The sequence below is a fragment of the Neorhizobium sp. P12A genome, from assembly GCF_008365395.1.
In the GTDB taxonomy this organism is placed as follows: Bacteria; Pseudomonadota; Alphaproteobacteria; order Rhizobiales; family Rhizobiaceae; genus Rhizobium.
Genome location: NZ_QOVX01000015.1, coordinates 1 through 57671, shown reverse-complemented (window position 1 = coordinate 57671; position 57671 = coordinate 1). Strand labels below are relative to the sequence as shown.

52 protein-coding genes (1 of these 52 running past the window's edge) are annotated in these 57671 nt (G+C 60.7%); 28 read left to right on the top strand and 24 right to left on the bottom strand.

Going from position 1 to position 57671, the window contains the following annotated elements; genetic code table 11:
* The 9 genes from DTW90_RS27995 to DTW90_RS27955 form a co-directional block, all read right to left on the bottom strand.
* Nucleotides 1–1215, bottom strand: partial view of a mannose-1-phosphate guanylyltransferase/mannose-6-phosphate isomerase gene (locus DTW90_RS27995; RefSeq protein ID WP_149342606.1) — the 5' portion only. 213 nt of this gene lie to the left of the window's left edge; the window shows 1215 of its 1428 coding nt (coding positions 1–1215); the start codon lies at nucleotides 1213–1215; its stop codon lies beyond the left edge, outside the window.
* Nucleotides 1216–1261: 46 nt separating this feature from the next.
* Nucleotides 1262–2674: a phosphomannomutase gene (locus DTW90_RS27990; protein ID WP_149342604.1), complete on the bottom strand. Its 1413-nt coding sequence runs from the start codon at nucleotides 2672–2674 to the stop codon at nucleotides 1262–1264.
* Between the two features lie 319 nt (nucleotides 2675–2993).
* Nucleotides 2994–4217: a polysaccharide biosynthesis/export family protein gene (locus tag DTW90_RS27985; RefSeq protein WP_149342602.1), complete on the bottom strand. Its 1224-nt coding sequence runs from the start codon at nucleotides 4215–4217 to the stop codon at nucleotides 2994–2996.
* Complete coding sequence (locus DTW90_RS27980; protein ID WP_149342600.1) at nucleotides 4214–6436, bottom strand: family 16 glycosylhydrolase; 2223 nt, start codon at nucleotides 6434–6436, stop codon at nucleotides 4214–4216. Before DTW90_RS27980 ends, DTW90_RS27985 begins: the two co-directional genes overlap by 4 nt.
* Entirely contained in the window at nucleotides 6433–7527 is a 1095-nt protein-coding gene (locus tag DTW90_RS27975; RefSeq protein ID WP_149342598.1) for a glycosyltransferase family 2 protein, read from the bottom strand. The genes DTW90_RS27980 and DTW90_RS27975 overlap by 4 nt, the downstream gene beginning before the upstream one ends.
* On the bottom strand, nucleotides 7524–8948 hold the full coding sequence (locus DTW90_RS27970; protein WP_246665081.1) for an O-antigen ligase family protein: 1425 nt from the start codon (nucleotides 8946–8948) through the stop codon (nucleotides 7524–7526). The genes DTW90_RS27975 and DTW90_RS27970 overlap by 4 nt, the downstream gene beginning before the upstream one ends.
* Before the next feature lie 2 nt (nucleotides 8949–8950).
* Complete coding sequence (locus DTW90_RS27965; RefSeq protein WP_246665080.1) at nucleotides 8951–10402, bottom strand: polysaccharide biosynthesis protein; 1452 nt, start codon at nucleotides 10400–10402, stop codon at nucleotides 8951–8953.
* Nucleotides 10403–10430: 28 nt separating this feature from the next.
* Nucleotides 10431–11306 carry a glycosyltransferase gene (locus DTW90_RS27960; protein WP_132527822.1) on the bottom strand — a complete coding sequence of 292 codons (876 nt, stop codon included), beginning with the start codon at nucleotides 11304–11306 and terminating at the stop codon, nucleotides 10431–10433.
* 6 nt (nucleotides 11307–11312) lie between these two features.
* Nucleotides 11313–12005, bottom strand: a complete 693-nt coding sequence (locus tag DTW90_RS27955; protein ID WP_132527823.1) for a sugar transferase — start codon at nucleotides 12003–12005, stop codon at nucleotides 11313–11315.
* A gap of 479 nt (nucleotides 12006–12484) precedes the next feature.
* Between DTW90_RS27955 and DTW90_RS27950 the strand changes: the two genes are divergently transcribed.
* Nucleotides 12485–13207, top strand: coding sequence for a response regulator transcription factor (locus DTW90_RS27950; RefSeq protein ID WP_245513114.1), 723 nt, complete (start codon nucleotides 12485–12487; stop codon nucleotides 13205–13207).
* 83 nt (nucleotides 13208–13290) lie between these two features.
* Here the strand turns inward: DTW90_RS27950 and DTW90_RS27945 are convergent, their stop codons facing one another.
* Entirely contained in the window at nucleotides 13291–14046 is a 756-nt protein-coding gene (locus tag DTW90_RS27945; RefSeq protein WP_149342593.1) for a HemK/PrmC family methyltransferase, read from the bottom strand.
* Between the two features lie 292 nt (nucleotides 14047–14338).
* On the opposite strand from DTW90_RS27945, the gene asnB reads away from it, so the two are divergent.
* The 5 genes from asnB to DTW90_RS27920 all read left to right on the top strand — a co-directional run bounded on the left by asnB (nucleotide 14339) and on the right by DTW90_RS27920 (nucleotide 20219).
* Nucleotides 14339–16300 (top strand): asparagine synthase (glutamine-hydrolyzing), encoded by a 1962-nt coding sequence (gene asnB, locus DTW90_RS27940; protein ID WP_149342591.1) that lies wholly within the window; start codon nucleotides 14339–14341, stop codon nucleotides 16298–16300.
* Nucleotides 16301–16312: 12 nt separating this feature from the next.
* Entirely contained in the window at nucleotides 16313–16591 is a 279-nt protein-coding gene (locus DTW90_RS27935; RefSeq protein ID WP_188080083.1) for an acyl carrier protein, read from the top strand.
* A gap of 21 nt (nucleotides 16592–16612) precedes the next feature.
* Nucleotides 16613–18169 (top strand): AMP-binding protein, encoded by a 1557-nt coding sequence (locus DTW90_RS27930; RefSeq protein WP_149342589.1) that lies wholly within the window; start codon nucleotides 16613–16615, stop codon nucleotides 18167–18169.
* Complete coding sequence (nadE, locus tag DTW90_RS27925; protein WP_149342587.1) at nucleotides 18166–19164, top strand: NAD(+) synthase; 999 nt, start codon at nucleotides 18166–18168, stop codon at nucleotides 19162–19164. The genes DTW90_RS27930 and nadE overlap by 4 nt, the downstream gene beginning before the upstream one ends.
* Nucleotides 19165–19229: 65 nt before the next feature.
* Nucleotides 19230–20219 carry a thioesterase domain-containing protein gene (locus DTW90_RS27920; protein WP_245513115.1) on the top strand — a complete coding sequence of 330 codons (990 nt, stop codon included), beginning with the start codon at nucleotides 19230–19232 and terminating at the stop codon, nucleotides 20217–20219.
* Between the two features lie 32 nt (nucleotides 20220–20251).
* Here the strand turns inward: DTW90_RS27920 and DTW90_RS27915 are convergent, their stop codons facing one another.
* From DTW90_RS27915 to DTW90_RS27900, 4 genes are all read right to left on the bottom strand, one after another.
* Complete coding sequence (locus DTW90_RS27915; protein ID WP_149342585.1) at nucleotides 20252–21121, bottom strand: aldose 1-epimerase; 870 nt, start codon at nucleotides 21119–21121, stop codon at nucleotides 20252–20254.
* Nucleotides 21118–22068, bottom strand: coding sequence for an L-arabinose ABC transporter permease AraH (gene araH / locus DTW90_RS27910; RefSeq protein WP_132527831.1), 951 nt, complete (start codon nucleotides 22066–22068; stop codon nucleotides 21118–21120). Before araH ends, DTW90_RS27915 begins: the two co-directional genes overlap by 4 nt.
* Nucleotides 22069–22085: 17 nt before the next feature.
* Nucleotides 22086–23591 (bottom strand): L-arabinose ABC transporter ATP-binding protein AraG, encoded by a 1506-nt coding sequence (gene araG / locus DTW90_RS27905; RefSeq protein ID WP_149342583.1) that lies wholly within the window; start codon nucleotides 23589–23591, stop codon nucleotides 22086–22088.
* Between the two features lie 69 nt (nucleotides 23592–23660).
* Nucleotides 23661–24644: an arabinose ABC transporter substrate-binding protein gene (locus DTW90_RS27900; protein WP_132527833.1), complete on the bottom strand. Its 984-nt coding sequence runs from the start codon at nucleotides 24642–24644 to the stop codon at nucleotides 23661–23663.
* A gap of 181 nt (nucleotides 24645–24825) precedes the next feature.
* Between DTW90_RS27900 and DTW90_RS27895 the strand changes: the two genes are divergently transcribed.
* The 3 genes from DTW90_RS27895 (at nucleotide 24826) to DTW90_RS27885 (ending at nucleotide 27654) form a co-directional block, all read left to right on the top strand.
* Nucleotides 24826–25632 (top strand): FadR/GntR family transcriptional regulator, encoded by an 807-nt coding sequence (locus DTW90_RS27895; protein ID WP_132527834.1) that lies wholly within the window; start codon nucleotides 24826–24828, stop codon nucleotides 25630–25632.
* 87 nt (nucleotides 25633–25719) lie between these two features.
* Nucleotides 25720–26868: a galactonate dehydratase gene (gene dgoD, locus DTW90_RS27890; RefSeq protein ID WP_132527835.1), complete on the top strand. Its 1149-nt coding sequence runs from the start codon at nucleotides 25720–25722 to the stop codon at nucleotides 26866–26868.
* A gap of 9 nt (nucleotides 26869–26877) precedes the next feature.
* Nucleotides 26878–27654 carry an SDR family oxidoreductase gene (locus tag DTW90_RS27885; RefSeq protein ID WP_132527836.1) on the top strand — a complete coding sequence of 259 codons (777 nt, stop codon included), beginning with the start codon at nucleotides 26878–26880 and terminating at the stop codon, nucleotides 27652–27654.
* A gap of 151 nt (nucleotides 27655–27805) precedes the next feature.
* Here DTW90_RS27885 and DTW90_RS27880 read toward each other — a convergent pair whose 3' ends face one another.
* Entirely contained in the window at nucleotides 27806–28588 is a 783-nt protein-coding gene (locus DTW90_RS27880) for an IS1595 family transposase (RefSeq protein WP_132524611.1), read from the bottom strand.
* Nucleotides 28589–29120: 532 nt separating this feature from the next.
* Between DTW90_RS27880 and DTW90_RS27870 the strand changes: the two genes are divergently transcribed.
* Complete coding sequence (locus tag DTW90_RS27870; RefSeq protein ID WP_132524609.1) at nucleotides 29121–29381, top strand: CopG family transcriptional regulator; 261 nt, start codon at nucleotides 29121–29123, stop codon at nucleotides 29379–29381.
* Nucleotides 29353–29688, top strand: coding sequence for a type II toxin-antitoxin system RelE/ParE family toxin (locus tag DTW90_RS27865; RefSeq protein ID WP_132524635.1), 336 nt, complete (start codon nucleotides 29353–29355; stop codon nucleotides 29686–29688). Before DTW90_RS27870 ends, DTW90_RS27865 begins: the two co-directional genes overlap by 29 nt.
* Before the next feature lie 569 nt (nucleotides 29689–30257).
* Here the strand turns inward: DTW90_RS27865 and DTW90_RS27860 are convergent.
* From DTW90_RS27860 to DTW90_RS27820, 9 genes are all read right to left on the bottom strand, one after another.
* Nucleotides 30258–30476 carry a hypothetical protein gene (locus DTW90_RS27860; protein ID WP_132524607.1) on the bottom strand — a complete coding sequence of 73 codons (219 nt, stop codon included), beginning with the start codon at nucleotides 30474–30476 and terminating at the stop codon, nucleotides 30258–30260.
* Between the two features lie 1891 nt (nucleotides 30477–32367).
* Entirely contained in the window at nucleotides 32368–32574 is a 207-nt protein-coding gene (locus tag DTW90_RS27855) for a hypothetical protein (RefSeq protein WP_149342581.1), read from the bottom strand.
* A 49-nt stretch (nucleotides 32575–32623) separates the two neighbouring features.
* Nucleotides 32624–33010, bottom strand: coding sequence for an oxidoreductase (locus DTW90_RS27850; RefSeq protein WP_149342579.1), 387 nt, complete (start codon nucleotides 33008–33010; stop codon nucleotides 32624–32626).
* Between the two features lie 264 nt (nucleotides 33011–33274).
* Nucleotides 33275–33496, bottom strand: coding sequence for a hypothetical protein (locus DTW90_RS27845; RefSeq protein WP_132524603.1), 222 nt, complete (start codon nucleotides 33494–33496; stop codon nucleotides 33275–33277).
* Between the two features lie 297 nt (nucleotides 33497–33793).
* A complete protein-coding gene (gene hutC, locus DTW90_RS27840; RefSeq protein ID WP_132524601.1) occupies nucleotides 33794–34510 on the bottom strand; it encodes a histidine utilization repressor in 717 nt (238 codons plus the stop codon).
* A 42-nt stretch (nucleotides 34511–34552) separates the two neighbouring features.
* A complete protein-coding gene (locus DTW90_RS27835) occupies nucleotides 34553–35368 on the bottom strand; it encodes an ABC transporter ATP-binding protein (protein ID WP_149342578.1) in 816 nt (271 codons plus the stop codon).
* Nucleotides 35365–36138, bottom strand: a complete 774-nt coding sequence (locus tag DTW90_RS27830; RefSeq protein ID WP_132524597.1) for an ABC transporter permease — start codon at nucleotides 36136–36138, stop codon at nucleotides 35365–35367. Before DTW90_RS27830 ends, DTW90_RS27835 begins: the two co-directional genes overlap by 4 nt.
* Before the next feature lie 62 nt (nucleotides 36139–36200).
* Nucleotides 36201–37151, bottom strand: a complete 951-nt coding sequence (locus DTW90_RS27825) for an ABC transporter substrate-binding protein (RefSeq protein WP_149342576.1) — start codon at nucleotides 37149–37151, stop codon at nucleotides 36201–36203.
* Between the two features lie 111 nt (nucleotides 37152–37262).
* Nucleotides 37263–37847, bottom strand: a complete 585-nt coding sequence (locus DTW90_RS27820; protein ID WP_246665084.1) for a HutD family protein — start codon at nucleotides 37845–37847, stop codon at nucleotides 37263–37265.
* Between the two features lie 399 nt (nucleotides 37848–38246).
* On the opposite strand from DTW90_RS27820, the gene DTW90_RS27810 reads away from it, so the two are divergent.
* From DTW90_RS27810 to DTW90_RS27730, 17 genes are all read left to right on the top strand, one after another.
* Nucleotides 38247–38660 carry a DUF2442 domain-containing protein gene (locus DTW90_RS27810; RefSeq protein WP_149342574.1) on the top strand — a complete coding sequence of 138 codons (414 nt, stop codon included), beginning with the start codon at nucleotides 38247–38249 and terminating at the stop codon, nucleotides 38658–38660.
* A gap of 54 nt (nucleotides 38661–38714) precedes the next feature.
* Nucleotides 38715–39698 (top strand): GlxA family transcriptional regulator, encoded by a 984-nt coding sequence (locus DTW90_RS27805; protein WP_149342572.1) that lies wholly within the window; start codon nucleotides 38715–38717, stop codon nucleotides 39696–39698.
* A gap of 256 nt (nucleotides 39699–39954) precedes the next feature.
* Nucleotides 39955–41628 carry an ABC transporter substrate-binding protein gene (locus tag DTW90_RS27800; RefSeq protein ID WP_132524589.1) on the top strand — a complete coding sequence of 558 codons (1674 nt, stop codon included), beginning with the start codon at nucleotides 39955–39957 and terminating at the stop codon, nucleotides 41626–41628.
* A 74-nt stretch (nucleotides 41629–41702) separates the two neighbouring features.
* On the top strand, nucleotides 41703–42716 hold the full coding sequence (locus DTW90_RS27795; RefSeq protein WP_132524587.1) for an ABC transporter permease: 1014 nt from the start codon (nucleotides 41703–41705) through the stop codon (nucleotides 42714–42716).
* Nucleotides 42717–42719: 3 nt separating this feature from the next.
* The gene (locus DTW90_RS27790; RefSeq protein ID WP_132524585.1) at nucleotides 42720–43595 is read left to right on the top strand and encodes an ABC transporter permease; all 876 of its coding nucleotides are present in this window, start codon (nucleotides 42720–42722) and stop codon (nucleotides 43593–43595) included.
* 32 nt (nucleotides 43596–43627) lie between these two features.
* Complete coding sequence (locus DTW90_RS27785) at nucleotides 43628–45685, top strand: ABC transporter ATP-binding protein (RefSeq protein ID WP_246665078.1); 2058 nt, start codon at nucleotides 43628–43630, stop codon at nucleotides 45683–45685.
* Between the two features lie 2 nt (nucleotides 45686–45687).
* On the top strand, nucleotides 45688–46959 hold the full coding sequence (locus DTW90_RS27780; RefSeq protein ID WP_132524581.1) for an MFS transporter: 1272 nt from the start codon (nucleotides 45688–45690) through the stop codon (nucleotides 46957–46959).
* Nucleotides 46956–48389, top strand: coding sequence for a dihydropyrimidinase (hydA, locus tag DTW90_RS27775; RefSeq protein WP_132524579.1), 1434 nt, complete (start codon nucleotides 46956–46958; stop codon nucleotides 48387–48389). Before DTW90_RS27780 ends, hydA begins: the two co-directional genes overlap by 4 nt.
* Nucleotides 48386–49159 carry an SDR family oxidoreductase gene (locus DTW90_RS27770; RefSeq protein ID WP_132524577.1) on the top strand — a complete coding sequence of 258 codons (774 nt, stop codon included), beginning with the start codon at nucleotides 48386–48388 and terminating at the stop codon, nucleotides 49157–49159. The genes hydA and DTW90_RS27770 overlap by 4 nt, the downstream gene beginning before the upstream one ends.
* A gap of 36 nt (nucleotides 49160–49195) precedes the next feature.
* On the top strand, nucleotides 49196–50239 hold the full coding sequence (locus DTW90_RS27765) for an NAD(P)-dependent oxidoreductase (RefSeq protein WP_149342569.1): 1044 nt from the start codon (nucleotides 49196–49198) through the stop codon (nucleotides 50237–50239).
* Entirely contained in the window at nucleotides 50239–51180 is a 942-nt protein-coding gene (locus DTW90_RS27760) for an allantoinase PuuE (protein WP_132524573.1), read from the top strand. The genes DTW90_RS27765 and DTW90_RS27760 overlap by 1 nt, the downstream gene beginning before the upstream one ends.
* Entirely contained in the window at nucleotides 51155–52876 is a 1722-nt protein-coding gene (locus DTW90_RS27755; RefSeq protein ID WP_348642666.1) for a thiamine pyrophosphate-requiring protein, read from the top strand. Before DTW90_RS27760 ends, DTW90_RS27755 begins: the two co-directional genes overlap by 26 nt.
* Before the next feature lie 22 nt (nucleotides 52877–52898).
* A complete protein-coding gene (locus tag DTW90_RS27750; RefSeq protein WP_149342567.1) occupies nucleotides 52899–54233 on the top strand; it encodes a dihydroorotase family protein in 1335 nt (444 codons plus the stop codon).
* Nucleotides 54234–54243: 10 nt separating this feature from the next.
* A complete protein-coding gene (locus DTW90_RS27745) occupies nucleotides 54244–55017 on the top strand; it encodes a glucose 1-dehydrogenase (RefSeq protein WP_149342565.1) in 774 nt (257 codons plus the stop codon).
* Between the two features lie 57 nt (nucleotides 55018–55074).
* The gene (locus DTW90_RS27740) at nucleotides 55075–55860 is read left to right on the top strand and encodes an SDR family oxidoreductase (protein ID WP_149342563.1); all 786 of its coding nucleotides are present in this window, start codon (nucleotides 55075–55077) and stop codon (nucleotides 55858–55860) included.
* A gap of 348 nt (nucleotides 55861–56208) precedes the next feature.
* Nucleotides 56209–56916, top strand: a complete 708-nt coding sequence (locus DTW90_RS27735; RefSeq protein ID WP_149342561.1) for a TetR/AcrR family transcriptional regulator — start codon at nucleotides 56209–56211, stop codon at nucleotides 56914–56916.
* A gap of 128 nt (nucleotides 56917–57044) precedes the next feature.
* Nucleotides 57045–57671: Gfo/Idh/MocA family oxidoreductase (locus DTW90_RS27730; RefSeq protein WP_188080082.1), on the top strand; the 627-nt coding region annotated here is incomplete at its 3' end.

The window sequence follows — 57671 nt, the reverse complement described above, 5'->3', positions numbered from 1 at the left end:
TTCGGAGCGATGGTGATGCTTCTGCAGCGACAGCTTCTTGCCCGGCAGAACGAAGATGCGCTTCACCTGGAAGCGGTCGCCGTTGAGAACCGACGTATAGCCGCCCCAGGGACGATAGGAAGTCGGGTGGGTCTCAGTGAGCTTGGACGTCTTCTTGTGGCCGGCAAGCAGCTTGACGAGCTTGCCGACTTCCTGGCTATCCCTCAGATGGCCGACATAGACGGCATCTTCGCTGGCGATGACGGCAACGTCTTCCAGGCCCTGCACTGCCAGATGCACGCCATGCGTCATGACCAGCGAGTTCTTGGTGTTGACCAGCGTCGTGTCGCCGGCGGCCACGTTGCCGTCGGCATCGCGCTTGCCGACCTTCCAGACGGAATCCCAGCTGCCGAGATCTGACCATGTGAAGGGTGAGGGAACGACGGCAGCATTTTCCGTCTTTTCCATCAGCGCATAGTCGATCGATATGTCTGGGCTCTTGGCGAAGGCTTCGGCATCGAGACGGGTGAAGTCGAGGTCGCGCGTTGCCTTTGAGACGGACTTGGATGCAGCCTTTTCAACCTCGGGTGCATATTCCTTCATCTCGGACAGAAGCTGGTCCGCCGAGAACATGAACATGCCGGAATTCCAGTAGAACCCGCCGGCCGCGATCATCGCTTCGGCCTTTTCCAGCGGCGGCTTTTCGACGAAGCGCTTGACCACATGCGCGCCAGTCGCAAGGCCCTTGCCGCTCTCGATATAGCCATAGCCGGTTGCCGGTTCCGTCGGCGCGATGCCGAAGGTGACGAGCTTGCCGGCGACAGCCGTATCGCGTGCCGTGCGCACGCAGTCGAAATAGGTCGTGTTGGCGTCGATCTCGTAGTCCGAGCCGAGGACGTGCATGACGGCATCCTTGCCGAACAGTTCCGTCACCAGCGTGGCGGCCGCGGCAACGGCAGCCGCCGTGTTGCGGGCGACAGGCTCCAGCAGAACACCGGCAAGCTTGATGTTGAGTTCGCGCGCCTGCTCGGCGACGAGGAAGCGGAATTCCTCGTTGGTGAGGACGATCGGCGCCTCATACAGCTCGGGATCCGAGACACGCGTCAGCGTGTTCTGGAACAGCGTCGTGTCGCCGATGAACTGGATGAACTGCTTCGGCGCGCTGGCGCGAGAGAGCGGCCACAGCCGTGTTCCCTTACCCCCAGCCATGATCACCGGCACGATTTTGCCTACCATATGTCCCTACTCCTTGAAACTCTCGTTTTCTAAAGTGATCAGATATTCAACGCGCCCAGGCGCGGATGAGATCAAGCCCCTGGCTCAGCAAGGCCTTGGCGTCGTTCTCGTCCCTTGCCTCCACGTAGCAGCGCATTTCAGGCGCGTTGCCGGATGGGCGGAAGTGAATGATGCGTCCGTCGTCAAGCGTTACCCTCAAGCCGTCAATATCGCTCTTGGATGCAACCTTGCCAACGGGCGCAAGGAAGCCCGCGAGATTGTCATCCGACTGCCGCAGATGCGCCATCAGCGCGGCGCTGGTCTCGACGGCGAAATTCTCCAGGCGGTCGGCCGCAGCAAACGCTAGCTTATAGGAAGCGGAGACGGCCGAGAGTGACCGGCGTTCGCTGGCTGCTGCATAAAGCGTTGCAAGGATCGGAAGGAAGCTGTCGCGCGTTGGCAGCGCCCGCATCGGCTGTCCCTCAATGATGAACCGGCTCGCCGTCAACGTACCGCCATTGGCTTCGAAGCCCATGACGTTCTGCCGACCGGCGGCCAGCGCCTCCTCCATGCCGGCAATGACATAGGGAGATCCGACCCGGGTGCGAACCACCGAATAGGATCCGGCCGCCTCGATGCCGGAATTGGAGGTGACGGGCGTGACCACGACTTCGGCGCCGAGGAAATTGGCCGCGATCAGGCCGAGCAGGTCGCCGCGCAGCGGTTCGCCGGTCTCATCCGAAACGAGCGGGCGGTCGCCATCGCCATCGGCCGAAACGATGGCATCGAGCTTGTGCTCAAGGGTCCAGCGCTTGAGGTGATCGATCGTCTCCTGCGAGACGGCCTCGGTGTCGACGGGGATAAAGCTTTCGGAGCGGCCAAGCGCGACCACTTCAGCGCCGTAATGGGAAAGCACCAGGCCGATCATGTCCCTGGCGACGGTGCTGTGCTGATAGACGCCGACCGTCAGCCCAACCAGACCGTCAGTCGGCAGCAGGGCCGTGTTGCGCTCGAAGAACAATGCTTCCGCTGCAGCGCGCCTGTCCTCGGCCTGTGCCGGCGTCTCGTTCAACGGACCATCGCCGATGGCATTCGCCTCGGCCGTTATTGCGAGTTCATCGTTCTTGTCGATTTCACCGTCGGGCCGGTAGAATTTGATGCCGTTGCGGTCAGCGGGGATATGGGAGCCGGTGACCATCAGCGAGGCGGCCTTGAGTTCCAGGCCGTAGAGGGCAAGCGCTGGCGTTGCGATCGTGCCGCAATCGATCGGCTGAAGTCCCGCCCGCGCCAGGGCGCCGATGCAGGTGGCTGCGATGTCGGGGCTGGAATCGCGGAAATCCCGGCCGACCAGGATTGGATCCCCCGCTGCGGCAAGGCCGCTCCTCAGAAGGTGTCTTGCAAAAGCCGTAGCATAGACCGCAGACGCCCGACCCTTCAGGTCGACCGACAGACCGCGCAGGCCGCTTGTTCCGAATTTCATGTCCGTTCCCGCAAATATAAACACTCTAATTCGTTTTGAGTTCTTTATGCAGAACCCGCAAATCTATAAAAGCCGTTGTGTGTAAATCGCAATACACATTCCATTTGTAAGCTTCTTTAAAGCCCGCCGACAGCGGAAATATCTTTTTAATGTTAACGCGTATCGGGCAGGGACTTCAATACAGTCAGGGCAGCCGAAGCGTAAGCACCCAAAACTGGCAGCCTGACATTCATGCGGGCTCAGGGCGATCACCCCGGTCATCTGAACGCACGTTCGACCGGTCAAGACCGGCCGAACGTTTCCTTGTGCTGGAAATGCTTTACTGGGTGTTGGGTGCCATCATCTGTTCGGGACGGATGGACACATCCAGCATGTCGTCGGGCAGTATTTCTGTGTCCTCCTTTGCTGCTATCTGGGTCGTTTCACCATTGGTCTTGCGATAGATCACCAGTTCCGGACCACCGCCATTGCCGCCGCGCAGCTGAGCCTTGACGGCGCCGGTATAGAGCAGCTTCTCGCTGGATGCCTTGATCTGGGCGGCAAGCTTTTCGGTCTGGATCGTCGTGTCGCGAAGATTGTCGTTCAGTTGGGCGCGATGCTGCTCGTCCTGTATTTCGATGTTGCGGGCAATTTCATCCCTGTCATGACGGGCCTGGACCAGCCGGGATTCCGAATCGCCCTGCTGGCTGCGGATTTCGGCAAGAGAATGCCGCTCGTCGTCGATACGGGTTGCCATGACGAGGCCCTTTGCTGCGGACGCGGTCATGCGGTCGACGGCGTCCTGCTGCAGCTGTATGGCCTCTTCATTTCGCTGCCTGGTTGCCTCGAGCGCCGCGATGGTCGCTTCGGCTGACTGCAGCGAGCTTTGCAGGAAGGCACGCTGCTTTGCATAGTTCTCAATCCGCATCTTCAGATCGCTCTGTTCGAAGGACGCGATCTCGTCCAGCGTCGAGCGTTGCAGAGGCGCGGAGTAGATGGGGCTGAGATCAATATCGTTGCTGGCGTTGAGTTCCGCCTTCAGGCTGATGGCCCTTGCCCTTGCCCTTGCAAGATCGATCCACAGGGATTCGTTTTCACTTTTGAGATCAGGCGCCGTCATCAGCGGGTTTTCGGTGCGAAACCGCAGGGCGTCATAGCCGCCGGCAAGCGCGATGGCATGGCGCACCGTCAGGCCGGGGCGATAAGGAACCGCGCCGGGACGGGAAACGTCGCCGGAAATATAGAAGGGACGATATTCGACCATCTCCACCGTCACGTCGGCGGATTGTATGCGGCCGTCCTTCACCAATCCGTCCGACAGCGCTACGCGCAGGTCATGGATCGAAAGCCCTTCCGCCTTGACCTCACCAAGGAACGGAACGGAAATGCTGCCATCGATGTTGACGGTGACGCGGCGACCGAAATCGGGAACGCCGAAGACGCCGAGCTGCAGTACGTCGCCAGGCCCCAGATGATAGAACGTGCCGTCCTCGGACAGGGCGGGCCGGGGCAGTAGAAACAGAGCCACGAGAAGGCTCAAGGTCGAAAGGCCGATGATTTTCATTGTATAATCCCCTTGTCTTGGTCTGATTGGCCGTCATCCGGCTGCCGCACGCGTATCCAATCGACGAGGAGGCTTGCCGGCAGCGTCGTCGTCGAATCCGGTGACCCTGGCCAGGACCCGCCGACGGCGAGGTTGAGGACAAGGAACATCGGCTTATTCAGGTCCTTGGGTGTTGCCGCCTTGAAGACCTGTTTTCCGTCCAGGGACCAGACGATCTTATCTTTCGTCCAGGTCATCCCGTAGACATGAAAATCGCGGGAAAGATCACCAACCCTGATGGCCCGCCCGGTTTGGGCGGATCCAGCACCGGCCGGAATGTGGAGACCGCTATGGGCGGTGACATGCAGAGTGCCCGGCTCGTGGCCGAGGATCTCGAAGACATCTATTTCCGGCGGCCAGGTCCGGTCTTCCGGCAGCAGCCAGAATGCCGGCCAAAGCCCGCGACCGGCCGGCACCTTTGCGCGGATTTCCACAGAACCGTAGGTGAACGAGAAGCGCCCGGCCGTGTTGAGGAGACCGGAGGCGTAGCGTAGACCCTTGCTCTGGCTGCGCAAATCCTGCGGGATCTCGCTGGCGCGAATGGTCAGCACGCCGTTTTCGACGGAATAGGGCTTGAGCGCCTGGATGGCTGCGCTGTCCTGGTTCGGCCGCGGATCGACGTAATATTCCAGTTCCTTGTTGCCGGCGTTTGTCCTCTCGCCTGTCGGATAGTACGGCTGCCACATGCCCTTGCCGTTCGAGCGCAGGTCGAGCGTCGAAAAATCGTCGGTGAACACGGTTTTCCAGGCGGTGGGTGAAGCTGTGGCCTCATCAGCAGACCCTGCAGCCTGTGCCGGATGAAGAAAGCTCAGGAAGGCGAGGATGGCGAGAATGAGCGCCTGAACGCCGACGATCCGCCCGCACGCCATCAGCGTCACCATGCCGAGCCGGTACATGAGGATCGCCATGGCGGCCAGCATCAGCAGCGCGGCGACGACGTTGCCCCAGGCCTGGCCCTCGATGCCGGCTAAATAGTTACCGGCGGCCATGCCGGCGACGAGCGTCACAAGCCCGACGGCCGTCAGCATCAGGGCATCGCGGCCCGGTCTTGTGGAACGCACGATGATCATCGGGACAATCCACACCATCGTTCCGAGCGGTATGCAGGAGACGGCAAGTGCAATCGTCGCAGGCGTTGCTTCCTCATAGGCCGGGAAGGCAAATGCGATCACCCTGCCAGCCGCGACAATGGAGACCAGGGCTATGACGGCAAGCCCGAGGGCCACCCTCAACAATTCCCTTTCGATGATGACGGCGTCGCGTTCAGGCGAGCGATCGATCATCCGTGCGAGCAGCTTGGGATAGCGAACCTGCGCGATCGTCGACATCAGCCCGAGGCCGATCATCGCGAGACTGGCGCCGAAAGAAAAGAGCCCGAGATCGTGTGGCGACGACAATGTCGATGATACCCAGCGATTGGCGCTGAGATAGAAGACCCAGGATGCGTTGAAGGCAAAGAGCGGCAATGCCAGGCGCGCCATCGACATGAATGAAGGGCGCTGTGTCAGCATCGGCAGCGGTCGCGCAAAGAGCAAGGCACAGAGCGTGTAGTAGGCCGCAAGTGCGGCAAACGAACCGGTCACGCCGCCGAACATCAGACCAGCGAGCCGCGGCACGGTCATCCCGAGCTGCAGGATGAGTGCGAGCACTGTGAATTCCCATACGCGGGAGCTCGCGCGATAGAGAGTGACGGGACCATTGGCGATCATCGCCATGATGCCGCCGCCGATCGCAAGCACGGTACCGAGCAGCGGCAGCGTCGCGCCTCCACCGGTCAACAGAAACACCAGCGGCAGCGTTGCCGCCAGCACGACCATGCCGACGACCCACAAGGTGTTCAGGATTTCGAGCGCTGCGCGGGCGGCGACTGTCGTTTGACGACCGGGTATCTGCTTGTCGGCAAGCTGCGAGAGACCGAGGTCGGCCCGGCCGGCATAGGTGAAGAGACTGGTCAGCAATGCGAATGTGCCGAAGGCAGTCGGGTCGAGGAGGCGCGGCGCCATCAACGTCGCACCGCTGCCGAGGAGCGTCAGCACCAGGGCGCCGATCGCATAGGTGGCCGGCTGCCCGAGCCACGCCCACCGCTTCGACATGCTCAGCCTGTCGAAGAGAGCCGGTGCCCTCGAGGCTGCGAAGGCGGGCCGATCGGGCTCGCTATCGGGTGCAAAGGCGGCGGTCATGACGCCACCGCGACGGCGACCGGCGGCCCGACGGTTGCCTTGCCGGCGGCAAGCGCGTCGAGCTGCGGCGCTGACCGAATGATACCGTGACGCAGGAGATCATCCGTCGAACGGTAGCGCTCGCTCTTCTCGCAGATGAAGCCCTTCCCCGGATGCTTGTTCAGCAGTTCGACGTAGCGGCGATATTCGACCCCCGCGTCCCAATGCTCGCCGCGGCTGACCTCGTGCCGGGCACGTTCGTCGAAATTGGAGAAGAGTTTGAAATGCAGCAGCGCGCCTGAGATCGGCGAAACGGAGAGCGGGTCCGTCCGATGGTTGGTGACCCACTTGCGTCCCGGCCGTCCCCGCATCAGCGGTACCTTGGTAATGTCTGGCGGCAGGGAGCCGATATTGGTCCGCTGCAGCCCGATTGCCTTGCCGAGAGGGTGGAGACGAAGGTTTCGCACGGCGCGGGCGACGGCCATCGGCCAGGTGCCCATCCGGTGATAGCGGGGGTAAAACACCCGCAGACGCGGGCCGCCGACCGCCTCGACATTGAGAAACCGCTTCGAAAACGGCAGTGCGGCCTTGTTGCGAACCCTGTACTCGGTGTCAAAAAATGGGCAGGTGTCGACAAAGGGCGTGCCCGGCTTGTAGACCGCGTCGGCGACGGCGCCCTCTGCGTACATATCGACCATGATCGCGAAGACGCCTTCGTGGCCGGATTTTTCCAGCAGATTGCAGAATTGCCGGATCGGAACCTGCTCGGAATGCGGGTAGACGAACAATTCGTCGGCGTCGATGAACAGGCACCAGTTGCCGTCGCCATGTCGCTCGACCATGGCGTTGATCCAGTTCATGCCGCAGCCGGCTTCTCCGAAGGAATCGGCTGTGTGATAGACGACGCAATCGCTCTGCGAGAGCAGGAAGTCCATCGTGTGGTCTTCGGAATTGTTGTCGCAGATATAGAAACGGTCCACGCCAAGCTTGCGATGGTATTCGAGAATGTAGGGAAGGCGGTCAGCCTCGTTGCGCACGACGAGATAAGCGTCAACGCTTCCGCTTCCGCGTCGGGAAGGCTGACGGTCAATGCGGTTGAGATGGACATTCATGTTCGACTGACCTCCGTCGAGTTGGGAACGACCGGCTCGGCCGCGGCTGAGGATCCGGTTTCACGGGCAAGGGCGAAGAAGAAGGCGAGCGTCAGCAGGCCCGGCGTCGCAAAGATGCTGACCTCGGTTAGCCCGATGATCATGATGAGAAGCACGATTTGGTCGCGTGTCGCATCGGGTCGCGAGACCATCCGGCCGACCAGGATTGCAAGAAAGGCGAATGCCGGCAGGGAACCCAGGATCCCCATGCAGAGGACCGTTTGCATATACATGTTGTGCATGTTGACCGGGTCGCCGGCGAAGGCGCGTCCGACGCTGCCCACGATCAGGGCTTCGGTGCCGTTGAAACCCCATCCGAGAAGCGGCTTTTGCGCAATCAGATCGGCGCCGACCGCCCACAGGTCCGTTCGACCGGTCAGCGTCATGATCTCGGCCGACGATCCGCTTCTCGCCAGGGGGCCAAGCAAGGCTCTGATGTCAGGGAATTGCCCGGTTGCGAGCAGGGCGAGTACCATCAGGCCGCCGATGACCCCGCCGATCGCAAACGGCGTAAAGAGGCGCTTTTCGCGAAAGGCGATTATTGCCCAGGCAGCGATGGTGGCGAGCGTCGTCGTGCGGCTATCGGTGGCGACAAGTGCCGCAAAGCCAATCACAAGCGAGGCAGCAAGGAGCCAGGGTCCGATAATCTTTTGACGGCGCGATAGAACGGCGAAGGTAACCAAGAGTGCCGCCTGTTCCCCGAGAACATTCGGATGCCCGGAAAGGCCGCGCAGACGATAGGCCGTCTCCTCCGCCGAAGGCGGCAGCCATGCCATTTCAGGCAGCAGGAACGCCGAGACGAGGGCAAGCGCCACAAACAAGACCAGCGTGATCGTTAAGATACGCAGGGTCGCAGCGACGCCGAGAACCGAGACGGCAAGGCAGGCAAGCAGCAGATAGGCAAGCAGCCCAACGGCGTTGCCGGCCGTGTAGGCTGGCGTTAGCGACCAGAGCGACGAGGCGAGCGCAATCAGACCGTAGAGAACAGCCAATGCGACTGTTCGCTCCTGGAGATGATGGACGATCTGACGCCAATTGCAGACGCATATCGCCGGGATCAGCACCCAGGTCGCGAGTTTCATTCCATTCTGCCAGTCGAGCCCTGTGTCGCCGTATTCGCGTGTGCGCAGACTGAGGTTCAGGCCGAACACGACGAAGACGAGAAGCGAGGCGACGGCCCACTGGCGGCCGAGCGCGGCCGCCAGGATTACGAGCAGAACCCCGGCCCCCAATGGAAGGCCGAAGGGTAGGCCGGCCGCTACTCCGCCGGATTGTTGCGCCAGCGTGAAAGAAAGGCCGAGCCAGGCGAAGCCAGTGGCAAGGGGGATGGCAACAGCCAGGCCCGGCCCTGCCCACCGGACGGCGGCACTGTCCGAGGGCATAGTCATATCTTCAGGAGCCGCTTTGCATCGCGCTTTACGGCCGAAAAATTCATGCCGGCCCCAGCGATGCAGGCCATACCCAAGCTGCCCATGGCATAGAGCGGCAGGATCGGGAAAACAGGCCGGTCAGGCACGGTCGGGGGTGACAGAACTTCCGCATCAGGCTTCAAAGCTTCCAGGGCGGGTGCCCGCTGCTTCAGGCGGGTTTGCGCGTCAGCCAGAACCTGGGTGTCGTTATCCGCGTCCCGACGCAGTTCGTCGAGCCGGAGGCCAGCCTTGCGGCGTTCGACGAGATCTTGGCGGATCTTGTCGATCTCTCCGCTGAGAAGGTTCTCACGCTCTGCCCAGTTGGCAGCTTCCACCTGGACGCTGGCGACGATGCGGTCACGCTCGGCCTGCGCCTGCTGCATGATGTTTCGAGATTCCGTCGACATGACAGCCACCCGCGACATGCTTTCGGTCAAGCTCTGGTTCAAGCGCTGGATGGTCGGCGACGACAGAACCTCAGGAGCGCTGTCGAGGGTTCCGGCAGCCTTCATCTTTGTCAGGCTGTCGGCGCGGGTCCGGGCATCGATCGAGCGGGCTCTTGCGGTTGCAAGTTCGGTGCTGAGCGTGCCGAGCTGCGCCTCAAGCGAAATCTGCGCGCCCTGGTCGATCAATCCGGATTGCTCCAGGAAGGACTGCATGGCCGCGGTGGATGCATCTGCCCGCACCTTGGCTTCTGCGACGTGGTCCTCCAGAAGCTTGTTCATGTCGTCCAGGTTCTCGGCCTTGCGCTTGACCTGCGCGTCAAGATAGGCCGACACCAGCGTCTTCGTCAGTGCGGCCGCCTTCTGCGGGTCCTCCGAACGGAAACCGACATTGACCGTATAGGATTGCCGGTTGCGGTGGAGGACGAGCTTGTTCCAGAGGTTCTCACGCAACTTGGCAGCCTTGGGCGAGGAGGCCGGCGTCGTCTGCGACGCCATCATCTGCGCCGGCGTCGGTGCCGGCGTCTCGCGAGCCCAGGTCGGCGGGAGGATGCCGCCGAAGAGGCTGAGCATCACCCTGTTGGTGATGCTGGGCTTCACCTTGAACTCATCGTCCGTGGCGAGCTTGTGCGATTCAATGACCGTTTCAGCCAAAGCCACGGAATTGAAGGCATCGAGATCGGACAGGATGAAGCTTTCGTCCAGAGGCGTGCGCATGGCCTGCGCATCCATCTGACCTTCCATGTCGGTCGGTCTGAGAACCAGCGTGGCGGTCGACTCATAGACGCGGGGCAGCGAAGGCCAGGCCATGGTGGCTATGACAAGCACGGCCGTGCCGCCGACAAGAAACCTGGCGAGCGAGTATCTGGGCTGCTGCTCCGGCGCGCTGTCTTGCGGCTCGGAGGATTGAAGCTGATCTTCGTTCGCTGCGCCTCTTAGAGGAATCGGCTGGGCCGAGTCAGCTAGATTTCGTTTCGTCTCCATTGCTTTTCCCTTGCCTCCTTCAGCGGTATCAACTCCGAACAAATGCATACAAACGACCGCGCATCGGTCCTGAAATCAGACGAAAACCGGTGTAGAGCGTCGTCACCATCAGGAACTGGTTCACGGTCAGGAAGCCGGCCTTGAAGAAATGCAGCCGGAAGCGAACTTCGTTCACGACATAGCGCCAACCGCCTCGGCGCTCGTTCAGTCCAAGTCCGGTCCTTGCCCGGATCAATGCTTTGGGAATGACGTGGAATTGCACGCCTGACATCGCCATGCGGATCCAGAGATCATAGTCCTCGAGCAAGCCGAATTTCGAGTTGTAGCCACCGACGGCGCGCAGCAGGTCGGCTCGCACGGCAACCGCCGGGTGCACGATGATGTTACGCCAGCGAAGCGCCTGAACGATCGCCTCGTGGGTGGTCGGCGCAACGCGCAGCCGCGTATCCGGCCTCTCGTCGTAAAATTCCTCGGCCCAGGAGGTGACCAGTCCGATTTCCGGATTGGCTTCGAGATAATCGCATTCGATGGCGATTCTATCGGGCAGGCAAATGTCGTCGCTGTCCATCCGCATGATGATGGGCATGGTGGCGGCCGCAAGGCCTGCATTGAGAGCGCGGGCGAGGCCGCCATTCCGCTCGAGGCGCAGGACGGTGAATTCCCACGGCGCCTGCAATGCCGCAAAATCTGCGATTACCTTTTCCTGCTCGCCGTCGACAGGACCATCGATAACAAGAACGATCTGATCGGCCGGTCTTGACTGGATGCGCAGGCTTTCAAGGCTTGCGGCAAGGTTGGACGCCTTTTCTCTGGCGTAGGTGGACATCAGGATGGAAACCCCCGATGCCGGTTGCTGCGTGTTGTCGGCAGCCTTGGCGAGTTCGATTGACGGAACCTTGATCATCGCCGCTCACCTCGCGCCTTTGCGGGAAAGGATGACGCCGGCGGTGCGAACCAGGATCTTCAGATCCAGCAGCATGTTGCGGTTCAGCACGTATTCGCAATCGAGTTCGACGCGGCGCTGATAGCTGACGTCGTTGCGGCCACTGACCTGCCACAGTCCGGTAATTCCGGGCAGCACGCTTGCATATTCGCTGACGTGTTCCTGATAGTGGCTGAGCTCCGAATTGGTGACGGGCCTCGGGCCGACCAGGCTCATCTCGCCGCGCAGCACATTGATGATCTGCGGCAGCTCGTCGAGGCTGCTGGCGCGAAGGAATTTTCCGATCGGCGTGATGCGCGGATCAAAGACCAGCTTCTGGTCACGTGCCCATTCGGCGCTCGCCTCGGGGTGATGTGCCAGATATTCCTGAAGGCAGTTGTCGGCGCCGATGATCATGGTGCGGAACTTCAGGCAGCCGAAGGGCGTGATCCCTTTTCCGACGCGGGTATGCTTGAAGATGATCGGGCCGCCGTCGAGCGAAACGAGAACGGCGACGACGGCGAAGAGCGGAGCTGCCAGGAACAGCAGCACCAGCGAAACGGACACGTCGAACGCGCGTTTTAAGACCTGACCGAACCTGCCCTGCCGCTGCGTTAGGTGTCTGGCAGGTATGGCTCGCGGCGGCGCGGCGGCGTGGCTGAGTTTCTGTGGTTGATTCACGACAGGCTCCCGTCTCTTGCCGGCGCCGGACAAACCGCTGACCATCCCGGCTTTTTCGAGCATCAGGACACCATTTGTGCGACGCGTTTTGCAAGGAAACTGAGGGGGTACCCCTAAGGAAGCTCTGTCAAATGAACTAATACTGATTACGACGATAGCTATATGTGCTTAGACATATAAGTATAAAATAAGAATATCATGCTATACGCCGTGAAATATCCCTGTGTAAATTGACGCCAATTTACCATTTATAGTAAAATTTTCGTTGATAACTGCGAAGAAGTCTTGATTTGATGCGCCGTCGCGCATTTACTGTTCCGTACAGTAATGTACCGATACCGGAATTAGGAGCTATCTTCGGCTTTGGGGACAGGGGGAATATTGTTATGCTTACCCCGACTTATATATTTGATTCCAGTCGCTTATTTCGTGAGGGAACGCGACTGATCCTGGGTTCGGCGTCATTCGAGGTAGTCGGGATGGGAGAGAGCCTGACCGACTTCTACGAATTGCCGAAGATGGAATCTTCGCCAGTATTCGTGATCGGCTCGGTTGCCGGCATCACGTTACGGGATTTCATCGCCCTTATCGTCTCGACCAATCCGAAAGCGCGTGTCGTCGTGCTTGCGGATGCCTATGACCATGAGGAAGCGACGGCAGTCCTTGCACTCGGGGCAAAGGGCTATCTGCACAAGAGCCTCTCTGCCGACAGTTTCGTCAAGGCTCTGCAGCTCATATCCGAGGAGTGCTCGGTCATATCAGGCTGGCCCATGTCCAACAGCATGGGCCGAGAGGCTGCAGCCCTGTCTCGCGCGGTACCGGCCTTGAAGGCCAACTCGCAATTCAGGTCCCAGCCGCAATCGCAATCATCGCTGTCGGCCATCGCGGTGGCCGACGATCCGTCTGAACAGGAAGCCGGCGACTTTCCGGAGCAGGACATCCAGCCGGTGACGCCGGTACGGATGGTGCGCGCTATCAACAATAGCGCCCGCAACCTGTCGCCACGGGAAAAGTCGATCCTCAAGCTTGTCATGGGCGGAGAGTCGAACAAGCAGATCGCACGCAGGCTGGAAATTACCGAGAGTACGGTCAAGGTTCATATCAAGACGATCCTGCGAAAGATCGATGTCAAGAACCGCACCCAGGCAGCGATCTGGGCGATGGCGGAGCCTGGCTTCAGTGAGTCCACTCAGCACGGCTAAAGAGCTCAGCCACCACAGCTAGAAAAAAAGCCCCTGTTCCTTTCGAGGAACAGGGGCTTTTGTTTGCGTCCCAAAAATCAGTCTTATTGGGTCGGGGCGAGCTTCATCGCCAGAGCCACGCGTGGCGTTCCCGACGGATCCAGGATGAACTGCGCCGGGCCGTAGACGCGTGCCCGCGAGATCATGGCCGCGGCCTGCCGCTCCTGGCCTTCGCCGAACTCAAAGGCAAGCCATCCGCCCGGCTTCAGGAAATCCGGCGCCTCGCGTATCAGGCGCTGATGGATGGAAATGCCGTAAGGTCCACCGTCGAAGGCTTCACGCGGCTCGTTCTCAAGCAGATGGGCGCGATCTGCTTCAAGTCGACTGCTTGAGATGTAAGGCGGATTGCAGAGCACGAGATCCACCCGGTTTTCCAACCCGATGTTGCGGATGTTCTCGAACATATCACCCTGCACGACGCTGACCCGTGCCTGCAGGCCGAAGCGCATGACGTTTCGCCAGGCAACATCGACCGTTTCGGGCGTAAGGTCGCAAGCCCATACCTGGGCATCGGCGACGTGATTGGCAACCGCGATACCCAGATTGCCACAGCCGCAGCACATATCGATGACAACAGGTGCAACAGGACCCTGGGTCAGTCGGTCGACGCAGACGGTACCCAGCAATTCGGTCTCTGCCCGCGGGACGAGAACGCTCGGCCCCAGTTCGAAATCCATATTCATGAAGGTGACGAATTTCTCGCTGTTCATGGGCATCGCAGGCAAAGCCTCGGTCGGTCGTGTCGAATAGGGGTTCCCGATGTCGTTACCGGATTCATTCGTTCTCAGATCGTCTGGCATATTCATCCCTCTCCTCCGGCTGGCGGTAAAAACGTACCCCCGTTCAATACCCAGCGGTTAGCGCAGCTCGAATGTTCCCATTACAGGCAAGGTGCGTAAAGGTCGCGCTGTGGGGGCATGCGGATTACCCACTCGGCTCCTAACGTTACCGGATACTCCTTCCACTAGGGGTAGTCCCTTTGCTCCATTGCTTCCGGAAGCCCGCCTAGACAAGCTTGAACGGTGTTTTGAAGCTGCGGCGCAAGTTGAGTTCGGGAGCCTTTCGGCCCGCCGCATGCGAGGGGAAACTATCATGTGCGGCATACTTGGATATTTCGGCGATGGCATGGCAGCCGGGCAAGCGGCTGCGCTTCTGCGCCGCATGGCAGGTTCCCTGCTGCATCGCGGCCCCGACGAAGGCGGCATCTTCACGGATGATGGCGCAGGCTTCGGGCATCGCCGCCTGTCGATCGTCGGTCTGGCGGATGGCCAGCAGCCGATGCCGAATTCGGACGGCTCCCTCTGCATCAGCTTCAACGGCGAAATCTTCAACTATGTCGAGCTGCGCCGTTCGCTGGAAGCCAAGGGCCGGCGCTTCAGGACGTCGTCTGATACGGAAGTCATTCTTCATCTCTATGAGGAAATGGGACCTAGCTGCGTCGATCTTCTCAATGGCGATTTCGTCTTTGCTATCTGGGATCGCAATCTTCGCCGGATGTTCATCGCTCGCGACCGCATGGGCGTGCGCCCGTTCTTCTATACGCAGCGCGACGGGATGCTGTTCTTCGCCTCTGAGATCAAGGCGCTGCTGGAAGTCCCCGGCGTCAAGGCCGATATCGATCCTTTCGCGCTGGACCAGGTATTCACATTCTGGGCGCCGGTCCCGCCGCGCACCATCTTCAAGGGCGTATCGGAGCTGCCGGCCGGCCATCTGATGATCGTCGACGGTAACGGCATTTCGGTTCGCCAATATTGGGATCTCTCATTCCCCGACAAAGCCGACGTTGAGCCGGCTCGCCGTGAAGAGGATGTCGCGGAAGAGCTGCTGGCGCTGCTCGACGATGCGACGGCGATCCGCATGCGCGCAGACGTGCCCGTCGGGGCCTATCTGTCCGGTGGTCTGGATTCCTCCATCACCTGCGCCCTTGCCAAGCCCTATGCGACAGCAGGGCTGCGCACCTTCTCGGTCACCTTCGACACCGCCGAGCATGACGAGAGCCCATTCCAGCAGGAAATGGTGAAGGCGCTGGGTACGCATCATTCCGCAGTCGCCTGCGGCCCGGATGAAATCGCCGGCATCTTTCCATCCGTCATCGAGCATACGGAAAAGCCGATCATCCGCACCGCGCCGGCGCCGCTTCACCTTCTGGCGCGCCATGTTCGCGAAGAAGGCATGAAGGTCGTGCTGACGGGTGAGGGTGCCGACGAGGTTTTCGCCGGCTATGATATTTTCAAGGAGACCCGTGTGCGCCGCTTCTGCTCGCGGCAGACGGGGTCGAAGCGGCGACCGCTGCTTTTCCGCCGCCTCTATCCCTATCTGCCCGGGCTGAGCCAGCAGACACCGGAATCCCTTGCCGCCTTCTTCGGCGCGGGCAACGAGGACGTTTCCGATCCGCTGTTCTCGCATCGGCCGCGCTATCGCAGCACGGCGGCGGCAAAGATCTTCTTCTCAGCGGACCTGCGAAAGACTTTGGCCGGATATGACGCGACCGAAGAGGTTCTTGCGCGCCTGCCTGCGGATTTCGGCCGCTGGCATCCGCTGCATCAGGCCCAGTATCTCGAAACCAAGTTCCTGCTTTCTGATTACATCCTGTCGAGCCAGGGCGACCGCATGTCGATGGCGCACGGGATCGAAGGCCGCTTCCCGTTCCTCGACCATCGACTGGTGGAATTCGCGGCGAAGATACCGCCCGGCATGAAGCTCAAGGGTTTCGTCGAGAAGCATATTCTGCGGCGGGCGGTCGCCGATCTGCTGCCGCCTTCGATCGGGCAGCGGACCAAGCAACCCTATCGGGCTCCGGACAGCCGGTCCTTCTTTGCCGGCCGCGAGCCTGATTATGTCGGGCAGCTGTTTTCCCACCGCGCGCTGGAGGAAACGGGCCTGTTCAATCCCGTGGCGGCCGAAAAGCTCCTGGCGAAGTGCCGCCGCGAGACCGATGGCTTCCGGGACAACGCCGCCTTTGTCGGCATCCTGTCCACGCAGCTCTGGCATGAGGCATTCACGAAGCGGGCGGTCAACCAGGGGGATGACCGTCAATTGGCAGCAGCGATCTAAAAAGGAGAACGCATGATGATTCCGCTGAAAGAGCAAATCAGGGCCTTTATTGTTGAAAGTTTCCTGTTTGGAGACACGAGTAGGGCCCTCGGGGACGATGCATCGCTGATCGAAAGCGATGTCGTGGACTCCACCGGCATCCTTGAACTCGTGTCGTTCGTCGAAGACAATTTCGGCGTCACCGTCGCGGATGCGGAGATTCTGCCCGCCAACTTCGACTCCATCACGAAGGTTGCCACCTTCATCATGAGCAAGAGATCGGCTGCCGATCCTATCGCCGCCGTCGCTTGAAATCGGACATTGGAGGGGACAATGCGTGTCGAGACTTTCCTGCGGGACAGCGCCACGTCGATGGGTGAGAAGATAGCCCTCGTGGCGGGGGAAATGCGGCTGAGTTATGCCGCGCTCGACACGCTTTCTGATCACCTGGCCGCAAGCCTAGTGGAGAGGGGCTTGCGGCCGGGTGATCGGACCATCATTTTCATGGACAATTGTTGGGAAGCGGTTGTTTCCATCTTTGCAATCCTGAAGACCGGGGGCGTCTTCAGCCCGATCAATCCGTCCACCAAGGCGGATAAGCTCGCCTATGTGCTGCAAAACTGCCGGGCAAGGGCGGTCATCACCCAGACCAAGCTCGCAAGCGTTCTCGACCAGGCCATGGCCGAGGCACCGACCGTGGAAGTCGCCATCGTTTCCGGCGACCAGCCGCTGACGATGCCTGTGGGTGCTGCGCGCTTCTCCGATTGTATCGCAGGGCCGGCCGTGCCGTGCCCGCATGGCGGCATCGACGTCGATCTGGCGATGCTCATCTATACATCGGGCTCGACCGGCCGCCCGAAGGGCGTGATGATGACCCATCGCAATATCGAGGCGGCCGCGACATCGATCACGACCTATCTCGAAAACACGCCGGACGACATCATCCTCAACGTGCTGCCGATCGCCTTCGACTATGGGCTCTATCAGGTCCTGATGGCGATCAAGATGGGCGCCACGGTCGTCCTGGAAAAATCCTTCGCTTTCCCGCAGGCCGTGTTTGAAACCATGCGCCGCGAGAAGGTGACGGGCTTTCCGCTGGTGCCGACAATGGCCGCGATGATCCTCGGCATGCGCGATCTTGCGCCGGGCTTCCTGCCCGGTCTGCGCTATATTTCGAACACGGCAGCCGCACTTCCGCCGGAACATATCGAACGGCTTCGCGCGCTCTTTCCCGGAGCCACGGTCTTTTCGATGTATGGCCTCACGGAATGCAAGCGCTGCACCTATCTGCCGCCTGATCAACTCGACATCCGTCCGGGCTCGGTCGGCATCGCCATTCCCAACACGCAGGCTTATGTGGTCGACGACGAGGGGCAGAAGGTCGCTCCTGGTGTCGTCGGCGAACTGGTGATCCGCGGCCCGCATGTGATGCAGGGCTATTGGGAAAACGAGGAGGCGACGAAGCAGAGGCTTCGTCCCGGCTTCAACCCCTGGGAAAAGGTGCTTTACACCGGCGACCTTTTCCGCACCGACAGTGACGGCTTCCTCTATTTCGTCGGCCGCAAGGACGACATCATCAAGACGCGCGGTGAAAAGGTCGCGCCGAAGGAAGTCGAGGCCGTCATCCATGCCTGTGTCGGCGTGTCCGAAGTGGTCGTGTTCGGCCGGCAGGATCCAATCCTTGGCCAGGCCGTGCATGCCGTCATCGTCGCGTCCGATCCCGGTCTGACAGAGCAGCTCGTCATCCGCCACTGCCAACGCAATCTCGAGGATTTCATGGTGCCGCGTTCGGTCTCCTTCCGGACCGAGCTGCCGAAGACTGACACAGGCAAGGTCAGCCGTCGGCTTGCCGCCGAGGAATTCGAACAAACAATGGAGCCAGCCGAATGAACACGATTCCACTCGCCCTTCATCGAGAGTTCTCGCCCGAAACGCTGCGGATCGACTGCGCAGCAGAGGTCACGCGGATAACGGAAGCGCTGCGAGACCAGGTGCGCACGAAGATGCGCCGGCGTGGTCTCGTCCTTGGATTGTCGGGCGGGATCGACTCCAGCGTCTGCGCGGCCCTTGCCGTCCATGCGCTCGGCGCTCGCAACGTCTACGCGCTCTATATGCCAGAGAATGATTCCGATCCTGACAGTCTGGCGTTGGGGCGCGAGCTGGCGGAGACCTACTCGATCGACAGCACGGTCGAAGATATCGGGCCGACGCTTGCGGCCATGGGCTGCTATCGTCGCCGCGACGACATCATCAGGCAGATCGAGCCGGCTTACGGCGAAGGCTGGGCCTGCAAGGTGGCGATCACCAGCCCGCTCAACGGCGAAGGCTATGCGATCTCGACACTGGTTCTGCAGGCGCCCGATGGCACCCAGACCCGCCACCGCATGCCGGCTTCGGCCTATCTCGGCATCGTCGCCGCGACCAACATGAAGCAGCGCACGCGCAAGCAGATGGAATATTATCACGCTGACCGGTTGAACTATGCCGTTCTCGGCACGCCGAACCGGCTGGAATACGACCAGGGCTTTTTCGTAAAGAACGGCGATGGCGCCGCCGACGTAAAGCCGATTGCGCATCTCTACAAGTCTCAGGTCTACCAGCTCGCCGAATATCTGGGCGTGCCGGAGAAGATCCGCCGGCGCCCGCCGACGACGGATACCTGGTCGCTCGCCCAGACCCAGGAGGAGTTCTACTTCGCGCTTCCCTACGATCGCATGGATCTTTGCCTCTACGCATTGAACAACGGGATCGACGCCGATGAGACGGCCAGGGCGACCGGGTTGACGCCTGCCCAGGTCGAATGGGTCTGGCAGGACATTCACTCGAAGCGGAAGACGACGCGTCCGCTCCATCTGGCGCCGCTTCTAGTGGAGGCTGTTTTTTAAGTAGTGTGGGGGAAATACCTATGACCGATCGGGGTGAGTCAAAGGACGAAATACGAAACCGACGTTTGGAAAAACTCAGATTTTGGCGCAGGGCCTGCGCCGACGAGAGCGACGTTTTCAAGTCCTACAACATGGAGGCGAGCGGCAATCCGCTGATCCTCTTCCATGGTGATTTCGATATGGGCGGCCTTTATGTCCGCCGCCTTGCCACGGAATGCAACTATCCTATCGTGGCTCTGGCTCCGCAGGGGCTGCACGACAATAATCTGCGCGCGAGCGTGGAATGGATGGCGCGCGAGCGTCTGAAGGACGTCCTTGCAGTCAAGCCGTCGGGGCCATACCGGCTCGGCGGCTATTGCAACGGCGCGCTTGTCGCTTACGAGTGCGCGCGGCTGCTTAAGGAAATGGGCCACGAGGTCGAGATCATCGTCATGATCGAGCCGTCCTCGCTGAACGCGAAGCCATTCTATCGTAGGCTATATAGCCTCATGACATCGGTTCTGGTTCCCGAGGAGAAACGCTCCCCGGCCGTGCAACGGCGCTTCGGGGATTTGATGTACATGGCCTGGGATATTGGCCGCGTTACGCATCTGTCATTTGGCGAAATTGCGCGATTGGCTCGCTATATCGTTCATCGACGCGCCACGCGACGCAAACGCCTCGTGCAGCAGGAGACTGAGGCTGCAGCAGCAGAGCGTCGGATCCAGGAGAAGAATGCCTATCTCAGGGCCTTCTATACCGCAGCGATCGCATCCTACCTGCCGCCGCCGGTGACGACGCCTGTCGTTGTGCTGTCGACCGGCCGCGACGGTGGCGGGCGGCAATGCGGCCTTTACGACGGAACGGTCTGGTCGCGTCTCGCCAGCAACTTCCGCCACATACAATTGCCGGGTCACCATTCGACCTGCCTGTCGCTGCATGCCGGAGAACTGGCGTCCAATCTCGGCTCGATCCTGCGAGGGCCACCTCCGGGAAGACCGGTTCCTGCTCCTCCACAGCTGACGCTCGTGAGCAACACGCATACGGCGACCGGCGAACGACAGGGTGTTCGCTGAGCCTTGCGTAGGCTGATCAAAAAAGCAAAGTCTCAAGCGGGCGAAAGGCGGAAGCGCATTTCGCCCGCCATGCGTTCGCCCTGTGCCAGCAGCCGCAATCCGCCGAGATCAGGCAGATGATGTCCGTTCGGCAGATGGCTCATCGGCTCGAAGCAGAAGAAGTCTGTCCGGTCGGTGGGCATGTAGATCATGCCGACGTTAAAGAGCGGATCGGCTTCCAGCAGCAGCCGCATGCCGAGTTCAGGCCAGTCTATCGAGGCCTTCCCATCCCAGCCTTCGAAGGCATTGTTGACCCATTGCGACGGGAGCAAGGCTCCGTCTCGGAAGTCCAGGTCATTCGGTATGCTCTGTCTCCGGTCGGGCAAATGGCCCTCGCGCTCACTCCAGCAGGCCTTCGTCGATGCCTTGAGGATGGTGCCGGGCGTTCGCGGAAAGAACGGATGCTGGCCGAGACCGAAGGGAAAGGGATCGCGCCCCAGATTTTCGACGGAAAGTGCGAGGTGGAGTTCATTTTCGGCAACACGGATCGTATGTTGTGCCCGATAGGCATAGGGAGAGCATTCGTCGGCAGCCTTCTCAAAACTCATCTGCAGATGGTCTTCCGACATCACTTCGATGTCCCACTCCGCCAGCCAGCCATCGCCGTGCAGATAAAGGGGATCGCTGCTGTTTGGCGCGAAGCGATAATCCCGCCCGCCGACCGTCATCCCGTTGTGTTCGACGCGGTTGCCGAAGGGTACCAGGGAAAAGCTCGCCATGGTCCCATCAGGGCCGCCGGCTGCGACCAAAAAAGGCGTGCCACGGTAGTCGGCAGACAGGATTGCGCCGCCGATCGGGCTGACGCGAACAGTCAGATCGCTGCTGCGAAGTGTCCGCTCGCCGTTCGATCGTGGAGAAGTCACGTTCTCCTGCCGACCGCGGTGGAGCGCAGATTGTCGAGGAGAACGGCGATGAGCAGGATCAGGCCGCGCACGACATATTGGTAGAAGGCCTGGATGTTGAGCAGGTTCATGACGTTTTCGGCAATGCCCATGATCAGCACGCCGACGATGACGCCGGTCATCGCCGCACGGCCACCGGCGAGCGACACACCGCCGAGCACGCAGGCGGAAATGACCGAAAGCTCGAGGCCCGTCGCCGCATTCGGCTGGCCCGATGTGATGCGGGAGGCAAGCAAGATGCCGGCGATGGCGCAGACGAGGCCCTGTGCGGCAAAGATCCAGATGCGCATATTGGCGACGTTGACACCCGCCAGGCGCGACGCTTCTGGGTTACCGCCGATTGCCAGCGTGTTCTTGCCGAAGACGGTGCGGTTCAGCAGGAACCCGAAGAAGACGAAGAGGATCGCCATGATCCAGATCGGTGTCGGGATGCCGAGGAAGTTGGAGAGCGCCAGCTGGTAGAAATTCGGATCGTTGATGCCGACGGCGCGGCCGTCGGAGGCGATCAGCGCAAAGCCGCGGACGATCTGCATGGTCGCGAGCGTGGTGATCAGCGCGTTGATGCGGAATTTGGCGATGACGACGCCGTTGACGAAGCCGACGAACCCACCGCAGACGAGCGCTGCCAGGAGGCCGAGCAGGATGGAGCCTGTCGCGTTGGATGCCATGACCGCGATCATGCCGCAGAAGGCGACCGTCGAGCCGACCGAAAGGTCGAAGTCACGCGAGGCGAGGCAGAACATCATCGTGCAGGAGACGATGCCGATCGTGACGACCGATTGCAGCAAACCCAGCATGTTGCGCTCGGTCAGGAAGTTCGGGACCGTCAGCGCCACGATGACGAAGGCGATGGCAAAGATCATCACAAGACCTTGTTCGCCCAGGAAGATTTTTTTGAGAGAAGTCATCGTGACTATATCCTAGCTCAGAGAATGCCCGCGGCGTTTTTATCCGGCAGGGCAGCGGTGAGAATCTGGTGTTCGTTGAAATCGGGGCGGGCGATATTGGCGGCGACCTTGCCGCCGCACATGACCATGATGCGGTCGGAAATGCCCATGACCTCCGGCAGCTCGCTGGAAATGACGACGATCGCCATGCCCTCGGCGGCCAGTTCATAGAGGATTTCGTAGATTTCCGACTTGGCGCCGACATCGATGCCGCGCGTCGGCTCGTCGATGACGAGGACCCTGATGCCCTGCTCCGACAGCCAGCGACCGAGAATGACCTTCTGCTGGTTGCCGCCGGACAGATTGATGATGTCCTGCCTGCGCGAAGGCGTGCGCACGCGCAGCTTGGCAATGAAGCGATCCGCAAGTTCGGCTTCCCGGCGCATGTTGAGGAAGCCGAAAGGGGAAAAGTGGCGGCGGGAGGAGATGGTGATGTTTTCCTCGATCGAGCGGCCCTGGACGATGCCGTCGAACTTGCGGTCCTCCGGGCAAAGCACCATGCCGGCATGGATTGCCGCCTGCGGCCTGTCCGGGCTGATCGCCACACCGTCGATCGAGACGGACCCCTGGTAGCGGTGGTCGGCACCATAGAGAAGGCGCGCCATCTCGCTGCGGCCGGCGCCGATCAGGCCGAAGAAACCGAGAATCTCGCCGCGGCGCACGGAAAAGCTGATGGGCGTCTTCAGCTTCGGGCCGGAGAGGTTCTTGACATCGAGCCTGGTGTCGCCGAGCGGGCGCTCGCGCCAGCCCCAGATATTGCTGATCTGGCGGCCGACCATCTCGGAAATGATCTGCTCGCGCGTGACCTCGGACATCGACGAATGGTTGGCGGCAAGCTTGCCGTCGCGCAGGACGGTCATGCTGTCGCAAAGGCGGAAGATCTCGTCGAGGCGATGTGAGACATAGAGAATGACGGTGCCGCGCGCCTTCAGGCGATCGATGAGCTGGAAGAGGATTTCGCTTTCGCGCGACGACAGCGACGAGGTCGGCTCGTCAAGCGCGATGACGCGCGCATCGAGCATCACAGCCTTGGCGATCTCGACCATCTGGCGCGCGCCGATCGACAGCGATGCGACCTTGGCGACAGGATCGATATCGATGCCGATATCGGCGAGCTTCTGCCGCACGGTCTCGACCAGCACCTTGCCCTTGATGACGCCGGCAGTGTCGGGAAAGCGCCCGAGCCAGAGATTTTCGGCAACCGTCAGTTCCGGGACGAGCTGCAATTCCTGGTGAATGACGATGACGCCGGCGTGGAAGGCGTCGCGCACGGAACTGTATCGCTGCTCCTCGCCGTCGATGACGATCGTGCCGCTGTCGGCAGACTGGTCGCCTGACAGAACGCGGATCAGCGTCGATTTGCCGGCCCCGTTTTCGCCCATCAGGCCGTGCACGGCGCCTTTTTCGACTGACAACGAGACATCGGACAGCGCTTGGACGCCGGGATATTCCTTGGAAATGCCGTTGAATTCTAGGAAGGCCATGGTCGTTCCGCTGAAAAAGAGGCCCGGTAGCAGCAATGCCGCCGAGCCATGATCATCCTGGGAGGATAATTACTCGATGCCGAGGCTCTTGCGAACGTCCTGATAGTCGTTGCGTAGTGCCAATGAGCCAGACGTGAGCGTCAGCTTCGGCGGCTCCTTGCCGTTGGCGATCCAGTCGTACATGTCGAGCGCGGTCTCATAGCCGTGACGCTTCGGCGAGATGATCACGGTTCCGAAGAAGCCGGTCGCGGAAGGCTTCTTGAATTCGTTGATCGCCGAATCCGCACCGCCGATGCCGACGCCGATGACATTGGCCGCCGGAATGTTGGACGATTCCGTCGCGCGCACCGCGCCGAGCACTGCTTCGTCGTTCAGGCCGAAGGCGATCCAGTATTTGACGTCGGCATGCTTGTTAATGACGGTCGTTGCGGCATTGAGCGCGGCTTCCGTATCGGTCTTGTCCTGCGGAGCGTTATAGATGTTATCGGCCGGGAAGCCGGCTGCCTTCAGCACGGAAATCGCGCCTTCGACACGGTCGACGGCAGTCGGAAGCTGGTCGTAGGAGACGCGGATCGCGCCGACATTCTTCATGTCCCAGCCGCGCTTCTTCATTTCGTCGACGATCGCCTGACCGACAGTCTCACCGATCTTGGTTGCCGAAATGCCCATATGCGGGACATCTTCTAGCGCCTTGCCGTCGGCGCCGACGAGGCGGTCGTCCACGGTCATCATCTTCAGCTGATTGGCGGCCGCCTTGGCGACGATGCCGGGGCCGAGCTTGACGTCGGGCGTGCAGATGATGAAGCCCTGTGCGCCCTGGGCGCCGAGGTTGTCGATCGCCGACTGAACCTTTTCACCATCTTCAGCGCCGATCTTGACGAGCGTGAAGCCCTTCTCCTTGGCCGCCATGTCGGCGAATTTCCACTCGTCCTGGAACCAGGGCTCTTCCGGCTGCTTGACGACGAAGCCGATCTTCACGTCGGCGGCGAATGCGGAGGTCGCGGCGACGATCGCGACGGTACCAGCCAGAAAGGCTGCTTTGAAAAAGCGCATGTCTCTCTCCCTTGAGGTCTCTTGAATGAGATGCTGCCTCTCCCAGGCAGTATTAGTTGAGTAAGCCAAATCATCATACTCGTCAATTGCCTTTGTATGATGATTGCTTTAATGGTTGATCAGGGAGACGATAGGGTCGAGTGTTTGCTCGACCATGTCCGGCGCAAAGGGAGTGTTGAATTTGGATTCAGTCGATCGGGACAACGGCAGGGATAGCCAACCCGGGCCCGTGCGCCGTCCGCGTGTCGGCCGCAACGTGACGGCAGCGCTTGCGCAGGACATCTGTTCGGAGCGCTATCCCGTCGGCAGTCCGCTGCCGCGGGAGAATGATCTCTGCGAGATCTACGGTGTCAGCCGCACCGTCATCCGCGAATCCCTGAAGATATTGGAATCGAAGGGCATGGTGCGCGGCAGGCCGCGGGTCGGCACCACGGTCTGCGACCGCGACGACTGGAACATCCTCGATGCCGACGTGCTGGAATGGATGGGCCCCTATATCCGCGATTTCGACATTCTCGGCTGCATCCTCGAGGCCCGCCGCACCATCGAACCGGCTGCTGCCGAATATGCTGCCGAGCGGGCGACCGCCCGCGAGGTCGCCGATCTCGACCACGCCTGGCGGCAGATGCGCGATTCAGCCCTTGATCCCGAACGTTTCACCGAAGCCGACGTGATGTTCCACACCGTGCTTCTCGGCGCCAGCCACAACCAGGTCTTTCGCCGCCTGTCGAGCGCCATCCATGCGGCGCTGACCTATGCGCTGCATGCCTCCAACGTCGCCGTCGACAGCCGCGAGGAGGCGATCGTGGTGCATGGCGAACTGGTCGAGGCGCTGCGACTGCGCGACCGGGCTGCTGCCCGCAACGTTGCCAACCGCATGCTCGATCTTGCCGTGCGCGACCTTGCCGCGGCCGAGCGGCTGATCGGCCGCGAGCCGACTGCAGGAAAGGACGCTGGCGGCAGGGACAGGCCAGGTGGGTCGCGCTAGAGATATGATCGACACACCCTCTTGTCGCCATCGCGGCTGCAAGTCCGACAATTACACCACCTTTGAAAGCCGAAACGGAAGCATGCCATGAAGATCACCAAGCTGACGACCTATATTGTCCCGCCGCGCTGGCTGTTTTTGAAGATCGAGACCGACGAGGGCGTCGTCGGCTGGGGCGAACCCGTGGTCGAGGGCAGGGCGCTGACCGTCCAGGCTGCCGTCCACGAGCTAGAGGATTACCTGATCGGCAAGGATCCGTTCCTGATCGAGGATCACTGGAACGTGATGTACCGTGGCGGCTTCTATCGCGGCGGTGCCATCCATATGTCGGCCTTGGCCGGCATCGATCAAGCGCTCTGGGACATCAAGGGCAAGGCGCTCGGCCAGCCGATCCATTCGCTGCTCGGTGGCCAGGTGCGCGACAAGATCAAGGTCTATAGCTGGATCGGCGGCGACCGCCCCTCCGACGTCGCCAACAATGCGAAGGATGTGGTTGCCCGCGGCTTCAAGGCGATCAAGCTCAACGGCTGCGAGGAGATGCAGATCGTCGATACCTATGACAAGGTGGAAAAGGCGGTTGAGACCATCGCCACCATCCGCGCGGCGATTGGCCCGCATATCGGCATCGGCGTCGACTTCCACGGCCGCGTCCACCGGCCGATGGCCAAGGTGCTCGCCAAGGAGCTCGAGCCCTACAAGCTGTTGTTCATCGAGGAGCCGGTGCTTTCGGAAAACCGTGAAGCCCTGAAAGAGATCGCCAACCATTCCTCGACGCCGATTGCGCTTGGCGAGCGGCTCTATTCGCGCTGGGACTTCAAGCATGTCCTCTCGGACGGCTATGTCGATATCCTGCAGCCGGACCTCTCCCATGCCGGCGGCATCACCGAATGCCGCAAGATCGCCGCCATGGCCGAGGCCTATGACGTGGCGCTTGCCCCGCATTGCCCGCTCGGGCCGATCGCGCTTGCCGCCTGCCTGCAGGTCGACGCCGTCTCCTACAATGCCTTTATCCAGGAACAGAGCCTCGGCATCCATTACAACAAGGGCAACGACATCCTCGACTACATCTCCAACAAGGACGTGTTCCAATACGCTGACGGCTTCGTCTCGATCCCGCAAGGCCCCGGCCTCGGCATCGAGGTCGACGAGGCCTATGTCATCGAACGCGCCAAGCAAGGCCACAGGTGGAGAAACCCCGTCTGGAGGCATGAGGATGGCAGTGTCGCCGAGTGGTAGGAGGCCAGCATGGTGAACCGGCTCTCCGGCAAGCGTATCCTTGTGACCGGTGCCGCCCAGGGCATCGGCCTTGCCATCGCCAAGGCCTGTGCCGCGGAAGGAGCGAGCCTTTTCCTCATCGATTTGGACGGGGAGCGGCTGGCCACTGAGGCCGCCGCCCTCCAGGCAACAGGCGCAAAGGTCGGCCACGCCGAGGCGAATATCGTCGACGCGGCTGCGGTCGCATCAGCCGTCGCCCAGGCGGCAAGGGAGATCGGTCAACTTAATGCGTTGATCAACAATGCCGGCGTCAACGTCTTTGCCGAGCCGCTGCAAACGTCCGAGGAGGAATGGCAGCGCTGCTTCGACATCAATCTCAAGGGCGCATGGAACTGCTGCAGGGCGGTGCTCCCCGATATCATCGCGCAGGGCGGCGGCGCGATCCTCAACATCGCCTCGACCCATGCCTTCACCATCATTCCGCACACTTTCCCCTATCCGCTCGCCAAGCACGCGCTTCTCGGCATGACGAAATCGCTCGGCATCGAATATGCGGGCAAAGGCGTGAGGGTGAACGCGCTGGCACCGGGCTATGTCGCGACGCAGAAGGTCATCGACTACTGGAACAGCTTCCCCGACCCGGAAGCAGCCAAGGCCGAAACGATGAAACTTCATCCGGGCGGCCGCATCGCCACCCCCGAAGAAATCGCACTCGCCGCGGTCTTCATGATCTCGGACGAATGCCCCTTCATGAACGCCACCTACCTGACGGTGGATGGAGGCCTCAGCGTCCAGCAGCATCCGTGAGCGCGAGAGGCGTGCGGTCGGTGACAAATTGTGTAAGTTGCGACAGAGGTGCCGCGACGAATGTGGCCCCCGGGCAAATATCCGCAATCAGGGCTTTCGTTCATGAAAGCCTCGGCTTCGGCCTTCGTCTTGTGGGCGCCACCGACCGTAACTAGGCCCTCTCGGGACTAACACCATCTTCCCATACGAGATCAGGCGGATGGTTCCCCTGCCAGTAGTCGCACAAATTCCTCGACGTCGGTCTCGACAGCGCCTTGTAGAGCATGCCCCAGAGCTGAAGGCCGTTGTCGACGCGACGGTTGTCCTCACGCCAGGCGATCTCGGCCGCGTACCAGTCGAAGTATCGCACCGAGAAGCGGTGATGGATGCCGACGTAGGCTCGCTGTATGCGACTGAAGAAGCTCTCGACGTGGTTGGTGTTGACCCCGCCCTTGGTCTGGTATTCCTGACTGTGATTGACGCGGTGAAGCTCCTGCAGGCCCTCCAGATCATCGTAGCTGAAGTGCTCATCAGCATGAAGTCGTGAACCCTTGCGGACGTGTTTCTTGACCATCTCCCACGCTTCGTTGGAGTCCTCGCTCCGGATGACGCGTGTCAGGGTCTGCTCGCGGCCGCGGCCGAACGACGTCTTCTCCCGGAGCGTCAGGATCGTCAGCCGTTTGAAGTTCTGGTTCTCGGCGCGGCGCCGATCGACACGATCCTCCTTCCGGTTCTCCGGCTTGATGTGCCCGCCTGCGTACTTTCCGTCGATATGGATCTCGCCTTCGAGCATCATCCGGAAGAGCCTCGTCGAGATCGCCTCGCGCATTTTCATGAGGAACACCCATGCCGTCTTGTACTGGCAGCCGAGCTCGCGGGAGAGCTGGAGAGCGCTCTTGCCCTTCACGCTGTTCATGGAGAACCACAGTCCCGCCAGGATGTCCTGGAAGCTCATCTTCCGGAAGGCGAAGACCGTTCCGGTCGTGACCGAGAACTCACGACGACAGGCCTGGCACTTGAAACGGCGGCGCCGGATCTCCCAGCAGTTCGCATGAGAGCAATGGACGCATGTCGGCCTCCCTTCGGTATCCGGCCAGCGGATGAAGCAGAAGGCCTTGTAGGACCGCTCCTCGTCGAAGGTGCGGAGGCTCTTAAGCGAGAAGGTTCGGCAGTAGGGCGATAGCAGGAAGTGCTGGTTGCCCCAATATTTCTACCCTCCGAAGTGCCTCCAGTTCAGAGGAAATGGAGTTCTGCGGCGGAATGACGGACGGCAGGTTGGTCGGCATGTTCAGTCCCTTGAAGATTACACGATACGACAGGACATCACCGGAGACGGCGAAGTGAAAAATCAGCGTTGTCGTATGTCTATGGACCTGAATCTGCGGCGGACCATACCAGGGCCGCGACGAAGAGTCGATCGGTCGTTGAATTTGACGTTAGTCGGCCGATGAGCTATCTTCGCTGTATTACAAATGGAGGCAAAAACGATGTCAGAACGTGAGCTGTCCGATCCGATCACCATGCGGCTGCCGCTGGATGTGCTATCTGAAATCGAAGGGATCGCTGAAATATGCGATCGCAGCCGAAGCTGGGTCTTCGTCCGTGCTCTGAAATCATATTTAGCCGCAGAGGGACGCGAGATTATCGAACTCGCTCAGGCAAGGCGGGATATTGAAAACGGGCTGGGGCATGATCTTGACGACGTAATTGACGAAGTCGATGCGATCGTCAAGGGAGCGGCTGCTTGAATACGTACGGCGCGAAGCGAAATATCTTAAATCGGGAAGTACCAGAGCAGCTCAACAATTTGCTGATGACATCAAGCGGCTTAGGCAAGGACTCAGCCGCTTTCCGGAGATGGGAAAGTTCAACGACGAAATTCCCGTTCCTGGAGTTTTACGCTTTGTCATGGGACCATATCTCGTTGATTACGAGGTTCTGGGCGACGAGATTTCAATTTTCGCAATCCGTCACGGCCGCGAACGTCCGCCACGCGTTGAGATGGACGACGATTTCGACCTCGAAGAACCTAGTACCGATCCTTGCTTCAGGTAATTCCCTCTTTGGTGGCAGTTGCTACCTAATTCCGGAAATTCGCCCACGGGTTTCGAAACGACTGATCGGACAATCGCTTTCACTTCCACCCATTCGCGTCTCTTCCTCGAATAGATAATCCTGTCTACAGTATTCCAAACGATAAGCCCGGCGAAGAAGATGGAGATTGGAATATAACTCATATGTTCCTTTCGAGAGTGGATGACTGGCTGATCGCAAGTCATCCGCGCGAGAGATAGTTGGTCAAGTGCTGTTGGTCGCTTTATCCCACCCCGCGCTAACCAAGATCGCACTTGATGTTCGTCAATGCGGCTCCAGTGCAATGGTGTGAATATGCCATATGGAGGAGAGCTGGTTTCGATACATCTCTGAACAAATCGCTGTCCATGAAGCACGGTTGTCCGATGCCTTGGGCAAAAAGTTGGATGCCTTGGCGATAGAGGATCTCCTGATCTCGGACGATGCGATTGTCTCCCACGAAGTCAGATGTCTGCTAGAGTCGCTTCGGACACTTCGAAAGCTGATCTCGCAATAATAATTGTCAGTATCAACCCGCCCTTGGTTAGGGTTCAGTTTATTGCCGCGGTACGCGCTAGTATGAGCAACTGCTGCTCGTCCCGCACGCCCCGCTTATAAGAATGAATTATGTGAGCGGCGATCATCTCTTCCTGAGCACTGCCGCGCTCCACGCCCAGCTCCGCCCGAACAATATCGAACACCTTTTGGCATCGATCGAGATCTTCCGAAAAAAGCAGCAGGTCTGACGGATCGATAAATCGCCTTAACATCACCAAACCCTCGCGCCCTTTGCTGGCGGACTATATAGGGTTTCTCGGCGATGTGGATTAATCTTGGCTATTGCCGCGGAAAAAGGCCGCTGCCACAAAGCATCTTGCCCGAAGCAGCAGCCCTACTCTTGATCCCTCTCGATAGAACAGAAACGGGTTTGGCGTGCCTGACCGGATATCGCCCGTTCGGGTTATGGGACCTTCATCGGTGATGGTTAGCGTCCTGGGCACGGTGAGCCGGGCACTCGCGGTTAACGCCGGTGGAAACAAGGGCGCCTGGCACCGCTCACATGGGAATGTAAGCGGAGAATCATGTCCCCTGCGGCCGGAAAGTTCCCGACGGATTCGAGTTTTTTATGGTTATCTGTTGCAATCTTAGGTGCCATTCGGGCCGCAGGTCCTATCCGATCCAGGCGAGCGCTTTTGCAATCTCGACGACAGAACCAATCCGGCCTCCAACGGGTTAAAGTGCAACTATCAGGAGGATGAAATGGATCTGGTCACGACCCTCGCCGCATGTTTTGCCGCCGGCTCTTTTGTCTTTGTAGTTCTAACGCTGCATTGAATTCGACGGCGCTAGCTCTTCAGGCTCGATTTCTTCGAAACTGTCCGGCTCGTAATCTGCATACGAAAAAGCCGTTGCCAGGAGGTCTTAACTGGCAACGGCCGTCCTGCGTCCTTGCCGTACTGTCCCAAACCGGCGAGGAGAGGTGAGCCAGGCAATTTCGGACTTGGGGGCGATTTTGCGTGGCCCGGTCTCACATTGGGATGTGAGCGACCTAAAAACGCGCAGAAGAAGGAATTGTTCCCGAAAAACAAGCCCCGCCGAAGCGGGGCAGTTTAAGGGGAAGATACAGGAGTATCAACGGCCGAAAAACGAACGACCGGCTTTCAGGTTCCAACAAAGCTCTTTGAGCCGACGATGTACTGGGGAACGAATCCGGGCAGGAGCCCGAGCAATCGGTAACGCGCGAAAACATCCTCTCGCCCTTCGATCTCGCATTTGAGGGAAGCGGTTTCGGCTTCGTCGAACTTGACTTTGCGGTAGGCTTTTGAACGTCGCATCCGAAGATCTTCGATTTACTGGCGCAGCCACAAGACGTGTTGACCAACAGAGACAGGACAAGGGATAGCCTTGCGAGGAGGTGAGCAGTTCATCTGTGTAAACTCGATCTTTGGAGTTCAGTGCAAATTGCTAGTCTGAAAGCGGTCGCGATCAAAGATCACGCCCATCCTGGCCGTGATCAGGAGTTGTGCCGTGTCACGAATGCCTTGCTTGTAGGCGTAAATGAGATGGCAAGCTACTAGGTCTGACTCGCAGCTCCGTGGCGTAAAGCCCCCCTCGGAACAAACGATATCAAAGATTTGCTCGCATAGCTCCAGATCCTTTGAGAACAAAGGAAGGTCCGCCGGATGGAGATGCTCCTCAAACACGATAATTTCCAATTTCTCTTACGTCACCCCGACATAGAGCGCGTGGATTGAGAAGCAATAATCGGAAATAGAGAAGCGGCAACCGGGTACCAATCGCAATGCGTCCGATCGCGCATGTGCCGGAAATTATTCAGTCTGACACGGGCCGAAGTCTGATCGAGATGGTCGACCGGCCTCAGCCGATCCAGCCGAGGGCTTTGACGATTTCGATAGTGGCCCACGCGAGACCGAGGACCCAGACGATAGCGATCGCGATCATCAGGATTATGTCGAGGAGGGCTCGGACCATGTTTTGTCGGAACTCAATACGAAGAAAAGCCCGCCTGGCCAGGGGTAAGCACAGACGGGCTTGCTGGGAGCCATCAGCATGACGGCAAATCCTAGATACACCGCCGCTCGCCGATTCGCTTTGCGATTTACGATGGATGAAGCATTTGTGATTGACGTGTCTTCCGCATCATTTCGGATTGCTCGGTATCGATTGGGTGAAGTGGGATTTAAGCGTTAGGGCCGCCTCGTCTGCGGCGTGCCTAGAGGTGGCTCGGATGAGATCGAGCGCCACCCTCAGCGTCAGGCCGTGAACGTTTGCGCAGTGCCTGACATTGGACGTGCGTGCTGCATCGATCACATCGGTATAGGGCGCGGGAAGATCGGAGTGGGGCATCGAGCACCTGGGGAAGAGGCAGCGGAATCCCCGCTGCCTCTTGTCTGAGTCACGGGCAATTCGTAGTCGCCGCCGGGTTTGCTGTCTGATCCTGCGACGTCCCATTGGTGTTTTTGCCGGTGGCTTGGCCGTTACAGTCGCTCGCCTTGCCATTGTCGTTGCTGCCGGCGGTGCTGTTGCCACTGCCGCTGCCGTTGCCACTGCCCTTGTTGGAATTGCTGCCGCCGTTGGTAGAGCCCGAGCCGTTGGTGGAACCTGTGCCGTTGCTTCCGTTGTTGGTGCCGTTATCAGAACCGGAACCGGAGCCCGTGCCTGAGCTGCTGGACGATCCGGAGTTCGAACCAGAGCCGGAGCCGCTGTTGCCTGAACTTTGAGCCATGGCCGAAGTAGCAAGGGCAAGGGAAAGGGCGGAAACTGCGAGAATTTTCGTAAGCATGTGCTTCTCCTTGTTCAAGGTATGGCAATGCAACCAACGGCAACTTTCGCAGTTCCAGAAATTGTTTTTTCCTGGGATGGAAACATTCGAGCGATTTGGAAGTTCGGCGGTCCTAGGCATGCCCCGTTATCAGAGTGGGGTGATCGCTGCCAATCGGTAAAGCTTCCCCCGCGGGCAGCGGTCTAGCCTCGCCAAGATCGAGGTCGCTGTCGTAAATATGCGCCCCGCGAAAGCTTCAATGGCTGGGCTTCGGGCCTTGACTTCTCAACGGAGGCCTCGTGCCGCCCGGACCATAGCAAGCAGATCCTCGTGTTCATGGACGCCTTGCTGCACCAGCTGAATCGCGATGACACTGATGCGTCTCCATTCCTCGCTGTCACGCTCAATTTTCGCTTCGGCAGCGAGTGCATCAACGATCTTCTGGCATGTCGCGAGATCGTTTGAATCGAGGGGTACGTCAGAGCGGTAAAATGGGACTGTGTTCATGGCGACTTCCTCCTTTCATCGCCGAGGCAACAACAGATTAATTTAATTTGCGCCGTTCAAAATTCAATCTTCAGTCGGCCCTACGCACACCCGAAGTATGGGTGGGGACTACCGGCGCCGAAAGCGCTTTTCTGCCAGGCGGATGAGTAGCAGGCTGGTCGCAATTCAGGCCGCGAGATCGATGGGCAACGCCATCAGGTAGTCTGTTTTCGAAAACCGCCGCTACGAAGGTCGCTTTCGCCAAAAGCAGAGCCGGCACGCCGGTCAACCCGAAGATGAACAGACGCCAGTTTCCGATCAAGTTGGCGCAAATTGCGCCACCAGCTCGTGGCGGTCGCCGGGATAGGTGAGGCGGACGTGGGTGATGTGGGTGTCGCCGCTCCAGGTGCGTCTCTCAACGACGAGGCAGGCGGTGCCGGGTGCGATCGACAGCGCTTCGGCAATCGACTGGCTGGCGGCAAGCGCGCGGATGCGATGTTCGGCGGCACTCCACGGAACCTTTCCGAGCAGCCAGGAACCGGGTGGCAGGGTTTTGAAATCCTCATTGGCCGCTTCTGGTACGGCGGCAAGGCTGATCAGCCGCTCCTCGACGCAGAAGGGATGGCCATCGGCGAAATGCCGGCAGTTGATGTCGAGGACGGTGGCAGATGTTGGAAGATCCAGCCGCTCGCGATCCGCCGCCTTGGTGCGGCGCTTCTTCAAGCTGTCGATCGAATAGGCGTAGGAGAGCCCGAGTGCTTGCACTTCGCGGCGCAGATCATGGATTTCCAGCACCGCCGATTGGACATGCGGGTGGCTGACATAGGTGCCGGCCTTGCGGCGACGCTCGATCAGACCGCGCCGGACGAGGTCGGTCAGCGCCTTGTTGACGGTCATGCGCGAGCAGCCGTAGAGCGTCGTCAGCTCGTGCTCGAACGGGATGCGATGGCCCGGCGGCCATTCGCCGGAGAGGATGCGCCCCTCGACGTCGGACAGAATGCGCTGGTGCAGCGGCATGTCCGGCTCCTTGCGCATCTCCCCTCCCATGTCTTTCCCGCGCTTGAGAATATCGGCCCCCTAGCCGTGCTCTGCGGCGGCGATCGCCTCGCTGCGGATTTCCTCTGTCAGCTTCAGGCGCAGCGCCGAAAATTCCGGGCTTGCCTTGACTGTGTAGTGGCGTGGGTGCGGCAGATCGACCGGCGTGATCGACTTGATGCGGCCTGGCCGGGCCGTCATCGTGACGACGCGCGATGCCATGAAGACGGCTTCCTCGATATCGTGCGTGACGAAAATGACGGTCTTCTGCTCGCGTTCCCAAATGCCGAGCAGCAGCTCCTGCATCAGGCCGCGGGTCTGGTTGTCGAGCGCTCCGAAGGGCTCGTCGAGCAGCAGGATCTTCGGGTTGTTGGCAAGGGCGCGGGCAATCGCGGTCCTCTGCTGCATGCCGCCGGAAAGCTGCTTCGGCCAATGGTTCTCGAAGCCACGCAGGCCGACCTTGTCGATATAGCTGTCGACGATCTCCTTCTTCTCCTTCTCCGCAACGCCCTTTTCGCGCAGGCCAAAGGCGACGTTGTCGCGCACCGTCAGCCAGGGAAACAGCGTATAGGATTGGAAGACCATGCCGCGGTCGGCACCCGGCCCTGTGATCGGCTTGCCCTCGAGCGTGACGGTGCCGACCGTCGGCTTGTCGAGGCCGGCGATGATGCGCAGCAGCGTGGACTTGCCGCAGCCCGACGGGCCGAGGATGGTGACGAAATCGTTGCGCGGAATCTCGAGGTCCGTCGGCTGCAAGGCCAGGGTCGGCTGGCCGCCGCGCACGCCCGGAAAGGTGCGACTGACGCCCTTGACGACAAGCTCCACCGGTTGTGTATTCTTCACGGGAGTGCCGCTCATGCCAGCCTCCAGGCGAAAAGGGAGCGGTTGAGCCATTTGAAGGCGAAATCGGATATGAGGCCGATCAGGCCGATGACGATGATGCCGAAGATGATCTGGCCGGTCGCAAGCAGCGCCTGGCTGTTGATGATCATGTATCCGATGCCGGACGAAGCGCCGATCAGCTCGGCGACGATGACATAGGTCCAGGCCCAGCCGAGAACGAGCCGCAGCGTTTCGCCGATATCAGGCGCACTGGCCGGAATGAGGACGCGGCGAACAACACCCGAATCGCCTGCCCCGAGCGTATAGGCGGCTTCAACGAGATCGCGGCGCGTGCCGGAAACGGAAACGGCGACCATGAGCACGATCTGGAAGACGGCGCCGATGACGATGACCAGCAGCTTCTGCGTCTCGCCGATGCCGGCCCAGAGGATGAGAAGCGGCACGAAGGCGGAGGCGGGAAGATAGCGGGCAAAGGAAACGAAGGGCTCGAGCAGCGCCTCGATCGGCTTATAGGCGCCCATGGCGATGCCGAGCGGCACTCCGATCGCAGCAGCGATGACGAAGCCGCCGACAACGCGCCAGACGGTCATGCCGATGTCGAAGAGGAAGCCCTGGTTGACCAGAAGGTCATAGCCGTTTGCGACCATGGTCAGCGGATCGGCCAGGAAGGTCTTGGAAACAAATCCGCCAAGCGTCAGATAAGCCCAGCCGGCGAAGAACAGCACGAAGAACAGCAGGCCGAAGAAGATCCGGCTGCGGGGGCTGATAGGTTCGAGAGGATGCATCGTAACTCTTCAAAGACGGAAGCGCCCAGCGATGGCGGAGCGCTTCCCGGTTGCGTCGATGATTACTGGATGAAGGAGGTGTCAGCCAGCGTCGAAAGATCCGGCTTCGCCTTGATCACGCCGGTCGACAGCAGGAGATCGGCGGCCTGTTCGTTGAAGGTCTTGAACGTGGTGTCGAAGAACTTCTTGTTGGCTGCCTTGTCCTGCCATTCCAGGTATTCAGCCGATTCGCCGAATTCCTTGCCTGATTGCTTCACGTCCTTGCCCATGATCTCGAAGGACTTGTCCTTGTCCTTCTTGATGAGCTCGAGGGCTTCGAAATAGCTGTCGGCAAGCGCCTTGGCAGCCTTCGGATTGGCCTTCAGGAAGGCCGGCGTGCAGCCGAACGTATCCATGACGACGGGGTAGTCGAGGGTCGTGGCGATGATCTTGCCCTTGTCCGGGGCGGCGCGAACGTTCGACAGATAAGGCTCGTAGGTGACGGCCGCGTCGTTCTGGCCGGCGATGAAGGCCTGGGCTGCCGGACCCGGCTCCATGTTGACGATGTTGACGTCCTTCATGGTCATGCCGTTATGCGTGAGGATCCAGGAGAGCAGGAAATAGGGCGAGGTGCCCGGTGCAGAGGCTGCGACATTCTTGCCCTTGAGATCGGCAACCGTCTTGATGTCAGGCTTGCCGACGATGCCGTCAGCGCCATGCGACATGTCGAGCTGGAAAATCTGCGTCGAGGCCACACCTGCGGCATTCCAGACGATCCAGGTTTCGACCGTGGTTGCGGCGCACTGGATGGAATCGGATGCCAGCGCCAGATGGCGGCTAGCCTGCGGAACCTTGGCAATCGTCACGTCGAGGCCGTGCTTCTTGAAAATGCCGGCTTCCTTGGCGAGCGTCAGCGGCGCAAAACCCGTCCAGCCGGAAATGCCGATAGCGACCTTGGTGTCGGCTGCCTTGGCAGCGACGGTGGCGCCGAGGCTCATGGCGACGGCTGCAGCTAAAATCAATGCCTTCTTCATAGTCTGAAAACCCCTCTGCTCATTTTCAGGCATCGCACGATCGTGCCTGTTATGCGGGCATACTACGTGCCGATTTTCTTTTGTCTAGACAAAACAAGGGCCATGAGACCCTTAAATTTTATGGAGGCGGATGATGTAGATCGTGCCCTGGCCGGAGAGGGCGACGGCCTCTTCTGTGGCCCCCTGAACGACGAGGCAGTCGCGTGCTGCAAGGCGGCTGCGGTCGGCGCCGACTGTGATCTCGATCTCGCCCCGATCAACCAGAATAAGCGCCGTTTCCGCTTCAAGACGAATCTCGCCGGCGGTTTCGGTCGCAAGCCGCTCGACCTGATGCGAAATCTTGCCGCGCCGGGTCATCACATTGAGATCAGTGATCGGTCCGTCTGCTAGGGTCGCCGATGTCACTGCATCCGCAGGGAAGGGCAGGGGCACGCTGTCCCGCGTCAGCAGGATGGGGTCGTGTCCTTCGATGCTGAGCGCCATGCCTGCCCCCTCGAGGATCGAAAGCGTGCGGTCGGTGTCGGGAAAGATGGAGAAAGGACCATCGGTGGCGACGGTCGCCATGCTGATGCGCCAGTCGAAATCGGCAAGACCCGCCCCGTCAGGCGAGACGATGATCTCGACAGTCTCACCACCGCCGTTCTTCCAGGGCATGCGACGATAGTCTTGGGCGCGCAGATGCGTCATCCGAGGCATTGGGCTCATGATCATTCCCTTGATTTTGATTACCTGCCGTATCGCATGAACAGGCCCGAGCGGGGAAGCCGGAAAAGGATACCGATGTTCAGCCACTGCGCTCTCGTCGGTACGGCCATTTTATTGCGATCAAATGATACCACGATCCGTCACTTGTAAAACCTAACATCTTGGGTTATTTTGAATATGGTCACGCTTCCACGCCAGCATGGAATGCGCTTCGTCATCTATACTGCCGATCATGAGCTGCCGCACGCACATGTCGTTGGCGCAGGAGAAGCGCGATTGAGATCGTCAACCTGACGGTCACCACGCATATGTCCGACAACGATGTCCGCCGAGCGGTCGCGGTCATAGAAGAACACCAACAGTTGTTTCTCGATACCTGGAGAAAATCTAATGATTGAGATCAGTGATGCAGAACTCTCTCAGGCAAAGCAGCGCTGGGAGATGGAGCGCGCAGAGAGGCCGATCCCGGCATTCGTTCGTTTCGATGCCTTGTCTGAGCGCGTTATCGTGGAATTCACGAACGGCGCCGCCTTCATGTTTCCGGCTCGCTCGCTCCAGGGTCTGGAAGAAGCGACGACAGAGCAACTGGCCGAAGTCGAGCTTCTGGGCGAGACGGGTCTGCATTGGGAAAGTCTTGATGCCGACTATACGGTCTCAGGGCTTATGAACGGAATATTCGGAACAAGGGCATTCATGGAAGCTCAGCGTCGAGGCGGCCAGTCACGCTCGCCCGCCAAAGTCGCGGCAAGTCGCGCAAACGGCGCCAAGGGTGGCCGCCCCAGGAAATCCGTAGAGCGCTCCTGATTTCTGGCGCAGACTTAATCAACGTCTCTCGGCACCTGTGTTATATCTTCGTCGATGACGCGCCAATCCTTCTCTCTCGATCAGTTGAAATATAGCGGGCAGCCCGTTCGCATCGGCTTTTTCCTCGCGCCCGACTATCCTCTGATGACTTTTTCCGCGGCGCTCGATTCGCTGCGCCAGGGAAACCGGCTGATCAAGCGGAAGGCATTCGAATGGGTGCTGATTTCGATGGATGGGAAAGACGCGCGCTCCAGCAGCGGCCTGGCGTTTCCGGTTGATTTCGCCATGGCGCAGGCGCCGAAATGTGACATCCTTTTCGTCTGTGCCGGTGTGAACTACACCGAGAGTTACGATCCTGCCCTGTTCTCATGGCTCAGGCGCATTTATTCCGAGGGTTGCGTTCTCGGCGCCGTGAGCACGGCCGTTTTCTATCTTGCCAAGGCCGGGTTGCTCGAAGGGCGGCGCTGCGCCATCCATTGGGAGTCGCTACCGACCTTTCGCAGCGAATTCCCGAACTGTCTGGCGACGGACGATATCTTTGCCGTTGACGGGCGCATCATCACGTCTTCCGGCGGCACGGTCACGCTCGACATGATGCTCTACCTGATAGCCGCCATCGAGGGGCGGGACCTTGCGGCAAAGATATCCGATCAGTTCAATCATCCGCGCATGCGCCGACAGGATGATGCGCAGCGCATGGTGCCGGAAGATCGCTTTGGCATCAGAAATGCCAAGCTCGGCTTCGTCATCCGGCGAATGGAAAGCAGCCTTTCTGATCCGATCGAGATTTCGGAATTGGCCGAAAGCATCAATGTCTCATCCCGCCAGCTGGAACGGCTCTTTCGGACGAACCTGAACAAGAGCCCATCGCGGTTCTACATCGATTTGCGCATGGCAAGGGCGAAGGAGCTTCTGCTCCATACCGATCTCAGCGTCGGCGAAATTGCCAGCGTTTGCGGCTATGAATCGCCGTCGCATTTCAGCCGCTTTTATCGGCAGCATTTTCGCGAGAGCCCGGCGGCGACACGCCGTTCCTGAACCCTCAGGATGCAAGCATGAGCTGTCATTCCGCACTGCAAAAGCTGCTTGCGGATGCAATATAGCGCCATGTCGCCTTACGCATATATCATGTCGGATGAGTGCATTCTGTCCTACCGATATTGGCCCTAGATTTGTTTCTGACGGCGAAAACGGACATCAGATCCGCGCGATAATAGATGCTGCAGAGCACAATGCCTGCATCGCATCCACACAATAAATGGGAACTGCCTGCTCGAACTCGGAGACCACGATCTTGGAAAAGAACCAGCATCCTTATATCCCGACTCTCGTCAAAGAGCTGACTGACGGGAGCATCAGCCGCAGGGACTTCCTGCGCAAGTCAACGCTTCTCGGCCTTTCGGCCGCAGCGGCCTATTCCGTCGCCGGAATGGTCGACCCTTCCAGCGCGGTCAAGGCCGATGACATGCCGAAGGGCGGCAATCTGCGCATCGGCATGCGCTGCATGGAAATCAAGGACCCGCACCTCGCCGACTTCGCCGAAAAGTCGAACGTCATCCGCCAGGTCTGCGAATACCTGACGTTCACCGACCGTAACAACATCACCCATCCCTATCTCCTCGAAAAATGGGACGTCAGCGACGATCTGAAGACCTGGACGCTGCATGTTCGCAAGGGCGTCAAGTGGCGCAAGGGCGGCCGTGAGCTCAATGCAGACGACGTCGTCTGGAACCTGAAGCGCGTCAGCGATCCGAAGGTCGGCTCGTCGGTGCTGGGTCTCTTTACCGGCTATCTCGTCAAGGAATATGACGCCGGCGAGAAGGACGAAAAGGGCAATCCGAAAAAATCGAGCAAGCTCTGGGCCGACAACGCGATCGAAAAGGTCGACGACTATACGGTTCGCCTGAACTGCTACGCACCGCAGATTGCCGTGCCGGAACATCTCTACCACTATCCGATGTTCATTCTCGACCCCGCCGACAACGGAGCCTTCGGCCCTGATGCCAATGGCACGGGCCCGTTCGAAATGACTGAATACACGGTCGGCAAGGGCGCAAAGTACAAGGCGCGTACCGACTACTGGGGCACGGGTCCCTATCTCGCCACGTTCGAATATGTCGATCTTGGCGACAATCCGGGCGCCGGCATTGCGGCGATGGCATCCAAGCAGGTCGATGGCCTCTCGGAAGCAGACGCGGTGCAGATCAATGCCATGAAGAACTTCCCTCATGTGGCTGTCTACAAGGTCGAAACGACCCAGACCGTCGTCGCCCGCATGCATCCTGACGTCGAGCAGTTCAAGGACAAGCGCGTTCGTCAGGCCATGCGTTATGCGATCGACCGCGACAAGGTGATCCAGACCTCACTCCTCGGCGCGGGCACGCCGGCGGAGGATCACCATGTCGCGCCGTCGCATCCCGAATACGCGGCTCTGCCGAAGTATCCGCGCGATATCGAGAAGGCCAAGAAGCTGCTTGCCGATGCCGGTTATCCGAACGGCTTCGAATTCGACATGGTGACGCGTCCGGACCCGATCTGGGAACTCAACACGGCGCAGGTCCTAGCCGAACAGTTCAAGGACATCGGCGTCAAGATCAACATCAAGTCGCTGCCGAGCGCCCAATATTGGGAAGTGTGGACATCGGCGCCGTTCAGCCTGACGGCCTGGGGCCACCGGCCGCTCGCCATCATGACGCTGTCGCTTGCCTATCGCTCGAATGCCGCCTGGAACGAATCCCACTATGCCAATCCGGAATTCGATCAGCTGCTGACCCAGGCAGAGGGCATCCTTGACCCAAAGGAACGCAGCAAGGTCATGGCAAAGATCGAGGCGATCATGCAGGATGACGGGCCGATCGTTCAGCCCTTCTGGCGCGTCTTCTCGACCGTGATGGACAAGAAGGTCAAGGGCTTCGAGCTCCATCCTTCGCAGTATATCTTCGCGCATCAATACGCGATCTCCGCTTAACGAACGGTGCCGTATTCGCCCGGTATTGCCGGGCGAATATCCGCTGATCGCGCGTAACTCGGACTGATGTTCCAATGTCGAAATTTCTTGTAAAACGGCTGATCATGATGCTGCTCACCATGCTGTGCGCATCATTCCTGGTCTTTGCGGTGTGCGAGTTCACGCCTGGAAGCGTGGCGCGCAAGTCGCTCGGCCCCTTCGCGACACAGCAGCAGGTCGATATCCTGACTGAGAAGCTGAAGGCCAACGATCCGCTCATCGTGCGCTACGGCCGCTGGCTCGGCGTTCTCGTCGGCGCCATCCCCGATCCGTTGCAGGACCCGAGCACGGGCCTGAACTTCAAGGATCCGCGCGGCGCGCAATACTTCGGCAATTTCGGCTATTCGACGCTCAACAAGCTGCCGGTCAACGACGTGATCTGGAACAGGCTCGGCAATACCGCGATCCTGGCAGGCCTCGCCTTTCTCCTGATCGTGCCGTTGTCGATCATCTTCGGCATCCTGTCTGGGCTGAAGGAGGGCGGCGTGCTCGACCGCACGCTCTCGGTCATCTGCATTACCTTCACCTCCATTCCGGAATTCGCCTCCGGCGTCTTCCTGGTGACCCTCTTCGTCATTCTCTGGCCGATCCTGCCCGGCACCAGCCCGCTGAACAGCGACGGCGGATGGCCGGTCCCGTCACAGTTCGTGCTGCCGGTCGCGGTCCTTGTCATCTACGATTTCGGCTATGTCGCCCGCATGATCCGCGTCTCGATGATCGGCGTGATGGAGCGGCCCTATATTCGCACCGCAGTCCTGAAAGGCATGAATACGCGCCGCGTTGTTCTGGGTCATGCGCTTCGTAATGCGATGATCGCCCCCTTTACGGTGCTGCTGCTGCAGATCAACTTCCTGATCAGCGGCGTCGTCGTAACCGAACTGGTCTTTGCCTATCCGGGCTTCGGTCGGCTGATCCTCGATGCGAGCCTCTTCGGCGACATCGCGACCCTTGAGGCCGCGACGCTGATCACTGTTGCCGTCGCTGTCGTAACGCAGCTGCTGGGCGATCTCGGCTACATGCTGCTCGATCCACGCATCCGGGTGAGGTGAACCATGGCGCTTCAAGACAATATCGCTGGCGTCAAGGTCGTACCGGCAAAGCGTGCCGCCCGGCCGAACTGGATGCGCATCTTCCATTCGAAGACGGCCGTCGTCGGGCTCTTCCTGGTGGCCTTCTGGGTCGCTGCGGCGCTGCTTGCACCCATCCTACCGCTGCCTTCGCCGACCGATTCCGACGTGATGGCGATGGGCAATCCGTTCCCGTCGGCTGCGCACTGGCTGGGTACGGATATTCTCGGCCGCGATGTGCTCGCCCGGTTGATCTTCGGTGCACGCACGGTTCTGTCTGTCGCCCCGCTCTCGGTCGCGGTCGCAATGATCGTCGGCATCACCATGGGCATGGTGGCGGGTTACTATGGCGGCTGGATCGACACGCTGATCAGCCGCTTCTCCGACATCATCCTCGCCTTCCCGGTCCTCGTGATCTACGTGATCCTGATCGCCAATATCGGCCCCTCGGTTCTGAACATCGTCATCGCGACGACGATCGCCTCGGCGCCGGGCATCGGCCGCATCACCCGCGGCTTGGTCCTCGGGTTGAAGGAGCAGGAATATATCGCGGCCGCCAAGCTGAGGGCCGAGAGCACGATCTACATCATGCTCGTCGAGCTCCTGCCGAACTGCCGCAGCATGCTGATCGTCGATGCCTGCCTGCGCATCGGCTACACCATCATCACCATCGGCATCCTCGGCTTCCTCGGTCTTGGCCTGCCGCCACCGAACCCGGATTGGGGCGGCATGGTCAAGGAAAGCGTGACCGTGCTCAACGTCTGGCCGCTAATGTCCCTGATACCGTCCGCAGCACTTGTCAGCCTCGTCCTTGGCTTCAATCTGCTTGCCGACGGCATGCGCGAGGCCTGGAAGCCATGAACCTGACCGTATCCAACCTGCAAGGAGTTACGATGTCCGGCGCACCGATGTCCGATCTCGAACCCCTCCTCGATATCAGGGACCTGAGGATCGAGTTTCGCGGAAAGACCGATACCGTTGTCGCGGTCCCGAGCCTCTCCTTCAGCGTCCGGCCGGGGGAAAGCTATGGTCTCGTTGGGGAATCTGGCTGCGGCAAGAGCACGACCGCCATGGCGATCATGGGCTATCTCGGCAATACGGGTGTGATTGCCAATGGCAGCATCCGCTTCGACGGCAAGGAGCTTGTCGGCGCCAGTGCCAGGGAATTGCGGGCCATCAGGGGCCGTCGCATCGCCATGGTCTACCAGGATCCGATGAGCGCGCTCAATCCGGTCAAGACGATCGGGTCGCAGCTCGCGGAGGTGCCGCTGCTGCATCTGGGGTCGACGAAGAAGGAGGCCATGGAAATGGCCGCCGCGATGCTGGATGACGTCCGCCTGCCCGATGCCGGCGATATGCTGAAGCGCTATCCGCACCAGCTCTCCGGCGGTCAGCAGCAGCGCGTCGTCATTGCCATGGCGCTGCTGGCGCGGCCGTCGCTGCTACTGCTCGACGAGCCGACGACCGGGCTCGATGTCACGGTCGAAGCCGCCGTCATCGACCTGATCGGCGAGCTCAGGAAGCGTTATTCGACCAGCCTGCTGTTCATTTCCCATAATCTCGGCCTGATTGCCGAGACCTGCGACCGTGTCGGCATCATGTATTCCGGCGAAATGGTCGAGGAGGGGACGACCGCCGACCTGTTCCGCAAGCCCCGCCACCCCTATACGCAGGGGCTGATCGACTGCATTCCCGATATCGGCAGCGACAAGCGCAGCCGCGCGCTCGCCGCCATTCCCGGCCATATTCCGTTGCCGCAGGAGCGGCCGGAAGGCTGCTTCTTCGGGCCGCGCTGCTCAGGCTTCACCGCCGGTCTCTGCGACCGACCTGATCTCGACCTGACGTCGGCCGGAGCCGATCATCTCGTCCGTTGTGCCCGCTGGCAGGAGATGGACCGGCCCCGCACAATTCTGCCGCCGACGCTATCCAGCACGGCCCAGCAGGAAGAAGCGATCACCCTATCCGACGTAACGAAGCTTTACCGGATCAGCGCTCAGAAGGCGGTCAAAGCCAACGAGGCGGTGTGCTTTAGCGCCCGCAAGGCCGAGATCGTCGCGCTGGTCGGCGAATCCGGCTGCGGAAAGTCGACGCTGGCGCGCATCGTCACCGGTCTGGACAGTGCGACTTCAGGATCGATCCGCATGGCCGGCGAGAACATCGCCGAGCTTCAGGCACGCGAGCGTCCGCGGCATCTGCTGCAATCCATCCAGATGATCTTCCAGAATCCGGACAGTACGCTCAACCCGTCCCACTCTGCCGCCTTCTCGATCCGTCGCTCGATCAAGAAGTTCGGGGTCCGCAAGGGCAAGGCCGCGATCGAGCAGCGGGTCCGGGAGCTTCTGGAAATGGTGCGCCTGTCGCCCACGGTTGCCGATCGCAAGCCGAGCCAGCTCTCCGGCGGACAGAAGCAGCGCATCGCCATTGCCCGCGCCTTTGCCGCTGATCCGTCGCTGATCGTTGCCGACGAACCGGTCTCGGCGCTCGACGTCTCGGTTCAGGCAGCGGTCGTTACCCTGCTTCTCGACATCCAGCGAGAGAAGCATACGACGATGCTGTTCATCAGCCATGACCTGGCGCTCGTCCGGCACGTCGCCGACAAGGTCGTCGTCATGTATCTCGGCAAGGTGATGGAGAAGGGCACGGTCGAGGAGGTCTTCGGCGGCGGAACTCACCCTTATACCGAAGCGCTGATTTCGGCGATCCGCAGCCCGAACCCCGACGAGGAACCGCGCGAACGGATTCGGCTGACCGGCGAAACGCCGAGCCCGGTCAATGTGCCTGCGGGCTGTCGCTTCGCGACGCGCTGCCACCGAAAGGTCGGCGCGATCTGCGATAGCGTTGCCCCGCCGATCCGGCAGATGTCGGACACACACGAGATCGCCTGCCATATCGAGGAAGAAAAACTGCGCGCCGAACTGCCGGTCTATGCCGCAGCGGCAACAAGGGAATAGCGATGAGCGGCGAAGCATCCATGGGTGCGAGTTTCTGGAAGCGGGCAACGCGATTTCGCGCGCTTGTCCCCGTCATGGTCGCCATTTGCGTGATCGGCACGGGCAACAGCCTGTTGACCACATCGGTATCGCTGCGCCTCAGCGAGCCGGATGTCGATCCCGGCGCGGTGCAGCTGCTCCTGACCGGTTTTCCGGTCGGCTTTCTCGCAGGCTGCCTCGCCGCGCGTTTCCTGGTCTCGCGTTTCGGCCATCGTGGCACCTTCCTGGCCGTCGGTTTCCTGGCGGCTTTCGCAGGATTCGGCTACATGGCGACATCGGCAGCGTCGGTCTGGCTCGTGCTGCGACTTCTGAACGGCTTTGCCATGGCGGTGATATTCGTCGTCTCGGAAAGCTGGATCAATCTCTATGCGGACGAGCGTAATCGCGGCTCCTATTTCTCACTCTATATGATGATGACCTCGCTTGCCGTGCTCTTTGGCCAGCTCATGGTCGAGGCGGCAGGCCCGCATTCCCCCTATCTCTTCCTGATCGCGGCGATGACGGTGACGATCGGTGTGCTCTATTGCCGGTTCGTCGGCCGTCCCTGGCCGTCTCTGCCCATGCGTAATATTCGCCCGCTGCAGGCCGACGTCACATCCGCCGATCAACGCTATGGCCTGTGGAAGCTCGCGATCCTTGCGCCCGTCACCATCATCGCGGTCTTCCAGGCTGGCATGACCAATATGAACGTCTTCGCCTTGACGCCGCTCTACGGCGCGAAGATCGACCTTCCGGCTGCAACGACGGTCGGGCTGGTGACGGCATTCAGCCTGGGCGGCATGCTGGCGCAGACACCGGTCGGCTGGCTCTCCGATCGGATGGACCGCCGCTGGATGCTGCTGGTTCAAGGCATTCTGGCAGCGATGTTGTGCGTCTCAATCATCGTGCTCGGAACCGAACTCGTACCGCTGCTCTTCGTGCTTTTCTTCCTCTATGGCGCAACGGCATTGACGATCTATCCCGTCGGCATCGCCTTCGCCAATTCGCAGATCGACAGTCGCCATATGGTTTCCGCTTCCGGCGGTCTTCTGCTGCTCTATTCGATCGGCAATGTCATGACGCCGGGCGTTGCCGCCGGTCTCATGGAGCATGTGGCGCCCTATGCACTCTTCATCATGCTTGGCAGCGGCGCGGCGCTTGTTGCCGTCGGCGCCTGCTTCAATCTTCGCCGCAAGGCGGTCCATTCGGACTTGCACGTTTCGCCAGACTGCCTCGTTTCCGGAGCCAATGAATGATCAGGGATTCCCGCTTCGATCTCGTTATTCGCGGAGGCCGCGTCGTGCTTCCGGAGGAGACCCGCGACATCGATATTGGCGTTTGTAACGGTGTGATTGTCGCGCTGGCTGCCGACCTGCCCGAGGGACGCCAGGAGATATCAGCCGAGGGGCGCCTGGTCCTGCCGGGCGGTGTCGACAGCCATTGCCACATGGACCAGCAGCCCTGGGAGGGAAAGGCGACCGCCGACGACTTCAATACCGGCACCCTGTCGGCGCTCTGCGGCGGCACGACGACCGTAATCCCCTTTGCGATGCAGATGCGCGGCCAGTCGCTGCGCGATATCGTCGAAGATTATCATGAGCGGGCGCGGCCAAAGGCGCATATCGACTATGGCATTCACTTGATCGTCGGCGACCCTTCGCCGGAGGTGCTTCGCGACGAGATCCCGGCGCTGATTGCCGAGGGCTGCACTTCGATGAAGATCTACCTCACCTATGACGGACTGAAGCTCGACGATTACGAGGTGTTGAACGTCCTCGATCTCGCCCGGTCCCATGGCGCAATGGTGATGGTGCATGCCGAGAACGACGCCTGCATCCGCTGGCTCACCGAAAAGTTCATCGCTGCCCGCAAGACGCAGTTGCGCTATCACGAAAAGGCCCATTCCGAGATCGGCGACCGCGAGGCGACCTTCCGCGCCATCAGCCTGTCGGAACTGATCGAGACGCCGATCCTCGTCAGCCATGTCGCTGCCGGCGGTGCCGTCGAAGAAATCCGCCGCGCCAAGGCGCGGGGATTGCCGATCTATGCCGAGACCTGCCCGCAATATCTGTTCCTATCGGCCGAGGACATCGACACCCACGATCTCTCCGGCTCGAAATGCGTCTGCACGCCGCCGCCGCGCGACAAATCGAACCAACCGGATATCTGGCGTGGTATTCTCGACGGCACGCTCGAGGTCTTCTCATCCGACCATTCGCCGTGGAACTATGCCGACAAGATCGCCGGCGGCCCGGATACACCCTTCAATCGCATTCCAAACGGTATTCCCGGCATCGAGACGCGGCTGGCGCTATTGTTTTCAGCTGGTGTCAACGGCGGCCGCATGTCGCTGCAGAAATTTGTCGATCTGACGTCTGCAGCCCCCGCGCGGCTCTTCGGCCTTTATCCGCGCAAGGGGCTGATTTCGGTGGGATCGGATGCCGATATCGCCATCTGGGATCCGGATCGTGTCGTCACCATCAATAACGACATGCTGCATCACGCGACCGATCATACGCCGTATGAAGGGCAGACCGTTCGCGGCTGGCCGGTCATGACAATCTCGCGCGGCGAATTGGTGTGGAATGATGGCGAGGTGCTGTCGGTTCCAGGCCGCGGCCGGTTCGTTCCCCGGCAGCGGCCATTCCCGCCGCAGCAGGGCTTGTCACGGATCCTCGCGTCATGACCGCGGCAGAAAATCCCATGAGCCAGCGGCTTGCCGGCAAGGTGGTCATGATCACGGGTGCCGCAAGCGGCATCGGTGCGGCGATTGCACGTCGGTGCCTTGCCGAAGGCGGCAGCGTCGTCTGTGCCGACCAGTCGGAGGATGCGATTTTCAACCTTGCCGAAGGCCTCGGCCCCTGCGCTGTCGCCGTTCGCTGCGACGTAAGGGATCAGCGTTCGATGGAGCGGGCGATTGATACGGTCCGCGGCCGTTTCGGGCGGTTGGACGGGTTGGTGCACAATGCGGCCGCACCTTCGCTTGACGGCACGGTCGTCGATCTCAGTGAAGAGCAATGGCGTCTCGAAATCGATGTCAGCCTCACCGGCGCGTTTCTGGCGAGCAAGTTCGCCATTCCGTTGATGGCGGCTGGCGGAGGTGGTTCGGTCGTTCTGATCGCCTCCCAGTTTGCGCATGTTGCGACGGGCAAGGCTGTCGCCTATTGCGCCGCCAAGGCCGGTCTGGTTCATCTCGCCAAGGCGATGGCGATCGACCACGCAGCCGAGGGCATTCGCGTCAATAGCCTGTCACCCGGAGCCGTCGCCACGCCGCGGCTTTTGCAGCGCTGGCCCGATCTGGAGGCCGCGGGCAAGGCACTTGGCCCGGCCCATCTGCTTGATCGGATCGCGCAACCAGAGGAAATCGCGGCGGCGACCGCCTTCCTCCTCTCGCCCGATGCCTCCTTCGTGACCGGCACCGATCTTCTCGTGGATGGTGGCTATGCAGTGCGCTGATCATCTTTCCCGTAATCAATTGGAATGGATTTTGAAATGACCCTTCTTGTCACCGGCGGTACTGGCTTCGTCATGAGTGTGGTGGTGCGGGAATGGCTCGACCGCGATCCTGCTGCCCGTGCCGTCATTCTCGATCGCTCCGGCCTCGACGCCATGGCCGAGCAATATTTCGCTCCGGTTCGGGATCGCCTGACGGTCATTACGGGCGATATCTGCGATCCCTCGCAATGGTCGAATGCGCTCGATGCGCACGGTATCACCGCGATTGTTCACGGCGCGACCATCACGCCGATTTCGCGCGGCAGCGCCGCCGAGGCGAAGCGCCAGCCCGAGGCTGAGGACCCGGCGCGGATCGTCGATGTCAATCTGATGGGCACGGTGCGGATGCTCGAATGGGCGCGCAACAAGCCCTCCGTCAAGCGCTTCCTCTATGTCAGCTCGGGTTCCGTCTATCGCCACCATGGCCCGGACTGGACGGGCGAACCTTTGCCGGAAGACGGCTATGTCGCACCGCTGACGCTCTACGGCATTTCGAAATTCGCCTCTGAAATGGTGGTCAACCGCTACGCCGATCTCTTCGGCATTTCGGCTCTGAGCGTGCGTCTCGCATCGGTCTACGGTCCGATGGACCGGGCGACCGAGAGCCGCAACTTCCGCCATGTCCCGAACCGCGTCGCCCATATGGCGCTTTCAGGCGATGTGATCCGGCCCAACAGCCTGGAATCGGTCGGCGATTACGTGCATTCGGGCGATGTTGCAAAGGCCGTCATCGCGCTGATCTCGGCACCGCGCCTTCGCTATCGCCACTACAATATCGGCAGCGGCCGCACATCGACGACCGGCGATATCGTCGAATGGGCGCGGGAGCGCGTGCCTGATCTGAAGGTCGAAGTCAGCCCGCACGAAACCGCCAACGTCATCCAGGACGCGACGCTCAAAGACGGCATGTGGGGAGAATACGATCTCGCCCGTATCGAGCGCGACACCGACTGGCGCCCGCGCTCCGGCAGGGACGCCTTCCACGACTACATGGACTGGATTGTCGCCAACGAAGCTGCCGCGGCGAAGGAGGGGAAATAATGTCCGAGACCATCAAAATAGAAAATACGGAACGCCAGCCGCGCGACTTCATCGGCTACGGCCCAAAGCCGCCTTTCATGAGCTGGCCTGGGGACGTCAAGGTCGCGATCAATCTTGTTCTCAACTATGAGGAAGGCTCGGAATATTCCTGGCTGGAAGATGGCCGAAATGACAATTGGGGCGAATACAACATCCCCAATAGCCCTTCGGTCCGCGATCTCGGCACGGAAACCCATTTCGAATATGGCAGCCGCGCCGGCGTCTGGCGCTTGGCCCGCCTCTTTGATCGCTACAACATCCCGATCACGGTGTCTGCCTGCGCCGTGGCATTGGAAAAGAACCCCGCCGTCACCGAATGGATGAATGCCCGTGGCCATGACCTGCTCGGCCACGGCCTGCGCTGGAGCGAATATTCGACTGTCGCACGCGAAGATGAGGAGCGGGAGCTGCATGAGGCGATCGCGCTCTACAAGAAGCTGACCGGCCGCCGCCCGATGGGCTGGAATTGCCGTTCCTTCCCGAGCGTCAATACGCGCGACCTGATCGCGAAGGAGGGCGGGTTCCTCTATTACTCCGATCCCTGCAACGACGATCTTCCCTATTTCATGGATCATGACGGCACGCGCATGCTCGTCGTGCCCTATTCCAAGACGCTGAACGACAGCCGCTATCTGATCGCGCCGGGCTACAGCAATCCACGCGATTTCACTGAGGATTGCCGCTCGGCCATCGACTACCTGCTCGGCGAGGCAGACGAGACCGGCGGCCGGATGCTGACAATCGGCGTTCATGCCCGCTGGATGGGCCAGCCGAACCGGGCCTCCGGCCTGCGCGACGTCATCGAGCATGTCCAGAAGACGCCGGGAGCTGCCTTCATGCGCCGCGAGGATATTGCCCGCTACTGGCTAGAAAATCATGAAACATTTGGCCGTCATGCGTGATGGAACCGAAGCAGTGCCGCTGGCGGAGCCCAGCGAACCAGTGAGCGGTTGGAGGAAAGACATGAACGGTGCTGAGGTCGTCGCCTCGATCCTGAAACAGGAAGGCGTCAAGCAGATCATCGGCTTCCCGAACAGCGAACTGTTCGATGCGTCGGCCCATCTCGACATTCCGCCTGTCATAACCCGGACACCGCGTGTGGCAGTCAATATCGCCGAGGGCTATGCCCGCACCACGGCCGGGAAAGAACTCGCCGTGGTCACCGTGCAATATGGTCCCGGCGCGGAGAGCGCTTTCGGCGGCATCGCACAGGCCTTCAACGATCGCGCGCCGATCCTTTTCCTGCCGACGGGTTATCCGCGCGGCTCGGAAGCGGTGGCGCCGAATTTCGAGGCGAGCCGCAATTTTCGCCACATTACGAAATGGTGCGAGGCGGTGACCCGTGTCGAGCATTTGCCGAAGCTGATGCACTCGGCAATCACCCGTCTTCGCAATGGTCGCCCGGCCCCCGTGCTTCTCGAACTGCCGGTCGATCTATTGGCCGAAAAGCTCGATCCGTCCCATGACATCTATCAAAAGCCCCGTCGCAGCGTGCCGCAGGCCGATGCGGGGGAGATTGCCGAGCTGATCGCAACCCTGCTCGCCGCAAAGAATCCCGTGGTTTTCGCGGGCCAGGGCGTGCTTGCCGCCTCGGCGTCGAAGGAATTGGTAGAGTTCGCGGAACTGCTGCGCATTCCCGTCATGACGACGCCGAACGGCAAGAGCGGCTTTCCGGAGAACCATTCGCTGGCGCTCGGCACGGCGGGGCGCGCGCGTCCGGCAACGGTCGATCACTTCATGGATAAGGCCGATGTCGTGCTGGCGCTCGGCACCAGCCTTACCCGTTCTCACTACATCCTGCCGATCGCCAAGGACAAGGTGTTGCTGCAGGTCACGATCGACGAGGGTGATCTCGGCAAGGATTATCCGATCGCGCAGGGTGTCGTCAGCGATGCCCGCTCCGCTTTGAGGCAGATGATCGCCCATGTCAAAAGCGAGCGATTGGCCATCCCCGATCGCGGCGATATTGCCGAAGAGATCCGTGGCATCCGCGCCGCCTTCATGGAACGCTGGATGCCGTTCCTGACTGCTAACAGCGAGCCGATCTCGCCCTATCGTGTCGTCTGGGAAATCATGCGCGCCGTCGATCCGGCCAGGACCATCGTGACCCACGATGCCGGCAATCCGCGCGACCAGTTCAGCCCTTTCTACGAGGCGACCGTGCCAGGCAGCTATGTCGGCTGGGGCAAGACGACCCAGCTCGGCAGCGGCCTCGGTTTTGCGCTCGGCGCCAAGCTGGCACGGCCGGAGGCGACCGTCGTCAATCTGATGGGCGAGGCGGCCTTCGGCATGGTCGGCATCGATTTCGAGACCGCAATCCGCTGCAACCTGCCGATCCTGACCGTCGTGATGCGCAACAACGTGCTTGGCGGATATGCCGCGAGCATGCCGATCGCCACGAAGAAATACGGCGCCAACCGGATGTCGGGAGGCTATGCGCCGATCGCCGAGGCGCTCGGCGGCTATGGCGAATGCGTGACCGCTCCCGCCGATCTGCGTCCGGCGCTGCTTCGCGCTCTGGAAAAAGTGGGCCAGGGGCAGGCGGCTCTGGTCGAAGTCGTGACGCATGAAGAGCCGCGCCTGCCGGGGCTTTGCTGACGGCGCGCGACAGGAGAGCGACATGTTCGACACGATCATATCGGGCGGCACCGTCGTCAACGCCGACGGTGAGAAACGAGCCGACGTCGGCATCACCGACGGGCGGGTCGCAGCGATCCTCTCGCCCGGTGACTTGGCTGGGGCCCGGACAGTCGTTGACGCGACGGGCTGCCATTTGCTGCCCGGTCTCGTCGATGCCCATGTCCACCTGCGCGAACCGGGTTTGACCCAGAAGGAGGATTTCGACAGCGGGACACGGGCAGCGGCACTCGGCGGCGTGACATCGGTGCTCGACATGCCGACCGACGATCCATGGACCGCGACATCGGAGCAACTCGCCGAGAAGATGGCGATGGCGAAGGAACGCATCCATGTCGATGTCGGCTTCCAGGTGGTTCTCAGCCAGGATCTGAGCCTTCTCGAAGGATTGCTTGCGCTCCACCCGGTTTCGCTGGAACTCTTTACTGCCGACGTGCCTGCAGCATTTCGTTTCGATACGATGGATGCCGTAGCCGGGATGCTGAGGCGCCTTGCCGGACGCGACACGCTGATCGGCATCTCTCCGGGCGATCAATCCATTCTTGATGGCAGCGGCCAGCGCGACCGCGCAGGCGATATCGCCGCATTCCTCGTCAGCCGCTCGCCGCTTGCCGAGGCCGGCGGCGTTGCGCGTGCCGTGCTGGCCGCAGCAGAGACCGGCGCACGCATCCATGTCCGCCAAGTCAACTCCGCCCTTGGCGTTTCCGCATGGCGGCGTCTGCGCGACATGGCCGACGCGACCGTCGAAACGACGCCGCAGAACCTGTTCTTCACGGCAGCAGATTATGAAACGCTCGGCGCAAACCTGAAGGGATCGCCGCCCCTGCGCGACGCCAAAGATGTCGAGGCGCTGCGGGCCGCCCTCTCTGAAGGGCTGATCGACATCGTCGCCACCGATCATGCGCCGCACAGCCCGGCCGAGAAGGCGGCGACCTATGCGGCATTCGCCGATATTCCTGGCGGCATGCCGGGCCTGCAAACGCTGCTCCCGACGATGTTGAGGCTGGTCGAGGCAGGGTTGATCGATCTCTCCGATCTCGTTCGCATGTGTGCCCGCAATCCGGCCGAGCGCTTCGGTCTCGGCAGATCGAAGGGGGTAATCGCGACCGGTTACGATGCCGATATCCTTGTTGTCGATCGGCGCCAGACGAGCCTCATCACCAACGCCGAGCAAGCATCGCGAGCGGCCTACACCCCGTTCGATGGCTGGAGCATTCCGGCAAGGCTCACCCGCGTCTTCCTGCGAGGAGAAGAGATCGTCCGCGACGGGGCAATCATTGCCGAAAGGCGCGGCGCGGTCGTCGCCCGCGAAGTCTGAGGAAAACATCATGCCTATGCTGCAGAACAAAATTGCCATCGTCACCGGCGCAAGCTCCGGTCTCGGCCGCGCCATCGCCTTGCGCTATGCCGGCGAAGGAGCGTCGGTGGTCATCGCCGACACGATCGAAACGCCGCTCGAGGGCGGTGAGAGCACGCTCGAGCGGATCCGTGCCGGCGGCGGCAAGGCTCTTTTTGTCACGACCGATATTTCCGATTGGGATGCTGTGGATGCGCTGGTCAGCGAGACCGTCAAGCATTTTGGACGGCTCGACGTTATGGTCAACAACGCTGCCATCTACACCTCGACCAATCTGCTCGAAACGACGCCGGAGCAATGGGCGCGGGTCATCGGTGTCAATCTCACCGGCTTCTTCTATTGCTGCAAGCGGGCGATGCAGCAGTTCCTGACGCAGGAACCGGTCAACGATGTGCGTGGGCGCATCATCAATATCTCCTCGCAGCATGGCATGGTCGCCTGCCCCGGGGATTTTCCCTATGGCGTCAGCAAGGGCGGCATTGTCCAGATGACCCGCCAGATTGCGGTCGATCACGCGGACGATCTCGTCGTCTGCAACGCGATCGCGCCGGGCAAGATCATCACGGGAAAGCCGGGCGTCGCCAACGATCCGGATTCGCTCGACTATTCGCGCCGGCGCACGCCCTGGCCGCGCCTCGGAGCGCCCGACGATGTCGCCGGTGCCGCACTTTTCCTGGGAAGCGACATGGCGAGCTACGTCACCGGCATCAACCTGATGGTCGACGGCGGATGGATGGCCGGCTGAGCGGTACGGAAACAACGAAAACCGGCCATCTGCCGGGCAATGAAAGGAAACACGATCATGGATCTTGGACTGAACGGCAAGACGGCGCTGGTCTTCGGCGCCGGCGGCGGCCTCGGCGGCGCGATAGCGCGCACATTGGCAGGCGAGGGCGCCAAGGTGGCGGTCGCGGATATCAACCGCGATGCGGCACAGGCAACGACGGATGCCATCAAGGCCGCCGGCGGGACGGCGATGACGCTGGAATGGGATATCGCCGATCTCTCCATCATCGGCGCGCGGCTGAAGGCGGTCGAGGACGCGTTCGGTGCCGTCAACGTGCTCGTCAACAATACCGGCGGTCCGCCGCCGACCCCTGTTGCCGGCCAGGACGCGGAAACCTGGCAGCGTTTCTTCAACTCGATGGTGTTGCCGGTCATCGCGATTACGGACCATGTCCTTCCCGGCATGAAAGCCGCGAAATGGGGCCGTATCATCACCTCCACATCGTCCGGCGTCATCGCGCCGATCCCCAATCTCGGCATGTCGAACACGCTGCGCACCTCGCTGCTCGGCTGGTCAAAGACCCTGGCCCAGGAAGTCGGCCGTGACGGCATTACGGCGAACATCGTGCTGCCCGGCCGTATCGCCACGGGGCGCATCACCTTCCTCGACGAGCAGAAGGCGAAGCGCGAAGGCCGTACCGTCGAAGATGTCTCGGCGCAAAGCACCGCGTCGATCCCGGTCGGCCGCTACGGCGACCCGCAGGAATATGGCGACGTCGTCACCTTCCTGGCAAGCACCAAGGCATCCTATGTGACAGGCAGCGTTCTCAGGATCGACGGCGGGTTGATCGCAAGTATCTGATTTCGATAGGCTATCATCGGATCCGCGGCGCTGTTGGGCGTCGCTGCGGATCCGAGAAGTGATGACCAGCTTGATGGTCCTAGACGATTGCTCGATGACAGATCGCCACGCTGGCGATGCCATGGCGGCTTTGCCGGTCAAATCCATCCCATCATCAGTCCGCTGCCCAACAACCTCGCACGGTTCGCACGCCGGTTGCATTTGTAATTCGTTCGGATGAGTTACGTTTCGTAACTGGCCAGTTACCCCGATGCGGGACATCATGGGGACTGTCAAGCAGGTTGCGGATCGGGTAGTTGTGATAGACAAGAGATCATTTGGTCTCCAATATTGCAGCCGAGGATGATGATGAGCGAAGCCAAGACCGCCGGAGCCCGACGCAAGACCACAAAACCTGTCTCCGCGGAGACGGTTGTGGGCGAAGTGTCGGCGCTGAAGCCGCGGTTGCGGGATGCGGAGCGCACCAGCACGGCCATTCTGGCTGCTGCAACGAAGGAGTTCGCGGAACGCGGCTATGGCGGCGCCCGTGTCGATGCGATTGCCGCCCGGGCCAACATCAACAAGCGGATGCTCTACCATTATTTTGGTGGGAAGGATGCGCTCTATGTCGCAGTGCTCGAGGGTAGCTACATCGCCATCCGCTCGGCCGAGGCGAGGCTCGACCTCTCCCACCGCGCACCACGCGACGGCATGCGCGAACTGGTTGTTTTCACATGGCAATATTTCCTTGCCCATCCGGAATTCCTCGGCATTCTCAGCACGGAAAACCTGCACAAGGCAAAATTCCTGAAGCGCTCCGCGCGGATTTTCGAGCTGCATTCGCCGTTGGTCGCCGAGATATCCGGGCTGCTCGATCGTGGGGCAGCCGGCGGTGATTTCCGGCCCGGCTGCGATCCGGTCAAGATCTATATGACGATCGCCGCGCTCGGCTCGTTCTTTCTGACAAACCGCTGGACTCTCTCGACAATTTTTCGTCGAAACCTGTCCGACAAGGCCGAGATCGAAGCCTGGGGCGAGCATATCGTCGAGGTCATCTTCGCCTATCTCCGGCCTTGATCGGCTGTCGCCCTCCACCCGATCTGACTATCCCGGCAAGCCTCCCTTCGATTGATGAAGCTGGTTGACAGGGTTCATGACGCATGTCAGTTATGTAACTATCTGGTTATTTATTGGGAGGAATAATCATGGTGGCAAAATCGCTCGGCATCATCATGCACGGCATCACCGGGCGCATGGGATACAACCAGCATCTGGTTCGCTCCATTCTGGCAATCCGCGATCAGGGCGGCCTGCTGCTGTCGAACGGTGACCGGCTGATGCCCGATCCGATCCTGGTCGGGCGCAATGCCGACAAGATCGGGGAGATTGCCCGTAAGCACGGCGTTACCCGCACGACGACCGATCTCGATGCCGCCCTTGCCAATCCCAACGACACGATTTTCTTCGATGCCGGCTCAACGCAGATGCGCATCGGCCTTTTGACCAAGGCGATCGAGGCCGGAAAGCACGTCTATTGCGAAAAGCCGATCTCCGAGACCCTGGAAGAGGCGCTATCCATCGCAAGCCTCGCGGAACGTCGCGGCGTCAAGAACGGCGTCGTCCAGGACAAGCTCTACCTCCCCGGCTTGCGCAAGATCGCGCTCCTCCGCGACAGCGGCTTCTTCGGCAAGATCCTCTCCGTTCGCGGTGAGTTCGGCTATTGGGTGTTCGAGGGCGACTGGGGCGTCAAGGCGCAGCGGCCGTCGTGGAATTACCGGAAAGCAGACGGCGGCGGCATGATCCTCGATATGCTGCCGCATTGGCGCTATGTG

What these genes read in the sequence shown, in the direction of transcription:
- DTW90_RS27935 (WP_188080083.1), top strand. Translation starts at nt 16,313, where the DNA reads ATGATGATTCCGCTGAAAGAGCAAATCAGGGCCTTTATTGTTGAAAGT.
- DTW90_RS27780 (WP_132524581.1), top strand. Translation starts at nt 45,688, where the DNA reads ATGAGCGGCGAAGCATCCATGGGTGCGAGTTTCTGGAAGCGGGCAACG.
- DTW90_RS27830 (WP_132524597.1), bottom strand. Translation starts at nt 36,138, where the DNA reads ATGCATCCTCTCGAACCTATCAGCCCCCGCAGCCGGATCTTCTTCGGC.
- DTW90_RS27900 (WP_132527833.1), bottom strand. Translation starts at nt 24,644, where the DNA reads ATGCGCTTTTTCAAAGCAGCCTTTCTGGCTGGTACCGTCGCGATCGTC.
- araH (WP_132527831.1), bottom strand. Translation starts at nt 22,068, where the DNA reads ATGACTTCTCTCAAAAAAATCTTCCTGGGCGAACAAGGTCTTGTGATG.
- araG (WP_149342583.1), bottom strand. Translation starts at nt 23,591, where the DNA reads ATGGCCTTCCTAGAATTCAACGGCATTTCCAAGGAATATCCCGGCGTC.
- DTW90_RS27755 (WP_348642666.1), top strand. Translation starts at nt 51,155, where the DNA reads ATGAAACATTTGGCCGTCATGCGTGATGGAACCGAAGCAGTGCCGCTG.
- DTW90_RS27825 (WP_149342576.1), bottom strand. Translation starts at nt 37,151, where the DNA reads ATGAAGAAGGCATTGATTTTAGCTGCAGCCGTCGCCATGAGCCTCGGC.
- DTW90_RS27975 (WP_149342598.1), bottom strand. Translation starts at nt 7,527, where the DNA reads ATGAATGTCCATCTCAACCGCATTGACCGTCAGCCTTCCCGACGCGGA.
- DTW90_RS27795 (WP_132524587.1), top strand. Translation starts at nt 41,703, where the DNA reads ATGTCGAAATTTCTTGTAAAACGGCTGATCATGATGCTGCTCACCATG.
- DTW90_RS27965 (WP_246665080.1), bottom strand. Translation starts at nt 10,402, where the DNA reads ATGGAGACGAAACGAAATCTAGCTGACTCGGCCCAGCCGATTCCTCTA.
- DTW90_RS27845 (WP_132524603.1), bottom strand. Translation starts at nt 33,496, where the DNA reads ATGAACACAGTCCCATTTTACCGCTCTGACGTACCCCTCGATTCAAAC.
- DTW90_RS27870 (WP_132524609.1), top strand. Translation starts at nt 29,121, where the DNA reads ATGTCAGAACGTGAGCTGTCCGATCCGATCACCATGCGGCTGCCGCTG.
- DTW90_RS27980 (WP_149342600.1), bottom strand. Translation starts at nt 6,436, where the DNA reads ATGACCGCCGCCTTTGCACCCGATAGCGAGCCCGATCGGCCCGCCTTC.
- DTW90_RS27885 (WP_132527836.1), top strand. Translation starts at nt 26,878, where the DNA reads ATGGTGAACCGGCTCTCCGGCAAGCGTATCCTTGTGACCGGTGCCGCC.
- DTW90_RS27850 (WP_149342579.1), bottom strand. Translation starts at nt 33,010, where the DNA reads ATGCTTACGAAAATTCTCGCAGTTTCCGCCCTTTCCCTTGCCCTTGCT.
- DTW90_RS27820 (WP_246665084.1), bottom strand. Translation starts at nt 37,847, where the DNA reads ATGCCTCGGATGACGCATCTGCGCGCCCAAGACTATCGTCGCATGCCC.
- DTW90_RS27970 (WP_246665081.1), bottom strand. Translation starts at nt 8,948, where the DNA reads ATGCCCTCGGACAGTGCCGCCGTCCGGTGGGCAGGGCCGGGCCTGGCT.
- DTW90_RS27805 (WP_149342572.1), top strand. Translation starts at nt 38,715, where the DNA reads ATGACGCGCCAATCCTTCTCTCTCGATCAGTTGAAATATAGCGGGCAG.
- DTW90_RS27785 (WP_246665078.1), top strand. Translation starts at nt 43,628, where the DNA reads ATGTCCGGCGCACCGATGTCCGATCTCGAACCCCTCCTCGATATCAGG.
- DTW90_RS27930 (WP_149342589.1), top strand. Translation starts at nt 16,613, where the DNA reads ATGCGTGTCGAGACTTTCCTGCGGGACAGCGCCACGTCGATGGGTGAG.
- nadE (WP_149342587.1), top strand. Translation starts at nt 18,166, where the DNA reads ATGAACACGATTCCACTCGCCCTTCATCGAGAGTTCTCGCCCGAAACG.
- DTW90_RS27750 (WP_149342567.1), top strand. Translation starts at nt 52,899, where the DNA reads ATGTTCGACACGATCATATCGGGCGGCACCGTCGTCAACGCCGACGGT.
- DTW90_RS27735 (WP_149342561.1), top strand. Translation starts at nt 56,209, where the DNA reads ATGAGCGAAGCCAAGACCGCCGGAGCCCGACGCAAGACCACAAAACCT.
- DTW90_RS27990 (WP_149342604.1), bottom strand. Translation starts at nt 2,674, where the DNA reads ATGAAATTCGGAACAAGCGGCCTGCGCGGTCTGTCGGTCGACCTGAAG.
- DTW90_RS27855 (WP_149342581.1), bottom strand. Translation starts at nt 32,574, where the DNA reads ATGCCCCACTCCGATCTTCCCGCGCCCTATACCGATGTGATCGATGCA.
- hutC (WP_132524601.1), bottom strand. Translation starts at nt 34,510, where the DNA reads ATGCGCAAGGAGCCGGACATGCCGCTGCACCAGCGCATTCTGTCCGAC.
- DTW90_RS27960 (WP_132527822.1), bottom strand. Translation starts at nt 11,306, where the DNA reads ATGATCAAGGTTCCGTCAATCGAACTCGCCAAGGCTGCCGACAACACG.
- DTW90_RS27770 (WP_132524577.1), top strand. Translation starts at nt 48,386, where the DNA reads ATGACCGCGGCAGAAAATCCCATGAGCCAGCGGCTTGCCGGCAAGGTG.
- DTW90_RS27740 (WP_149342563.1), top strand. Translation starts at nt 55,075, where the DNA reads ATGGATCTTGGACTGAACGGCAAGACGGCGCTGGTCTTCGGCGCCGGC.
- DTW90_RS27745 (WP_149342565.1), top strand. Translation starts at nt 54,244, where the DNA reads ATGCCTATGCTGCAGAACAAAATTGCCATCGTCACCGGCGCAAGCTCC.
- DTW90_RS27835 (WP_149342578.1), bottom strand. Translation starts at nt 35,368, where the DNA reads ATGAGCGGCACTCCCGTGAAGAATACACAACCGGTGGAGCTTGTCGTC.
- DTW90_RS27880 (WP_132524611.1), bottom strand. Translation starts at nt 28,588, where the DNA reads ATGAGCTTCCAGGACATCCTGGCGGGACTGTGGTTCTCCATGAACAGC.
- dgoD (WP_132527835.1), top strand. Translation starts at nt 25,720, where the DNA reads ATGAAGATCACCAAGCTGACGACCTATATTGTCCCGCCGCGCTGGCTG.
- DTW90_RS27950 (WP_245513114.1), top strand. Translation starts at nt 12,485, where the DNA reads ATGGGAGAGAGCCTGACCGACTTCTACGAATTGCCGAAGATGGAATCT.
- DTW90_RS27865 (WP_132524635.1), top strand. Translation starts at nt 29,353, where the DNA reads ATGCGATCGTCAAGGGAGCGGCTGCTTGAATACGTACGGCGCGAAGCG.
- asnB (WP_149342591.1), top strand. Translation starts at nt 14,339, where the DNA reads ATGTGCGGCATACTTGGATATTTCGGCGATGGCATGGCAGCCGGGCAA.
- DTW90_RS27810 (WP_149342574.1), top strand. Translation starts at nt 38,247, where the DNA reads ATGATTGAGATCAGTGATGCAGAACTCTCTCAGGCAAAGCAGCGCTGG.
- hydA (WP_132524579.1), top strand. Translation starts at nt 46,956, where the DNA reads ATGATCAGGGATTCCCGCTTCGATCTCGTTATTCGCGGAGGCCGCGTC.
- DTW90_RS27985 (WP_149342602.1), bottom strand. Translation starts at nt 4,217, where the DNA reads ATGAAAATCATCGGCCTTTCGACCTTGAGCCTTCTCGTGGCTCTGTTT.
- DTW90_RS27765 (WP_149342569.1), top strand. Translation starts at nt 49,196, where the DNA reads ATGACCCTTCTTGTCACCGGCGGTACTGGCTTCGTCATGAGTGTGGTG.
- DTW90_RS27790 (WP_132524585.1), top strand. Translation starts at nt 42,720, where the DNA reads ATGGCGCTTCAAGACAATATCGCTGGCGTCAAGGTCGTACCGGCAAAG.
- DTW90_RS27760 (WP_132524573.1), top strand. Translation starts at nt 50,239, where the DNA reads ATGTCCGAGACCATCAAAATAGAAAATACGGAACGCCAGCCGCGCGAC.
- DTW90_RS27860 (WP_132524607.1), bottom strand. Translation starts at nt 30,476, where the DNA reads ATGTTAAGGCGATTTATCGATCCGTCAGACCTGCTGCTTTTTTCGGAA.
- DTW90_RS27945 (WP_149342593.1), bottom strand. Translation starts at nt 14,046, where the DNA reads ATGCCAGACGATCTGAGAACGAATGAATCCGGTAACGACATCGGGAAC.